General features: G+C 67.8%; 48 protein-coding genes and 4 tRNA genes (1 of these 52 only partly in view). 27 read left to right on the top strand and 25 right to left on the bottom strand.

Annotation, left to right across the window (positions count from 1 at the left end):
* The 3 genes from DFO63_RS15065 to ahpC all read right to left on the bottom strand — a co-directional run.
* Positions 1-191: the 5' end (the start) of a LysR substrate-binding domain-containing protein gene (locus DFO63_RS15065; protein ID WP_014646003.1), read on the bottom strand. 772 nt of this gene lie to the left of the window's left edge; only the first 191 of its 963 coding nucleotides appear in the window; it begins with the start codon at positions 189-191; its stop codon lies beyond the left edge, outside the window.
* A gap of 85 nt (positions 192-276) precedes the next feature.
* A complete protein-coding gene (ahpF, locus tag DFO63_RS15060; RefSeq protein WP_119007257.1) occupies positions 277-1869 on the bottom strand; it encodes an alkyl hydroperoxide reductase subunit F in 1593 nt (530 codons plus the stop codon).
* A 225-nt stretch (positions 1870-2094) separates the two neighbouring features.
* A complete protein-coding gene (gene ahpC, locus DFO63_RS15055; RefSeq protein ID WP_014036055.1) occupies positions 2095-2658 on the bottom strand; it encodes an alkyl hydroperoxide reductase subunit C in 564 nt (187 codons plus the stop codon).
* 322 nt (positions 2659-2980) lie between these two features.
* Between ahpC and prmC the strand changes: the two genes are divergently transcribed.
* Both prmC and pip read left to right on the top strand, forming a co-directional pair.
* On the top strand, positions 2981-3838 hold the full coding sequence (gene prmC / locus DFO63_RS15050; RefSeq protein WP_119007256.1) for a peptide chain release factor N(5)-glutamine methyltransferase: 858 nt from the start codon (positions 2981-2983) through the stop codon (positions 3836-3838).
* A 48-nt stretch (positions 3839-3886) separates the two neighbouring features.
* Positions 3887-4828: a prolyl aminopeptidase gene (gene pip / locus DFO63_RS15045; RefSeq protein WP_101764955.1), complete on the top strand. Its 942-nt coding sequence runs from the start codon at positions 3887-3889 to the stop codon at positions 4826-4828.
* 139 nt (positions 4829-4967) lie between these two features.
* Here the strand turns inward: pip and DFO63_RS15040 are convergent, their stop codons facing one another.
* Entirely contained in the window at positions 4968-5852 is an 885-nt protein-coding gene (locus DFO63_RS15040) for a LysR family transcriptional regulator (protein ID WP_119007273.1), read from the bottom strand.
* A 105-nt stretch (positions 5853-5957) separates the two neighbouring features.
* On the opposite strand from DFO63_RS15040, the gene DFO63_RS15035 reads away from it, so the two are divergent.
* From DFO63_RS15035 to DFO63_RS22365, 3 genes are read left to right on the top strand one after another with little or no spacing between them, the layout of a single operon-like run.
* Positions 5958-7376, top strand: a complete 1419-nt coding sequence (locus tag DFO63_RS15035; protein WP_049443149.1) for an MFS transporter — start codon at positions 5958-5960, stop codon at positions 7374-7376.
* The gene (locus tag DFO63_RS15030) at positions 7373-7915 is read left to right on the top strand and encodes a hypothetical protein (protein ID WP_259337435.1); all 543 of its coding nucleotides are present in this window, start codon (positions 7373-7375) and stop codon (positions 7913-7915) included. Before DFO63_RS15035 ends, DFO63_RS15030 begins: the two co-directional genes overlap by 4 nt.
* Positions 7915-8043 carry a hypothetical protein gene (locus DFO63_RS22365; protein ID WP_259337434.1) on the top strand — a complete coding sequence of 43 codons (129 nt, stop codon included), beginning with the start codon at positions 7915-7917 and terminating at the stop codon, positions 8041-8043. The genes DFO63_RS15030 and DFO63_RS22365 overlap by 1 nt, the downstream gene beginning before the upstream one ends.
* A gap of 71 nt (positions 8044-8114) precedes the next feature.
* Here DFO63_RS22365 and DFO63_RS15025 read toward each other — a convergent pair whose 3' ends face one another.
* From DFO63_RS15025 to DFO63_RS15010, 4 genes are read right to left on the bottom strand one after another with little or no spacing between them, the layout of a single operon-like run.
* Positions 8115-8912: an N-formylglutamate amidohydrolase gene (locus tag DFO63_RS15025; RefSeq protein WP_119007255.1), complete on the bottom strand. Its 798-nt coding sequence runs from the start codon at positions 8910-8912 to the stop codon at positions 8115-8117.
* Positions 8905-9459, bottom strand: a complete 555-nt coding sequence (locus DFO63_RS15020) for an NUDIX hydrolase (protein ID WP_075675308.1) — start codon at positions 9457-9459, stop codon at positions 8905-8907. Before DFO63_RS15020 ends, DFO63_RS15025 begins: the two co-directional genes overlap by 8 nt.
* Complete coding sequence (locus DFO63_RS15015) at positions 9456-10406, bottom strand: 5'-3' exonuclease H3TH domain-containing protein (RefSeq protein ID WP_119007254.1); 951 nt, start codon at positions 10404-10406, stop codon at positions 9456-9458. Before DFO63_RS15015 ends, DFO63_RS15020 begins: the two co-directional genes overlap by 4 nt.
* Positions 10403-10984, bottom strand: coding sequence for a nitroreductase (locus tag DFO63_RS15010; RefSeq protein ID WP_119007272.1), 582 nt, complete (start codon positions 10982-10984; stop codon positions 10403-10405). The genes DFO63_RS15015 and DFO63_RS15010 overlap by 4 nt, the downstream gene beginning before the upstream one ends.
* A 331-nt stretch (positions 10985-11315) precedes the next feature.
* Between DFO63_RS15010 and DFO63_RS15005 the strand changes: the two genes are divergently transcribed.
* Positions 11316-13637 (top strand): DUF1631 domain-containing protein, encoded by a 2322-nt coding sequence (locus tag DFO63_RS15005; RefSeq protein WP_101764961.1) that lies wholly within the window; start codon positions 11316-11318, stop codon positions 13635-13637.
* Between the two features lie 52 nt (positions 13638-13689).
* On the top strand, positions 13690-14769 hold the full coding sequence (locus DFO63_RS15000) for an NAD(P) transhydrogenase subunit alpha (RefSeq protein WP_119007253.1): 1080 nt from the start codon (positions 13690-13692) through the stop codon (positions 14767-14769).
* A 61-nt stretch (positions 14770-14830) separates the two neighbouring features.
* Here DFO63_RS15000 and DFO63_RS14995 read toward each other — a convergent pair whose 3' ends face one another.
* From DFO63_RS14995 to DFO63_RS14985, 3 genes are read right to left on the bottom strand one after another with little or no spacing between them, the layout of a single operon-like run.
* Positions 14831-15292, bottom strand: a complete 462-nt coding sequence (locus DFO63_RS14995) for a DUF3106 domain-containing protein (RefSeq protein WP_049443157.1) — start codon at positions 15290-15292, stop codon at positions 14831-14833.
* Between the two features lie 3 nt (positions 15293-15295).
* Entirely contained in the window at positions 15296-15622 is a 327-nt protein-coding gene (locus DFO63_RS14990; RefSeq protein ID WP_014036067.1) for a hypothetical protein, read from the bottom strand.
* Complete coding sequence (locus DFO63_RS14985; RefSeq protein WP_119007252.1) at positions 15619-16203, bottom strand: RNA polymerase sigma factor; 585 nt, start codon at positions 16201-16203, stop codon at positions 15619-15621. The genes DFO63_RS14990 and DFO63_RS14985 overlap by 4 nt, the downstream gene beginning before the upstream one ends.
* Positions 16204-16300: 97 nt before the next feature.
* On the opposite strand from DFO63_RS14985, the gene DFO63_RS14980 reads away from it, so the two are divergent.
* Both DFO63_RS14980 and DFO63_RS14975 read left to right on the top strand, forming a co-directional pair.
* Positions 16301-16621, top strand: a complete 321-nt coding sequence (locus DFO63_RS14980; RefSeq protein WP_005408173.1) for an NAD(P) transhydrogenase subunit alpha — start codon at positions 16301-16303, stop codon at positions 16619-16621.
* Entirely contained in the window at positions 16618-18078 is a 1461-nt protein-coding gene (locus DFO63_RS14975; protein WP_119007251.1) for an NAD(P)(+) transhydrogenase (Re/Si-specific) subunit beta, read from the top strand. The genes DFO63_RS14980 and DFO63_RS14975 overlap by 4 nt, the downstream gene beginning before the upstream one ends.
* 81 nt (positions 18079-18159) lie before the next feature.
* Here DFO63_RS14975 and DFO63_RS14970 read toward each other — a convergent pair whose 3' ends face one another.
* The gene (locus tag DFO63_RS14970; protein ID WP_049443160.1) at positions 18160-18579 is read right to left on the bottom strand and encodes a hypothetical protein; all 420 of its coding nucleotides are present in this window, start codon (positions 18577-18579) and stop codon (positions 18160-18162) included.
* A gap of 122 nt (positions 18580-18701) precedes the next feature.
* Here DFO63_RS14970 and sufT point away from each other — a divergent pair, with 122 nt between their 5' ends.
* From sufT to DFO63_RS14955, 3 genes are all read left to right on the top strand, one after another.
* Positions 18702-19253 carry a putative Fe-S cluster assembly protein SufT gene (gene sufT, locus DFO63_RS14965; RefSeq protein WP_005415385.1) on the top strand — a complete coding sequence of 184 codons (552 nt, stop codon included), beginning with the start codon at positions 18702-18704 and terminating at the stop codon, positions 19251-19253.
* 59 nt (positions 19254-19312) lie between these two features.
* Positions 19313-20407, top strand: a complete 1095-nt coding sequence (locus DFO63_RS14960; RefSeq protein WP_049443161.1) for a branched-chain amino acid aminotransferase — start codon at positions 19313-19315, stop codon at positions 20405-20407.
* A gap of 451 nt (positions 20408-20858) precedes the next feature.
* On the top strand, positions 20859-22598 hold the full coding sequence (locus DFO63_RS14955; protein WP_049443162.1) for a S8 family peptidase: 1740 nt from the start codon (positions 20859-20861) through the stop codon (positions 22596-22598).
* An 88-nt stretch (positions 22599-22686) separates the two neighbouring features.
* Here DFO63_RS14955 and DFO63_RS14950 read toward each other — a convergent pair whose 3' ends face one another.
* The 3 genes from DFO63_RS14950 to wrbA all read right to left on the bottom strand — a co-directional run bounded on the left by DFO63_RS14950 (position 22687) and on the right by wrbA (position 24177).
* Positions 22687-23172: an asparaginase domain-containing protein gene (locus DFO63_RS14950; RefSeq protein ID WP_010481766.1), complete on the bottom strand. Its 486-nt coding sequence runs from the start codon at positions 23170-23172 to the stop codon at positions 22687-22689.
* Between the two features lie 79 nt (positions 23173-23251).
* Positions 23252-23587 (bottom strand): DUF2069 domain-containing protein, encoded by a 336-nt coding sequence (locus DFO63_RS14945; RefSeq protein ID WP_049443163.1) that lies wholly within the window; start codon positions 23585-23587, stop codon positions 23252-23254.
* The gene (gene wrbA / locus DFO63_RS14940; protein ID WP_012510135.1) at positions 23584-24177 is read right to left on the bottom strand and encodes an NAD(P)H:quinone oxidoreductase; all 594 of its coding nucleotides are present in this window, start codon (positions 24175-24177) and stop codon (positions 23584-23586) included. The genes DFO63_RS14945 and wrbA overlap by 4 nt, the downstream gene beginning before the upstream one ends.
* A 77-nt stretch (positions 24178-24254) precedes the next feature.
* Between wrbA and DFO63_RS14935 the strand changes: the two genes are divergently transcribed.
* Positions 24255-25529 (top strand): YihY family inner membrane protein, encoded by a 1275-nt coding sequence (locus tag DFO63_RS14935; protein WP_119007250.1) that lies wholly within the window; start codon positions 24255-24257, stop codon positions 25527-25529.
* A complete protein-coding gene (locus DFO63_RS14930; RefSeq protein WP_014036077.1) occupies positions 25526-26101 on the top strand; it encodes a TlpA disulfide reductase family protein in 576 nt (191 codons plus the stop codon). The genes DFO63_RS14935 and DFO63_RS14930 overlap by 4 nt, the downstream gene beginning before the upstream one ends.
* 527 nt (positions 26102-26628) lie before the next feature.
* Here DFO63_RS14930 and ppk2 read toward each other — a convergent pair.
* The 4 genes from ppk2 to hemA are packed head-to-tail and all read right to left on the bottom strand — an operon-like array spanning position 26629 to position 31513.
* Positions 26629-27411 carry a polyphosphate kinase 2 gene (ppk2, locus tag DFO63_RS14920; protein ID WP_049445984.1) on the bottom strand — a complete coding sequence of 261 codons (783 nt, stop codon included), beginning with the start codon at positions 27409-27411 and terminating at the stop codon, positions 26629-26631.
* A gap of 46 nt (positions 27412-27457) precedes the next feature.
* Entirely contained in the window at positions 27458-29164 is a 1707-nt protein-coding gene (locus tag DFO63_RS14915; RefSeq protein ID WP_119007249.1) for a tetratricopeptide repeat protein, read from the bottom strand.
* A 5-nt stretch (positions 29165-29169) separates the two neighbouring features.
* Positions 29170-30252, bottom strand: a complete 1083-nt coding sequence (gene prfA / locus DFO63_RS14910; protein WP_049445902.1) for a peptide chain release factor 1 — start codon at positions 30250-30252, stop codon at positions 29170-29172.
* Positions 30230-31513: a glutamyl-tRNA reductase gene (gene hemA, locus DFO63_RS14905; RefSeq protein WP_032130429.1), complete on the bottom strand. Its 1284-nt coding sequence runs from the start codon at positions 31511-31513 to the stop codon at positions 30230-30232. The genes prfA and hemA overlap by 23 nt, the downstream gene beginning before the upstream one ends.
* Before the next feature lie 63 nt (positions 31514-31576).
* Between hemA and DFO63_RS14900 the strand changes: the two genes are divergently transcribed.
* The 8 genes from DFO63_RS14900 (at position 31577) to ychF (ending at position 38536) form a co-directional block, all read left to right on the top strand.
* Positions 31577-33262, top strand: coding sequence for a tetratricopeptide repeat protein (locus DFO63_RS14900; RefSeq protein ID WP_182474427.1), 1686 nt, complete (start codon positions 31577-31579; stop codon positions 33260-33262).
* On the top strand, positions 33259-33918 hold the full coding sequence (gene lolB / locus DFO63_RS14895) for a lipoprotein insertase outer membrane protein LolB (protein ID WP_049445898.1): 660 nt from the start codon (positions 33259-33261) through the stop codon (positions 33916-33918). Before DFO63_RS14900 ends, lolB begins: the two co-directional genes overlap by 4 nt.
* Positions 33915-34784 carry a 4-(cytidine 5'-diphospho)-2-C-methyl-D-erythritol kinase gene (ispE, locus tag DFO63_RS14890; RefSeq protein ID WP_049445896.1) on the top strand — a complete coding sequence of 290 codons (870 nt, stop codon included), beginning with the start codon at positions 33915-33917 and terminating at the stop codon, positions 34782-34784. The genes lolB and ispE overlap by 4 nt, the downstream gene beginning before the upstream one ends.
* Positions 34785-34796: 12 nt before the next feature.
* Positions 34797-34873: transfer RNA gene (locus DFO63_RS14885), tRNA-Gln, on the top strand.
* Positions 34874-35012: 139 nt separating this feature from the next.
* Positions 35013-35972: a ribose-phosphate diphosphokinase gene (locus tag DFO63_RS14880; protein ID WP_005415400.1), complete on the top strand. Its 960-nt coding sequence runs from the start codon at positions 35013-35015 to the stop codon at positions 35970-35972.
* A 110-nt stretch (positions 35973-36082) separates the two neighbouring features.
* Positions 36083-36700 carry a 50S ribosomal protein L25/general stress protein Ctc gene (locus DFO63_RS14875; RefSeq protein WP_014036085.1) on the top strand — a complete coding sequence of 206 codons (618 nt, stop codon included), beginning with the start codon at positions 36083-36085 and terminating at the stop codon, positions 36698-36700.
* 48 nt (positions 36701-36748) lie between these two features.
* Complete coding sequence (gene pth / locus DFO63_RS14870) at positions 36749-37327, top strand: aminoacyl-tRNA hydrolase (protein WP_119007248.1); 579 nt, start codon at positions 36749-36751, stop codon at positions 37325-37327.
* Positions 37328-37444: 117 nt separating this feature from the next.
* Positions 37445-38536: a redox-regulated ATPase YchF gene (gene ychF, locus DFO63_RS14865; RefSeq protein WP_014036087.1), complete on the top strand. Its 1092-nt coding sequence runs from the start codon at positions 37445-37447 to the stop codon at positions 38534-38536.
* A gap of 482 nt (positions 38537-39018) precedes the next feature.
* On the opposite strand, the gene DFO63_RS14860 is transcribed toward ychF, so the two are convergent.
* The 6 genes from DFO63_RS14860 to DFO63_RS14835 form a co-directional block, all read right to left on the bottom strand.
* On the bottom strand, positions 39019-42267 hold the full coding sequence (locus tag DFO63_RS14860; protein ID WP_119007247.1) for an autotransporter outer membrane beta-barrel domain-containing protein: 3249 nt from the start codon (positions 42265-42267) through the stop codon (positions 39019-39021).
* Between the two features lie 263 nt (positions 42268-42530).
* Positions 42531-43172: a response regulator gene (locus DFO63_RS14855; RefSeq protein ID WP_014036089.1), complete on the bottom strand. Its 642-nt coding sequence runs from the start codon at positions 43170-43172 to the stop codon at positions 42531-42533.
* On the bottom strand, positions 43169-46396 hold the full coding sequence (locus DFO63_RS14850) for a hybrid sensor histidine kinase/response regulator (protein WP_049445890.1): 3228 nt from the start codon (positions 46394-46396) through the stop codon (positions 43169-43171). The genes DFO63_RS14855 and DFO63_RS14850 overlap by 4 nt, the downstream gene beginning before the upstream one ends.
* Positions 46397-46520: 124 nt before the next feature.
* The gene (locus DFO63_RS14845) at positions 46521-47741 is read right to left on the bottom strand and encodes an EAL domain-containing response regulator (RefSeq protein WP_101764971.1); all 1221 of its coding nucleotides are present in this window, start codon (positions 47739-47741) and stop codon (positions 46521-46523) included.
* Positions 47738-50509, bottom strand: a complete 2772-nt coding sequence (locus DFO63_RS14840) for a response regulator (protein ID WP_119007246.1) — start codon at positions 50507-50509, stop codon at positions 47738-47740. The genes DFO63_RS14845 and DFO63_RS14840 overlap by 4 nt, the downstream gene beginning before the upstream one ends.
* A 163-nt stretch (positions 50510-50672) precedes the next feature.
* Positions 50673-53411 carry a TonB-dependent receptor gene (locus DFO63_RS14835; RefSeq protein ID WP_119007245.1) on the bottom strand — a complete coding sequence of 913 codons (2739 nt, stop codon included), beginning with the start codon at positions 53409-53411 and terminating at the stop codon, positions 50673-50675.
* 170 nt (positions 53412-53581) lie between these two features.
* On the opposite strand from DFO63_RS14835, the gene DFO63_RS14830 reads away from it, so the two are divergent.
* From DFO63_RS14830 to DFO63_RS14810, 5 genes are all read left to right on the top strand, one after another.
* Positions 53582-54601, top strand: a complete 1020-nt coding sequence (locus DFO63_RS14830) for a cyanophycinase (protein ID WP_119007271.1) — start codon at positions 53582-53584, stop codon at positions 54599-54601.
* A gap of 117 nt (positions 54602-54718) precedes the next feature.
* Positions 54719-55735: an isoaspartyl peptidase/L-asparaginase gene (locus tag DFO63_RS14825; protein ID WP_101766377.1), complete on the top strand. Its 1017-nt coding sequence runs from the start codon at positions 54719-54721 to the stop codon at positions 55733-55735.
* 137 nt (positions 55736-55872) lie between these two features.
* A tRNA-Tyr gene (locus DFO63_RS14820) sits at positions 55873-55958 on the top strand.
* 24 nt (positions 55959-55982) lie between these two features.
* A tRNA-Gly gene (locus tag DFO63_RS14815) sits at positions 55983-56056 on the top strand.
* Positions 56057-56105: 49 nt separating this feature from the next.
* A tRNA-Thr gene (locus DFO63_RS14810) sits at positions 56106-56181 on the top strand.
* Positions 56182-56361: the final 180 nt, after the last annotated feature.

Raw genomic sequence — 56361 nt, 5'->3', positions numbered from 1 at the left:
GCTTCCTGGCCGGCCGGGGTCAGCATCACCTTGCGCGGTGCGCGTTCCACCAGCGGCAGGCCCAGCTCTTCTTCCAGCTTGCGGATCTGCGTCGACAGCGTGGGCTGGCTGACGAAGCAGGAGGCGGCAGCCCGGCCGAAATGCTTGTGGTCGGCCAGGGCTACCAGGTACTTCAGATCACGTAGGTTCATCCTTACACCCCAGGGGTAACGGACCGGCTGACGGCGTGGTTACCCGACAGGCAGACAATGTTCCCGGTGATCTGGGAACGGTGGATCAGGCTGCTTCAGCAACGGCACCGCTGCTGTTGCTCACCGACGAGCGGATCAGGTGGTCGAACGCGCTCAGTGCGGCGGTCGAACCGGCGCCCATGGCGATGATGATCTGCTTGTAGGGCACCGTCGTGCAATCGCCAGCAGCGAACACGCCCGGCAGGTTGGTCTGGCCGCGGTCGTCGATGACGACCTCGCCACGCGGCGACAGCGCCACCACATCCTTCAGCCACTCGGTGTTGGGCAGCAGGCCGATCTGCACGAAGATGCCTTCCAGCTCGACGCGGTGGGCATCGCCGCCGACGCGGTCCTTGTAGACCAGGCCGGTGACGCGGCTGCCGTCGCCCAGCACTTCGGTGGTCTGCGCACTGGTCAGCACGGTGACGTTGGCCAGGCTGCGCAGCTTCTTCTGCAGCACTTCATCGGCGCGCAGGCTGGAATCGAACTCCAGCAGGGTTACATGCGACACGATGCCGGCCAGGTCGATGGCCGCTTCCACGCCGGAGTTGCCGCCGCCGATCACCGCCACGCGCTTGCCCTTGAAGAGCGGACCATCGCAATGCGGGCAGTAGGCCACGCCCTTGTTGCGGTACTGGTCTTCGCCCGGCACGTTCATCTGCCGCCAGCGCGCGCCGGTGGACAGGATCACCGAGCGCGACTTCAGCACCGCACCGTTCTCCAGCTGCACCTGCACCAGGCCGTCTTCACCGGCCGGCACCAGTGCACTGGCGCGCTGCAGGTTCATGATGTCCACCTCGTACTCGCGCACGTGCTGTTCCAGCGCCGTGGCCAACTTCGGGCCTTCGGTCTCCTTCACCGAAATGAAGTTCTCGATCGCCATCGTGTCCAGCACCTGGCCACCGAAACGCTCGGCGGCGATACCGGTGCGGATGCCCTTGCGTGCGGCATAGATCGCCGCTGCAGCGCCAGCCGGGCCACCGCCGACCACCAGCACGTCGAAAGCGTCCTTGGCGGCGATCTTCTCGGCATCGCGCTTGCTGGCATTGGTGTCCAGCTTGGCCACGATCTGCTCCAGGGTCATGCGGCCCTGGTCGAACACTTCACCGTTGAGGTACACGGTCGGCACCGACATGATCTCGCGCTGCTCGACTTCGTCCTGGAACAGGGCGCCGTCGATGGCCACGTGCTGGATGCGCGGGTTGAGCACCGCGGCCAGGTTCAGTGCCTGCACCACGTCCGGGCAGTTCTGGCAGGACAGCGAGAAGTAGGTTTCGAACTTGTATTCACCTTCCAGGTTCTGCACCTGCTCGATCAGCTCGGCGGTGGCCTTGGACGGGTGGCCGCCGACCTGCAGCAGCGCCAGCACCAGCGAGGTGAACTCGTGGCCCATCGGCAGGCCGGCGAAGGTCAGGTGGATGTCCTGGCCCGGGGTGCCCAGGTCGAAGGACGGCACGCGGCCCTGACCATCGCGCAGGACCTGCAGCGTGATCTTGTCCGACAGGCTTTCCAGGGTCTGCAGCAGTTCCAGCATTTCCTGCGACTTGGCGCCGTCGTCGGCGTGCGCGGTGATCTGGATCGGGCGGGTCACGCGCTCCAGATAGGTCTTCAGCTGCGACTGCAGGTTGGCGTCCAACATCGGGTCATCTCCTGGCTTCAGGCAAACAGGGGGCGTGGCACCGCTGTAGAAGGTAGCGGACCAGCAGGGGGTAGGGGTGAACCCAAGACAGCGACCGTGGAAGGTGCTGGCTGGCCAAGGCGGGCGTGCGTTGGCTGTCTTGGGTTCACCCCCACGCCGGCGGGGGGACCGGCACGGGGATGAAAGGCGCGCCATGGCGTGGGGCCACGGCAGGCCGGTACTGCTTTAGATCTTGCCGACCAGGTCCAGCGACGGGGTCAGGGTCTTCTCGCCTTCCTTCCACTTGGCCGGGCAGACCTGGTTCGGGTTGGCGGCGGTGAACTGGGCAGCCTTCAGCTTGCGCAGGGTCTCGGCGACGTCACGGGCGATCTCGTTGGAGTGGATCTCCAGGGTCTTGATCACGCCTTCCGGGTTGATGATGAAGGTGCCGCGCAGGGCCAGGCCCTCTTCTTCAATGTGCACGCCGAAGGCGCGGGTCAGCTGGTGGGTCGGGTCGCCGACCAGCGGGAACTGGGCCTTGCCGACGGCCGGCGAGGTTTCGTGCCACACCTTGTGCGAGAAGTGGGTGTCGGTGGTGACGATGTAGACCTCGGCGCCGGCCTTCTTGAACTCGGCGTAGTGGTCAGCGGCGTCTTCGATCTCGGTCGGGCAGTTGAAGGTGAAGGCGGCCGGCATGAAGATCAGGACGGACCACTGGCCCTTCAGGCTGTTGTCGGAAACCTTGATGAACTCGCCATTGTGGTAAGCGTTGGCTTCGAACGGCTGGATCTGGGTGTTGATGAGGGACATCATTTTTCCTCTGGTGAAGGGGAGTGGGTGAATCGACAGGAGCTAGGTTACCGATTCGCTCGCGATAAGAACAATCCATTGATTGCATCTATTTGATAGATGGAGTCTATCAAAGGCCCATGAGCCGGCACTGAACCTTGCCGCCCTCATCCTGCAACTGCCTGTGTGACAAGGGAAAGCCCCCGGAGGCGCAGAATGTGGCCGATAGCCCCTCCTTATTCCCTCCGCCAGAACCTGAACGGATTGCAGCTTTTGTAGAGCCGAGCCCATGCTCGGCTGCGGGTGGAGCAGCCGAGCATGGGCTCGGCTCTACAATTGCGGAATGTCTCTGCAACCCGAACCCACCCTGCGCCAGGTCGTGGCCGAGGCCAGTGCCCGCCTCGGCGGCGTCGAGGCCCGCCATGAGGCCGAACTGCTGCTGCTGCACGTGCTGGACCGCCCACGCAGCTGGCTGTTCGCGCATGCCACCGATCCGCTCGCCGCCGCCGACCAGGCCGCCTTCGAAGCGCTGTTGGCCCGCCGCGTGGCCGGCGAGCCGGTGGCCTACCTGACCGGCCGCCGCGGTTTCTGGACGCTGGACCTGGAGGTCGACCCGGCCACGCTGATCCCGCGTCCGGAAACCGAACTGCTGGTCGAGCTGGCGCTGGAGCGCCTGCCGCAGGACCGTGCGCTGCGGATGGCCGACCTGGGCACCGGCAGCGGCGCCATCGCGCTGGCGCTGGCCAGCGAGCGGCCACAGGCGCAGGTGCTGGCCACCGATGCCAGCCCGGGCGCGCTGGCCGTGGCCGCGCGCAATGCTGAGCGCCATGAACTGCGCAACGTCCGCTTCGCCGAGGGCGGGCACGACTGGTATGCGCCGCTGCAGGGCGTGCGGTTCGACCTGATCGCCAGCAACCCGCCGTACATCGCCAGCGACGACCCGCACCTGGCACAGGGCGACCTGCGCTTCGAACCGGCCACTGCGCTGGCCTCCGGCGTGGACGGGCTGGATGACATCCGCCGCATCGTCGACGGTGGCCAGGCCCACCTGCTGCCCGGCGCTTGGCTGCTGATCGAGCACGGTTGGGACCAGGGCGCGGCGATCCGCGCGCTGTTCGACGCCGCGGGTTTTGCGGAGGTGCAGACCGTGCAGGACCTGGAGCAGCGCGACCGGATCACCCTGGGCCGGCGTCCGGCCTAGAATGGAGGTTCTCCTGCCCCGGCAGGGCATCACCCTGGAGCTGCAAGCATGCGTACGCTGTACCCCGCCATCACCCCCTACGACGTCGGCACCCTGAAGGTCGACGACCGCCACACGCTGTACTTCGAACAGTGCGGCAACCCGGACGGCAAGCCGGTGGTGATGCTGCACGGTGGCCCGGGCGGTGGTTGCAGCGACAAGATGCGCCAGTTCCACGACCCGTCCAAGTACCGCATCATCCTGTTCGACCAGCGCGGTGCCGGCCGTTCCACTCCGCACGCGGACTTGGTGGACAACACCACCTGGGACCTCGTCGCCGATATCGAGAAGCTGCGTGAGCACCTCAAGGTTGATCGCTGGCAGGTGTTCGGCGGCAGCTGGGGCTCGACCCTGGCCCTGGCCTATGCCGAAACCCACCCGCAGCGCGTGACCGAACTGGTCCTGCGCGGCATCTTCATGCTGCGTCGCTGGGAGCTGGAATGGTTCTACCAGGAAGGCGCCAACCGCCTGTTCCCGGATGCGTGGGAGCATTACCTGAAGCCGATTCCGTCGGTGGAGCGTCATGACCTGATCTCGGCCTTCCACCGCCGCCTGACCAGCGACGACGAAACCACCCGCCTGGAAGCGGCCAAGGCGTGGGCGGTGTGGGAAGGCGCGACCAGCTTCCTGCACGTCGATGACGACTTCATCAACAGCCACGAAGACCCGCATTTCGCGCTGGCGTTTGCCCGCATCGAGAACCACTACTTCGTCAACGGCGGCTTCTTCGAGGTGGAAGACCAGCTGCTGCGCGACGCCCACCGCATCGCCAACATTCCCGGCGTGATCGTGCACGGCCGCTACGACGTGGTCTGCCCGCTGGCCAACGCCTGGGACCTGACCAAGGTGTGGCCGAAGGCGAAGCTGGAGATCACGCCGGCCTCGGGTCACTCGGCGTTCGAAGCCGAAAACGTGGACGCGCTGGTGCGCGCCACCGATAGCTTCGCCTGATCGGTAGCGCCGGGCCATGCCCGGCGCTACCTGCCCTCATCCACGCATGGCGTGGATCTACCACAGCCCGGTAGTGCCGGCCGCTGGCCGGCAACCCCGAAACGATTGGATCGGCGTAGGCGCCGGCCAGCGGCCGGCGCTACCACTCCCCGGCCAGCAACGCGTCGGCAAGCACCTGCAGCTTCGGCGAGTGCTGGCGCGACGGCGGGTAGATCAACGACAGCGCGCGGCTGCGGCCTTCAAATGGCTGCAGCACGCGCTGCAGGCGGCCATCGGCCAGCGCGTCGGCCACCGCGAAATCCATCACCTGCACGATGCCAATGCCGGCGATGGCCGCTTCCACCAGCGGATCGCCGCTGTCGAACACCATCCGCGTCGGTGGGGTGAACTCGCGCAGGTGTCCGTCCTGCAGGAACTGCCAGTCCACCAGCCGGCCACTGCGCAGGTTGCGCACCGCGAGGCACGCGTGATCCTGCAATGCGGTCACATCGTCCGGTGCGCCACAGCGCGCCAGATAGGCGGGGCTTGCCACCGTCACCCAGCGCAGCGGCCGCAGGGGGCGCGCGACGATGCGCTGGTCGGCGATGACGCCGGTGCGCAGCGCGGCATCGAAGCCTTCCTCCACCAGATCGACCAGGCGATCGCTGAGCACGGCTTCCACCTGCAGCTGCGGATGCTGCTGCAGCAACGGCGCCAGCAGCGGTACCAGCACCTTGCGCCCGAACATCGATGGCGCGCTGATCTTCAGCGTGCCTGAGGGCGTGCACGGACGGTCGGCCAACTGCCGTTCGGCATCGCCAAGGCCGGCCAGCAGCGGCGACACCTGTTCGACGAACTGGCGGCCGTCCGGGGTCAGTGCCACGTTGCGGGTGTTCCGCTGCAGCAACTTCACTCCCAGGCTGGCCTCCAGCCGACCGATCGCGCGCGACAGGCCGGATTGGCTCAGGCCCAGCTGGCCGGCGGCCACGGTGAAGCTGCGGGCTTCGGCCACCTGCACCAGCATGCGCACTGCATTGAGGTCCATCGAGGCTGCATTCATGCTGAAAATCATGACAGATATGGTCACTTAGGGGTTTATTGATTGGGCGGCATCAATGAGACTGCGTTCCCCCACCGTGCCAGACCGCCGATGCCTCCCCTCAAATACCCGCGCTGGGCGCTGACCCTGCTGGCCACCGCACAGCTGATCATCGCCCTGGATGCCACCATCATCTTCGTTGCCCTGCATGACATGGGGCGCGCGCTGCAGATCAACGCGCAGCAGCTGCAATGGGTGGTCAGTGCCTACACCGTAGCGTTCGGCGGCAGCCTGCTGCTGGGTGGGCGCGCTGCCGACCTGATCGGCCGTCGCCGCTTCTACCGGCTGGGCATGCTGCTGTTCGCGCTGGCCTCGCTGCTCGGCGCGTTGGCGCCGAATGCCACCCTGCTGATCATCGCGCGCGCGGCGCAGGGCATCGGCGCTGCACTGCTGTTCCCGGCCACGCTGGCGTTGATCAACACGCTGTATGCCGAAGGCCCGGTGCGCAACCGCGCGCTGGCGATCTGGAGCATGGCCAGCGCGGTCGGCCTGGCGCTGGGCACGCTGCTCGGTGGTGTGCTGACCCAGGCGTTCGGCTGGCCGGCGGTGCTGGCGGTGATCGTGCCGTTGGCCACGGCGTGCGCGGTCGCTGCCGGTGCGTGGTTGCCGGCCGATGGCCCGCGCGTGCAGGGCCGTTCCTTCGATCTGGCCGGTTGCCTCACCGTCACCGCCGGCGGCAGCCTGCTGGTCACCACCCTGGTGCAGGGCCCGGAGTGGGGCTGGACGGCGCCAGCTACGCTCATCTGCCTGCTGCTTTCAGCCGTACTGTTGACGGTGTTCGTACAGATCGAAAAGCGCAGCCGTGACCCGCTGATGCAGTTCGCGCTGCTGCGCCTGCCCGGCCTGCGCGCGGCACTCGGCCTGACCTTCGCCTTCATGAGCAGCTACGGCGTCCAGTACTACTTCCTGGCGCTCTACTTCCAGGACGGCTATGGCTGGAGCCCGCTGCAGGCCGGCCTGGCCTTCCTGCTGCCGACATTGGTGTGCACCTTCGGCATCCGCATTGCCGAACGCATGCTGCGGCGCCGTTCGCCACGGCAGGTGCTGGCCTGGGGCTTCGCGGCCGGTGCCATCGGCATCACCGCGGTGGCGCTGGCGATGCCGCATGGCGCAGGTTACTGGCCGCTGCTGCCGGGCATCGTGGTGCTCAGCGTGGGCCAGGGCATGAGCTGGACGGCGATGTGGATCGTGGCCGGACAGGGCGTGCCGGGGCCGCAGCAGGGAGTGGCGTCCGGCATGGCCGCCACCGCACAGCAGATCGGCGGCGCGTTGGGACTGGCGGTACTGGTGATGGTGGCCAACGCCGCGCGCGGCACGCAGGCGGCAACCAGTCCTGATGCGCTGCAGGGCATGGTCAATGCACAGTACGGCGCCGCGCTGTTCGCCGCGTTCGGCGTGGTGATCGCGCTGGGCCTGCGCCCGGCACCGGTAGACTCGGCAGTGACCGCCTGCCTGGGCAACGACGCATGATCGAACTGCTGGACCTTCAACAGACTCTGTGCGCCTTTGCGGCCTGCAACGATGACGATGCGGTGTACGCCTCCTTCGGTTGGGTGCACGCCACCGGGGGCGATCTGCTGCAGGCGCGTTTCTGGTTGCCGGCGGATGAAGACGCGGCGTTCGACGACGGCGGTGATGTCCCCGCCGAAGCGCGCGCGCTGGGCCTGTCCACCTTTCTTGAACCGGCGACTTTCGCCGACGTGCTCGACGTGCAGAAGCGGCAGCGGCCGCTGTCCACGCTGGCCGACCATGCACGGGCGCTGGCGTACTACGCCGAGTCGATGCCTTCCAGCAGGTTGAAGGTATCGACGAGGCACTGGGCGAAGCGGGTGTTGGGGAACAGGCGGCGGCACGCGAGGCCGGCATTGGTGCGGGCATCTTCGCGTCGTTTGATCTGGTGCTGGTCGCGTGTCCGGAGGCGCAGGTCAAGGCAGTGGCCCAGCGCGTGGCGCGCCTGCTGGAGATTCCGGTGGGCGACGCGCTGCCGCGCTGTCGTGGGTTGCCGCTGATGCTGGGAGAAGCACTGGACCGCAAGCGTGCGCAGGAGATCAAGGATGACTTCGCGGCCATTGGCGCAACGCTGCAGGTGCGCGGTTTCAAGCCGTTCCCGTGGATGGATGTTCCCGTATTGCGTTGAACAACACCATCCACGCATGGCGTGGATCTACTGGGGTATCGCGAGTAGATCCACGCCATGCGTGGATGGGATCACGCCAGGGCCAGCAACTGCGGCTGCAACGTGCTGAAGATCCGCGCCAGCCGCTCCGCCCATGCCTGCTGCCCGGCGGCATCGGCGATCAGGTCCTGGCGGATTTCCAGTTCCACATGCACCAGGCCGCGCCCTTCGCCATGCACCGGTACCGCGTAGTCGCTGGTACTGCTGACCGAATACGGTTCGTTGTCACCCACCACCAGGTCGCCTTCATCGCGCAGTGCCTGCAGCAGCGCATGCGCAAAGCGCGTGTCCTGGTGGTACAGCACACCGGCATGCCACGGCCGCTGCATGCCGTTCATCACCGGGGTGAAGCTGTGCATCATCACCAGCAGGGTGGGGCGGCCGGCATCGCGGCGTGCATCCAGTTCCGCGTCGATGCGCGCGTGGTAGGGCGCGTGGATCGCATCGATGCGCTGTTGCCGCTGTGCTGCCGAAAGCCCGGCATTGCCCGGGACCACGGTGTGGTCGCTCACTTCCGGAATAAGCGTCGGCGAGGCCAGTGGGCGGTTGCAGTCGATCAGTAGCCGCGAATAGGTCTGTTCGATCGCCCAGGCATCCAGACGTTCGGCCAGTGCACGAGTGGTGCCAGCAATGCCGATGTCCCAGCCGATGTGGCGGTCAAGTTCGGCCTGCGCCAGGCCAAGCCTGCCCAGAGCACGCGGCACCTGCTGGCCGGCGTGGTCAGCCAGCAGCAGGTACGGCGAGGCGCCCTGCGGCCGGTGGAGGCTGTAGATCGCCGGATCGTCGGCGTCCAGCAGCGCCGGCAGTGCGTGCAGGTCGGCGTCAGCCACGCGGGCGCCCGTCCAGGTGGTGCTCGATCATCCACAGGCCGGCCCACAGCTTGGCATCCAGCTCGTAGCCTTCGCCCATCTTCTGCACCAGCCACGCCGCCGCCTGTGCACGCGGAATCTCGTGCACGGTGATGTCTTCGCTGTCATCGCCGCCACCTTCGCCGATCCGGCGCAGGCCGGTGGCACGTACGAAGGCGATCTTCTCGCTGCTGGCGCCGGAAGACGTCGGGCCGATCATCAGCACTTCGGCGTGGTCGGCGGTCCAGCCGGTTTCTTCTTCCAGCTCGCGCACGGCCGAGACTTCGATCGATTCGCCCGCATCGATGTCGCCGACCAGGCCGGCCGGCATTTCGATGGTGGGGGCCTGCAGCGGTACGCGGAACTGCTCGACGAACAGCACCTTGTCCTCCGGGGTGACGGCGATGATGATCGCGGCCAGGCCACCGGCATGGGTACGTTCGCTGTATTCCCAGGTGCCGCGCACCAGCATGCGCTGGTACTTGCCTTCATAGACGACGCGCGGGGCTTCGGTGTTGCGCTGGCTCATGCGGGCTCGCTGGAATTGGAAAAGGATGGAGTGGGAACGGGATCGGCCACGCCAGCGGCATCGAACAGCCGGCGGCGGGTCATCGGGCCGAAGCGCAGGGTCTGGCACAGGCCACCGAGCAGCTCGGGATCGGCGGTCTGGCGCAGCAGGCCGGGTTGGCTGCCTTCCAGCGGCGCGTCCAGCGCGATGGTGGTCAGCTGGCGCCAGAGCAGGGCATGCTCGCGCTGCTCGCGCAGGCGCACGGCCATCTGCGCGGCACCGCGCAGGCGCAGGAACGGCACTTCGTCCAGGCGTTCGTACAGCGCATCCATGCTGCCGAAGTGGGCCAGCAGCACGGCGGCGGACTTGCTGCCGACACCACTGACACCGGGAATGTTGTCCACCGCATCGCCGCACAGCGCCAGGTAGTCGGCGATCTGGTGTGCGTGCACGCCATGTCGCGCCTTCACGCCGGCCACGTCCCAGCGCTGGTTGCGCGCGTAGTCCCACTGTTCGTCGTGGTCGAGCAGCAGCTGCGACAGGTCCTTGTCGGCGGAGATGATCACCCCGCGATGGCTGCCGCGGTGCACGTGCAGGGCGCTGCCGATCAGGTCGTCGGCCTCGTATTCGTGGTGGGCCAGGACGGCAAGGCCCAACGCCGCGCACAGCGCCTTGCAGTGCACGAACTGGCGCTTGAGCGCCTCCGGTGCCGGATCACGGTTGGCCTTGTAGGCCGGATACAGCCGGTGGCGGAAGCCGCTGTCGAGCGCTTCGTCGAAGGCGATGGCGATGTGCCGCGGGCGCTCGCGCTCCAGCAGGTCCAGCAGGAAGCGGGCGAAGCCGTGCACTGCATTGGTCGGCCAGCCCTGGGCGTCCTGGAACTGGTCCGGCAGCGAGTGCCAGGCGCGGAACACGTAGATGCTGGCGTCGACCAGGTACAGCGACGGCGGCGGAGCCGGCAGGGTCATGCCGGCGGCGTCCAGTCGCGCAGCAGGGCCGCCGGGTCGGGGCGCTCGCGTTCGGGGACGGCGGCCTTCGGCGTGCCGATATGGATGAAACCGGCAATGCCTTCGCCCTCGGACAGCCCCAGATAGGCGTGCACGGCCGGATCGAAGGCCATCCAGGCAGTCAGCCACTGTGCGCCGAAGCCCATCGCCTGCGCGGCCTGCAGCAGGGCGAAGCAGACGCAGCCGGCGGTCATCAGCTGTTCCTGTTCGGGCACCTTCGGGTCCGGGCGCGGGCTGGCGACCACCACGATCACCAGCGGGGCGTGGCTGAAACGCTGACGGTCCTTCTCGAACACGGCCTCGCCGGCATGCGGGTCGCGCTGGCGGCTGCGTTCGGCCAGGAAGTCGCCCAGAGTGTGACGTGCATCGCCGGCGATTTTCAGGAAGCGGAACGGCACGCGCTTGCCGTGGTCGGGCACGCGCACCGCCGAGGCCAGCATCCGCTGCAGGGTGGCCGGGTCCGGTCCGGGCTCGCCCAGTTGCCGCGAGGGCACCGAGCGGCGGGCATCCAGGGCAAGCAGGGCAGCGGGGTCGGGCATGGAGTCTGAACCGGTCATCACGGGTGTTTGATTATAGTCGGGGTGGTCAATGACGCCGTCTGTGTCGCGTCCGGCCCCTGAATACCAAACTGTGATGAACATCATGCCACTGGCGGGAAACGGACAGCCGCTTCCCCTCGCCTCGTGGGCCTTGCACGGCTTACGATATCTGTCTTGCCGGGCCGCCGGTCATGAGGTTTGAAGTGAGGACTGTTTCACTGTCCGTGACGGGCTGGCCGGCCTACCATCGACGTTCCGGTACATGGGGTGTGCCGGTCGTCGCGATGTCCATGCTGTCTGTCGTACCAGAGAAGGTGGGGAGCCTTCCCGAATGATGAGCGTGCCCACACCGATGGGATCGCCGGGCCGTGACCCGGCCCAGCTCCAGCTTGCCCGGGACATGGTCCTGCCGGCGCTGTGCCAGGCCTTCGGGGCCGCACTGGCGCGTTTCGACGATGCCCTGTTCGACCGTGCCGGCAATGCCGGCTCGTCGCAGTTGCTGTTCCTGGACGCGATGCGCGAACTGCGCCGCCGCCGTGAGGACATCGCTGCGGCCTTTGCCGGCCACCTGCAGCAGGCCTGGACCGCCTTGGCGGCCGGTGAGCCGCTGTCGGCCGAGGCGACCCTGTCCGGACCCGCCGAGGATGGCCTGAGCCTGCTGGCCGAACACGTACTGGAATCGCGGTTGGCGGTGCGCAATTTCGCCACTGTGCTGCTGCGCGACTTCAAGCCGGTGCTGGCGCGGCTGGACCGTCGCCTGGGCCGGTTGATCGGCAGCGCGGAACTGGACGCCGACCACAATCCGATCAGCCCCGAGCATCTGGGCGTGGCCATCCACGAGGCCTTTGCCGGCTGCGAACTGGCCCCGGAAGTACATCTGGTGCTGATCAAGCTGTGCGAGCGCGACCTGCGCGCTCCGGTCGGCCGCATCTACGAGAAGCTGGACGAGCAGCTGGCCGCGGCCGGGGTGATGTCGCAGATGGGTGCGCCGCAGCGCCCGCTGTCGGCCGCGCCGGATCCGCGCATGGCCGGGGTGCTGGATGATCTGGTCGAACAGCGACAGGCTGCAGGCTTCGATCCCGGACTCAGCGACGACGAACAGGCCGCACCGGCCTGGGCGCAGCGCTTTGCCGCGCGCTGGTCCGAGCGCCGCGGCCACATGCAGCAGCACCTGGGGGGCGAGGAAGGTGGCGCCGGCGAGGCCTACGCAGGCCAGCAGGGCATGCTGCTGGAAGCGCTGCACGAACTGCTGCAGCAGACCCGCCATGTGCGTGAGGACGCGACGTCGGCCGCACAGGTGGCGATCGGCCAGCAGCGTCCGCTCAGCCAGCGCGAAATGATGTCGGTGCTGTCGCTGCTGCAGGCCACGCCCAGTGCGACGCTGCGTGCAGCCATCGGCGAGGACGGCGAATCGCTGGCGCAACGGCTGAAGAGCGAAGTGCTGTCCAGCGCCACCCAGCTTGGCGTGGATCCTGGCCAGACCCGCCTGGATCCGCAGGACGAGGATGCGATCGACCTGGTCGGCATGCTGTTCGACGTGATGCTGGATGAACGTGAACTGGAAGGCCGCTCGCGCGAACTGATCGGGCGCCTGGTGGTGCCTTTCGTCAAGGTCGCCATGCTCGACCGCCGCATGTTCGTGCAGAAGACCCATCCGGCGCGCAAGCTGCTCAACTCGCTGGCCGAGGCCTGCGAGGGCAACACCGGCGAGAGCCAGGCCGAGCGCATGCTGATGGCCAAGGTCGAGGAGATCATCGAGCGCCTGGTGGCCGAGTTCAACGAGAACCTGGCGATCTTCCTGACCCTGGAAGAAGAATTCCGCGAGTTTCTGGTGCAGCATCGCCGCCGCGTGGAAATCGCCGAGCGCCGTGCCGCGGAAACGCAGCGCGGGCAGGAAAAGCTGGAAATGGCCCGCAGCCGGGCCAGTGCGGAACTGGATCGTCGCATCGGTGATGCCACCCTGCCGCCGGCCATTGCCGAGTTCCTGCGCCAGCCCTGGCAGCACCACCTGACCCTGGCGCTGCTGCGCGAGGGCGAAGAAGGAGCGTCGGTGGCCGAGGCACTGAGCCTCGGCGACGGCCTGCTGGAGGAAGTGGCCGAGGCCCGCCGGCAGATTGTCGGCAAGCCGTGGCTGCAGGCCTGGCAGCCGGTGCTGGCCAAGGTGTTTGCCAGCGTCGGCGTGCACGGCGATGCGGCTACCGGGGCGATTGACGCCCTGCATGACACGTTGCAGGGCATCGCCGAGTCGCGGCCGGAACTGCAGCGCGCGCTGCCCGAGCTGCCGCAGGTCGCACTGCCGGCACCGCCGGTGGCTGAATCGCCAGCGGTGGAGCTCAGCGGGCAGATCGACGCCGATGATTTCGACAACGCCGATGCCGACCGCTTCCGACGCATGGAAATCGGCAACTGGTTGGACTTCGTCGACAAGGACGGCAAGGTCCAGGCGGGCAAGCTGTCCTGGGTCAGCCCGATTTCCTCGCGCCTGCTGTTCGTCAACCGTCGCGGCGTGCGCTTCTGCGTGGCCTCGCCGGAAGAGCTGGCGGTGATGGTGCGGCTGGGCCGCCTGCGTGCCCACGTTGACGATGGGGCCTTCGACAGCGCCATGCAGGGCGTGATCGACCGCCTCGACCCGGGCAGCGCCACCCTGCACTGAGTGCGGGCTGCCTGCTAGGATCGGGAAAACTCACCGATCAGCGGGGACCTGCATGGCCGTGGCGTTGCTGGGGATCAAGGAGACCGCGCCGGGTGAACGGCGCGTGGCGTTGACGCCGGAAACCGCGCGCAAGCTCGGTGCCCTCGGCATTACGGTCTGGTACGAGGCCGGCGCCGGGCTGGCCGCCGGCTTCACCGATGCCGCCTATGACGATGCCGGCGCAGGTGCCTTCGACGCGGGCCGCTGGGCCGAGATCGATATCCTGCTGTGCGTGCAGGCACCTCCTGCGACGGTGCTGGAGCAGCTCAGGCCCGGTGCCAGCGTGGTCGGCCTGCTGGCCCCGGCCAACGATCCGGCGCTGGCCGCGCTGGCGGTCGATGATCGCCTGCAGCTGTTCCCGCTGCAGCAGCTGCCGCGCACCACCCGTGCGCAGGCGATGGATGTACTCAGTTCGCAGGCCGGCATGGCCGGCTACAAGGCCGCGCTGATCGCCGCCGAACGCGCGCCGCGCTTCTTCCCGATGCTGACCACCGCCGCCGGCACCGTGCGGCCGGCCAAGGTGCTGGTGATCGGTGCCGGCGTAGCGGGCCTGCAGGCCATCGCCACCGCACGTCGTCTCGGTGCACAGGTGGAAGGTTTCGACGTGCGCCCGGAAACCCGCGAGCAGATCCAGTCACTGGGCGCGCGCTTCCTCGACCTCGGGGTGAGCGCGGCGGGCGAGGGCGGCTATGCGCGGGCGCTGACCGATGAGGAGCGCGCCGAGCAGCAGCGTCGGCTGGCCGACCACCTGCGCAGCGTGGACGTGGTGATCTGCACGGCTGCGGTGCCGGGCCGCCCGGCGCCGACCATCGTGACCGCCGCAATGGTGGAGGGCATGGCCACCGGCAGCGTGATCGTGGATCTGGCGGCCGAGAGCGGCGGCAACTGCGCGCTGACCCAGCCGGGGCAGTGCATCGAACACCAGGGCGTGACCATCGATGGCCCGCTGGGCCTGGCCAGTCGCGGCGCGACCCAGGCCAGTGAGATGTATGCGCGCAACCTGCTCAACTTCGTTGCGCTGTTCGTGCGCGAGGGGCAGCTCGGTTTCGACTGGGACGACGAGCTGCTGGCGAAGACGCGCTGGCAGGCGTGAGTGACATGGGGTCAGATCCCTTTGCCTCTGGCAAAGGGATCTGACCCGGTATCCCGAAGGCTTACCGCGGCTTTGCCGGCGGTGGGTTGTCGCGCACCCAGTCCTTGCGCTGCTCCGGCGTCATCTGCGACCAGCGCTCGCGCAGCGCGTCGCGCTGTGCCGGCGGCATGTTGCGCATCTGCCCGAACAGGGCCCTTGCCTGCTCGCGCTGTTCGGGGCTCATGTGCTCGAAGCGGCGCAGGCCACGGCGGGCCTTGTCGCGCTCCTCCGGGCTCATCGATTGCCAGCGCTGGCCGTGCGACAGCATGCGCTGGCGCTGGCCGGCATCGGCGCTGTTCCAGCGGTCGCGCAGCGGCGCCAGCAGGGATTCGCGCTGGGGTTCGCTCAGTTGCTCCCACGCAGGCAACGGTGTGGCCGGTGCGGGACGTGCGGCAGGGGCGGGCGTGGCGTTCTGCGCCAGTGCCGGAACGGCCGGCAGCAGCGCAAGGGTCAACAGCAGCGGCAGGGTAGGCAGTCGGGACATGATTCACTCCATCGCCAGGTCGGTATCGCCCAGCCACAGGTACAGATCGGGATTCTCGTCGTAGAGCGCGCCGTTGTCTTCCACTGAAGCAAGCACGGGGGCCGGCGCCGGGCCCGCAAGCGTGCCATGGCCGGTGAACTGCAGGCCAATGCCCAGTGCCACGACCAGTGAACAGGCGCTGGCCAGCCACCAGCGCCAGCGTCCGCGATGGGCGGCCGTGGCGCCGTGGCGCGCCAGGCGCAGCCGTGCCAGCGTGGCCGGCGACAGCGCCTGCAGCGACTGCGCATGCAGGCTGCGCAGGGTGTCATCGGAAGGCAGGGAGCGGTTCACGGGTGGGTCTCCAGATAGTCCTGCAGCGCCTGCCGGGCGCGTGCCAGATGGGTTTTTACCGCGCCTTCGCTGCAGCCCATGGCGCGGGCAGTGGTGGCCCCGTCCAGGTCCTGCAGCACACGCAGGGTGAAGGCTTCGCGCTGGCGGGCGGGCAGGGTGCGCAACGCGTCCACCAGCTGCTGGTACTGCTGGCGCTGCTCATGCGCCTGTGCCGGGTCCGGGCCGGGGTCGGCCCAGTCGATCTCGCTGCCTTCCGCGTCCTGGTTGTCGCGCCAGAACGGCAGGCGGAAGCGGCGCCGGCGCTGCATGTCGATCACCCGGCGGCGCAGGATGCTCCAGAACAGCGGCGCCCATTCGGCGGCCGGCTTGTCGGCGTAATCCAGCATGCGCAGCTGCGCGTCCTGCACCGCGTCCATGGCGTCTTCGCGCTGGCGCAGGCCGGCCTCGGCGAAGCGGAACGCTCGCGGGCCGACGCTGGCCAGGAACGCTTCCAGCGATGCCGGCAGGGCATCGGTCTCGGCGCTCGGGGAGAGGGGGCTGCTCACCAGCACAGGGTACGGTTCCTCGCTCGGGGTCACCATCTACAACGCGTGAGCGCCGCCGCGGTTGACGCCGGGTGCGCACGGGTTCAGCCCGTGGTTATGATGGGGCGACGAAGACAGAGCGGGAGCGTTGCCAGTGAGTGACGGGTTCGTGGCGCTGTACATCTTCATGCTGGCGGCCATCGCCGGCCACGTGATCATTTCGCGGGTGCCGGTGATCCTGCACACCCCGCTGATGTCGGGCTCCAACTTCATCCACGGCATCGTGCTGATCGGCGCGATGGTGGTGCTGGGGCATGCGCAGACGCCGCTGGAGAAGGCGCTGGGCTTCCTCGCCGTGGTGCTCGGTGCCGGCAATGCCGCCGGTGGCTACGTGGTCACCGCGCGCATGCTGGAAATGTTCAAGCCGAGCGCGCCCAAGGGCGGCAAGGACGAACCGAAGGAGCCGCAGGCTTGAACATCAGCACCGTCGAACTGCTCGACTGGCTGGTCAAGGCCAGCTACCTCGTCGCCGCCACGCTGTTCCTGCTGGGCCTGCAGCGCATGGCCTCGCCACTGACCGCGCGCAGTGGCATCCGCTGGGCCGGGCTGGGCATGCTGCTGGCCACCGCGGCGACCTTCTTCCTGCCCGAACTGCACAACGTGCCACTGATCCTGGTGGCATTGCTGCTGGGCGCGGGCCTGGCCTGGTGGTCGGCCGGCAAGGTCGCCATCACCGACATGCCGCAGATGGTGGCGCTGTACAACGGCATGGGCGGTGGCTCGGCGGCGGCGATCGGCGCGGTGGAACTGCTGCGCTACGCCTTCCTGGCCAACCGCGATACCAGCCACTGGAGCGCACAGGCGCTGGCCGACCTGGCCGCACGCCAGCCGTCGGGCACGGTGCTGCTGCTGGCGGTGATTGGTGCGGCGATCGGCGCGGTGTCGCTGTCCGGCTCGGTGATCGCCTGGGCCAAGCTCGATGGCCGCCTCGACAAGCGCGTGACCTGGCCCGGCCAGCAGGTGATGAACCTGGTGGTGGCACTGGCGGTGGTGGTGCTGGCGATCATCGCGGCCAGCACGCTCGACACCTGGGCGATCGTCGCCTTCTTCGTGCTGGCACTGGCACTGGGCGTGCTGATGACGTTGCCGATCGGTGGCGCCGACATGCCGGTGGTGATCTCGCTGTACAACGCATTCACCGGCCTGGCGGTGTCGTTCGAAGGCTACGTGCTGGGCAACGAGGCGCTGATCATCGCCGGCATGATGGTCGGCGCGGCCGGCATCCTGCTGACCCGGCTGATGGCCAAGGCGATGAACCGGCCGATCCGCAACGTGCTGTTCTCCAACTTCGGCGGCGGCGCCGGTGGCGAAGCGCAGGCGATCACCGGCGCGCAGAAGCCGATTGAAGCCTCGGACGTCGCGGCGATGATGGCCTACGCCGAACGCGTGGTGATCGTGCCGGGTTACGGCATGGCCGTGGCACAGGCGCAGCACAAGATCTGGGAGCTGGCGCAGCGGTTGGGCCAGCGCGGGGTGAAGGTGAAGTTCGCCATCCACCCGGTCGCCGGGCGAATGCCCGGGCACATGAACGTACTGCTGGCCGAAGCGGGTGTGCCCTACGACCTGATCGCCGACATGGACGACATCAACCCGGAGTTCGCCAACACCGACGTGGTGCTGGTGATCGGTGCCAACGACGTGGTCAATCCGGTCGCGCGTACTGATCCGGCCAGCCCGATCTACGGCATGCCGGTGCTGGATGTGGTCAATGCGCGCAACGTGGTGGTGATCAAGCGCGGCAAGGGCACCGGCTTCGCCGGCATCGAGAATGCGCTGTTCTACGCTGACAACACCCGCATGCTGTACGGCGACGGCGCTGAAGCGGCCGCATCGCTGGTGAGCGAGCTGAAGGCGCTCGACGGCGGGCATTGAGGGCCGGGGTCGGATCCCTTTCCGCAGGAATGGGCTCTGACCCCTTTGCCGGCCAGCGGCCGGCACTACCTGCCGGTGCGCTCAGCGCGCCAGCCAGGCGCCCAAGACCACGGCCACGGCCAGCCACAGCCATTCCATCGCGCCGTTGGCCAGGGTGACCAGGGTCCAGGCCAGGTGCGGGCCCATCCGCGTGGTGGCGTCCCACAGGTCCAGGCCGATCGAGCCGCCCATCCAGGCGCTGGCGATGGCCCAGTTGGCCACGGCGGCCACCAGCAGGGTGCCCAGCACGACCAGGGCGATGCGCAGCCGGCCCGGGCCCAGTGTGCCCAGGCGCAGCATGAACACCAGTTCCAGGGCGGACACTACCGCCATCCAGCCGACCTGTCGGCCGGTCATCAGCGCCAGGACCATCCAGGCGAGGGGAGCAACAAGCAGACCCAGCAACAGCATGAGGGGCCAGAGCCAGGTGACGGTCCTGGCACGCGCGGCATTGGAGGACATCGAAGCTCCCTGAAGATCACCCACAGGATACTGTGGTTTGCCGCAGTGCACCGGCGGTGCCGGGGCGGCTGGGCTAGAATGCCGTCTTGCGTGGCCCCGGCCACGGCCCCATATCGGTCCCCATGTATTCCCGTAGCAGCGAACCTGTCCACTTCGAACGCGATTGCGAGGCCGTGATGGTCCCGCAGGGCGATACCGTGACCCTGCCTGCCGGCAGCTATGGGTACATCACCCAGGCGCTGGGCGGCAGTTATTCGGTGTTCGTCGAGGGCAACCTGTTCCGCATCGCCGGCAAGGACGGCGACGCCATCGGCAAGGAGGCGCCTGCACCGCTCGAGCTGCCGGCCGACGCCACCGATGAGCAGGTGGAACAGCTGGTGTGGCAGCAGCTGCGTACCTGCTTCGACCCGGAAATTCCGGTCAACATCGTCGAACTGGGCCTGGTCTATGAAGTCGAGATCAAGCACCTGGACGAAGGCAAGCGCGAGATCGACGTGAAGATGACCCTGACCGCACCGGGCTGCGGCATGGGCGAGATCCTGGTCGACGACGTGCGCAGCAAGCTCGAAATGATCCCGACGGTGGCCGAGGCCGACGTCGACCTGGTGTTCGACCCGCCGTGGAACCAGCACATGATGTCCGAGGCGGCGCGGCTCGAGACCGGCATGCTTTGACCCAGGGCCCGCAGTGACGCGGGCTCGGCACTACCCGCAACCAGAACAGGAATCCTCCGGTGTCCCAGTCCATTCCCAGCTTCGCCGTCACCCGTTCGGACCACCCGCGCAGCGCTGAAGAGCGCGCCAAGATCCTGGAGAAGCCGGGCTTCGGCCTGCACTTCACCGATCACATGGTGGAAGTGCGCTGGGACAAGGATGCCGGCTGGCACAACGCCAACGTGCGTGCCTACGGCCCGCTGCAGCTGGACCCGGCCGCGGCAGTCCTGCACTACGGCCAGGAAATCTTCGAAGGCATCAAGGCCTACCGCCACGCCGACGGTTCGATCTGGACCTTCCGCCCCGACGCCAATGGCCGTCGCCTGCAGCGTTCGGCGCAGCGCCTGGCGCTGCCGGAACTGCCGGTGGAGATCTTCGTCGAATCGCTGAAGCAGCTGATTGCCGTCGACAGCGCCTGGGTGCCGTCGGCCGATGAGTCGAGCCTGTACTTCCGTCCGTTCATGATCGGCGACGAAGCCTTCCTCGGCGTGCGCGGCGCGCACAAGGCCGGCTACTACGTCATCGCCAGCCCGGCCGGCCCGTACTTCGCCAAGGGCGTCGCTCCGGTGTCGATCTGGCTGTCGACGGAGTACGCGCGTGCGGCCAAGGGCGGCACCGGTGCCGCCAAGTGCGGTGGCAACTACGCCGCTTCGCTGCTGCCGCAGCAGAAGGCACAGGCACAGGGCTGCTCGCAGGTGCTGTTCCTCGACCCGGTCGAGGGCAAGTACCTGGAAGAACTGGGTGGCATGAATGTGTTCCTGGTCTACAAGGACGGCACGCTGGTCACCCCGGAACTGTCCGGCAGCATCCTCGAGGGCATCACCCGCGAGAGCATCCTGCAGCTGGCCCGCGACCGTGGCATGAAGGTCGAAGAGCGCAAGGTCAGCATCGACGAGTGGAAGGACGGCGTGGCCTCCGGTGCGATCAGCGAAGTGTTCGCCTGTGGCACTGCCGCGGTGGTCACCCCGATCGGCCAGCTGAAGGGTGAGGGTTTCTCGGTGGGCGACATCAACGCGCCGGCCGGCGAAGTGACCATGTCGCTGCGCAAGGAACTGACCGACATCCAGTACGGCCGCCTGCCGGACCGCCACAACTGGCTGGTCAAGCTGGGCTGATCGCCCGCGTTGAACGGGTAGCGCCGGGCCATGCCCGGCGGCTCCTCTGGAAAGCCCGTCCCCGTGACGGGCTTTCTGCGTTATGGGCCTGGGGGTCAGATCCCTTTCCCATGGAAAAGGGATCTGACCCCGAATCAGTGGACGCCGATGTCGGCAAAGTCATCGCAGGACACGTGATGACCCAGTCAGGTGCGTGCAGGCCGCGAGAAAGTTCCTTCACCTTCACAAACCCTCGACCCGAAAAGTCTCAGATCAGACATTTCATCTTGCTGAAAAGACGCTGAAAATCTTGTGGTGTCCGGTTTTGGTCATTAGCGTCATCTGCACGGCGGATCGATAGGGGGATCCGCTGACTCGCCGGACTTCGAACCTCGCCAACGCAAGCCAGCCCATGGTTCGGGCCGGTGCTTCTGCCGATTCCGGCATTCACACCACTAGAAAGGGAAATACGATGTCCCAGGTAACGCAACCGCGTGTGCGTCGAGTGTGGGTGGTCCTTGGTGCGTCCGTTCTGTCATCGCTGCTGCTGGCCACGCCTGCGCTGGCCGGTGACGTCCAGCTCAGCGGCCTGCAGTCCGCGCCGACGCACCAGCGCTTCATCGTGAAGTACCGTGACGGTAGTGCGCCGGTGGCCAACACCACCGCACTGGCCTCTTCGCTGAAGAGTGCCGCCGCCGGCCTGGCCAGCAGCCAGGGCCGTGCGCTGGGCCTGCAGGAGGTCCGCAAGCTGGCCGTCGGCCCGACCCTGGTCAGGACCGACCGCCCGCTGGACCAGGCCGAATCCGAGCTGCTGATGCGCAAGCTCGCCGCCGACCCGAACGTGGAATACGTCGAAGTCGACCAGATCATGCGTGCGACGCTGACCCCGAACGACACCCGCTTCAGCGAACAGTGGGGCTTCGGTACCTCCAACGCGTCGATCAACGTGCAGCCGGCCTGGGACAAGGCCACCGGCACCGGCGTGGTGGTGGCCGTGATCGATACCGGCATCACCAACCATCCCGATCTCAACGCCAACATCCTGCCCGGCTATGACTTCATCAGCGACGCCGCGATGGCACGCGATGGCGGTGGCCGCGACAACAACCCGAACGACGAAGGCGACTGGTACGGCGCCAACGAGTGCGGCTCGGGCATCCCGGCCTCCAACTCCAGCTGGCACGGCACCCACGTCGCCGGCACCGTGGCGGCGGTGACCAACAACAGCACCGGCGTGGCCGGTACTGCGTTCAATGCCAAGGTCGTCCCGGTGCGCGTGCTGGGCAAGTGCGGCGGTTACACCTCCGACATCGCCGACGCGATCGTGTGGGCCTCCGGCGGCACCGTCAGTGGCGTGCCGGCCAATGCCAACCCGGCCGAAGTCATCAACATGTCGCTGGGTGGTGGCGGCACCTGCTCGGCCACCTACCAGAATGCGATCAACGGCGCGGTCAGCCGCGGCACCACCGTGGTGGTCGCCGCCGGCAACAGCAACACCAACGTGTCCTCGTCGGTGCCGGCCAACTGCGCGAACGTGATCGCGGTGGCGGCCACGACCTCGGCCGGTGCGCGTGCCAGCTTCTCCAACTATGGTGCCGGCATCGACATTTCCGGCCCGGGCCAGAGCATCCTGTCCACCCTCAACACCGGCACCACCACGCCGGGCAGCGCCACCTATGCGTCCTACAACGGCACTTCGATGGCGGCGCCGCATGTGGCCGGCGTGGTGGCACTGATGCAGTCGGTGGCGCCGAGCCCGCTGAGTCCGGCGCAGGTCGAAAGCATCATCAAGAGCACCGCACGCCCGCTGCCGGGCGCGTGCTCGGGTGGCTGCGGCGCCGGCATCGTCGACGCCAACGCAGCCGTGGCCGCGGCGATCAATGGCGGTGGCCCGAACCCGGGCGGCAACGTGCTGCAGAACAACGTGCCGGTGACCGGCCTGGGCGCCGCGACCGGTGCCGAGCTGAACTATACCGTCGCCGTTCCTGCCGGCAGCACCCAGCTGCGCGTGGCGATCAGTGGCGGCAGCGGTGATGCCGACCTGTACGTGCGCCAGGGCAGTGCCCCGACCGATACCACCTACACCTGCCGTCCGTACCTGAGCGGCAACAGCGAGACCTGCACCATCAACAGCCCTGCCGCCGGCACCTGGTATGTGCGGGTGAAGGCGTACAGCACCTTCTCGGGCCTGACCCTCAACGCCCAGTACTGAGCCCAAGTCCCTCTCCAAGGGCACGCCCTGGCTTCGGCCGGGGCGTTTTTGTCTGGGTGGGTGCCGACCTTGGTCGGCACGCTGTTCCTCAGACCGACTCGAAGCGGTTCGCCGCCACGTTCTTGCGCACGTGCTGCGGGTCGAAAATCCGCCCGTTCATCGCGATGTACACGCCGCTCGGCAGCGACTGCACCGCACCGATCGCACAACCGATGTTGAACTCCGCATCCGAGCCGCGGAAGCGTGCCGGGCTCAGCGCACCGGTCATCACGATGGTCTTGTCCGGGATCGTCGCCAGCACCTTGCCGGTCTGCACCATCGAATCGGTGCCGTGGGTCACCAGCACGTGCCGGGTCGGCTGCGCGGCAATGGTGGCGCGGATCAGTTCGCGGTCCTCATCGTTGATGTGCAGCGAATCCTTGCGCAGGATCGGAATCACGTTGAAGCGGAACGTCACGCCCAGCTCGCGCAGGATCATGCCGATCTGCGGATCGCCGATCTGGTAGTCCGACTTGTCGTCGAAATAGATCTTGTCGATCGTGCCACCGGTGGTGACGACCAGGAGCTCTTCCATCATGTGCATGCGCGAAACCAGGACAGGTACTGCGGCGCGGGGCCAGGAATGCAGATGATACGGCCCTGCGGCCGCAGCGTCAGCGTCGCTTGCCGAAGCGGGCGCGCAGGCCGGGCAGGCTGGCGCTGAAGATCACCAGCAGCGCCAGCGCGATCTCGATCAGCGCCAGCCAGCGCGTTTCCGGGTGGCTCCAGGCGCTCATCACGCCGTGGCTGAACCAGCCCAGGGCCAGCACCGAGGCCCAGAAGCCGGCCTTGCTCCAGCCCAGGCGCAGGGCAACGGCCAGTGCCAGCGGTGGTGCGGTGAACACCAGCTGGGTCGCCAGCCAGTGCTTGTCATTGATGAACCAGCCTGCGAACAGCGCGGCCAGCCCCATCAGGGCCAGCAGCAGGACCGTGCGCGGCGCGCGGCTCATCGGGCCAACCGCTGCGCGATGTCGGCCACCCGGCGCCCCAGCGCGCGCGCCAGCACGGCTTCGTCGTCGGTCGGCTGCGGGTCGTCGGCGGCGCCGGCCACGTGGCTGGCGCCATACGGCGTGCCGCCACTGGTGGTGTGGCTCAGCGCCGGTTCGGTAAACGGGATGCCGACGATCACGCAGCCGTGGTGCAGCAGTGGCACCTGCATCGACAGCAGGGTCGATTCCTGGCCGCCATGCATGGATGCGGTGGAAGTGAACACGCCGGCCGGCTTGCCGGACAGGGTGCCATTGACCCATTCGGCGCCCAACCCGTCCAGGAAGTGCTTGACCGGCGCGGCCATGTTGCCGAAGCGGGTGGGGCTGCCGAGCAGCAGGCCCTGGCATTCGACCAGGTCCTGCACGCTTACATAGGGGGCGCCATCGTCGGGTACCGGCGGCTGTGCGGTCTGGGTCACGGCGGCCACCGGCGGTACCGTGCGCAGGCGCGCGGTCATGCCCGGCACTTCGCCGATGCCCCGCGCGATCTGGCGCGCCAGCCGTGCCACCGAACCGCCCCGGCTGTAGTACAGCACCAGAATCTCGCCCATCGTGCCCGCTTCTCCTCGTCGTGTGGCTACCAGTATGGCTATCCTGCGAGCATTCCGCATCGGGTACCCTTTCGCCGATGGAACCTTTGGATACGCTCAACCTGTGGATGGAGCGCGCGCGGGATCGCGCACGGGCCATCAGTTTCGGCCGCTTCCTGTGGCATCGCTTCCTCGACGACCGCCTGTTCCAGGCAGCGGCGGCGCTGGCGTACACCACGGTGTTCGCGCTGGTGCCGCTGGCGATCGTGGTATTTGGTGTGCTGTCGGCCTTCCCCGTCTTCGACCGCTGGAGCGATCAGCTCAGCGACTACGTGTTCTCCAACTTCGTGCCCTCCGCGGCGCGTGCGGCCGAGGGCTACCTGCGGCAGTTCTCGGCCAGTGCCGGCCAGCTGACGGCGGCCGGTTTCATTGCACTGGTGGTCTCACTGCTGATCACGCTCAACAGCGTGGAAGAGACCTTCAACCAGATCTGGCGGGTCGGCTCGACCCGGCCCAAGCTGACCCGTTTCCTGGTCTATTGGACCGTATTGACCCTGGGCGCGATGCTCGCCGCCGCATCGCTTGCGGTATCGGCGCGGGTGTTCGCCATGCCGTTGTTCGGTACCCAGGAGGGCCGTTGGCTGGCCGAGCTGGCGCTGCGCCTTGCGCCGATCCTGATCGAGTTCGTCTGCATCACGCTGATGTTCCGGGTGGTGCCGCATCACACAGTGAAATGGCGGCACGCCGTGCCTGGCGCGATCCTGGCGGCGGTCATCCTGGAGCTGGTGAAGTGGGGCATCGGCGCCTATCTGGGCAGCTTCCAGTCTTACCAGAAGCTGTATGGCACGGTGGCCTTCGTGCCGATCCTGCTGCTGTGGATCTACCTGTGCTGGGTGGCGGTGCTGCTGGGCGCGTCGCTGGCCTCATCGATGGCGGCCTTCCGCTACCAGCCGGTTGAACTGCGCCTGCCGCCGGGGTACGAGTTCTACGGCCTGCTGCGCCTGCTCGGTCGTTTCCACCATGCCCGTGCCAAGGGCAAGGGCCTGGCCGACGATGAAATCCTGCGCCTGGAACCGCTGCTGACCGACTCGCTGCTGCAGGATCTGGCCTGCAACCTGCAGGCGATCGGCCTGCTGCGCCGCGATGAACGCGGCGAGTGGCTGCTCGCGCGCGACCTGGACCAGGTCAGCCTGGCCGATCTGTACGAATGCACCCAGCTGCGCATCCCGGTAGCCGAGCAGCACCTGCCGTACCGCGACGACAGCCTGGGCCGTGCCGCATTGGCGGCGCTGGACGATCTGCGACTGCCCCTGCGTGAACGCCTCAAGCGCAAGGTCAGCGACATCTACACCGATTCCGGAGACATGCCATGACCCGCAAGACCCCGTTGCCGCTGCTGCTCCCGTTGACCCTGCTGCTGGCCCTGGCGGCCTGCAAGCCGGCCCAGGAGCCAGCCCCGGCGAGCAGCCAGCCGCCGGCACAGGCGCCGACGCCGACCACTCCGGCGCCGGTCGAGGAAACCCCGGCCGAGCGCACTACCGCCGAGTTCCCGACGCTGAAGATGAAGGCGGTGGATGGCAGCGACTACGACCTGGCCGCGCATCGCGGCAAGTGGGTGGTGGTGAACTTCTGGGCGACCTGGTGCGCCCCGTGCCGCAAGGAAATGCCCGAGCTGTCGGCGCTGCATGCGATGCGCAGCAACATCGAAGTGGTCGGCCTGGCCTACGAGGACATCGAAGTGCCGGAAATGCAGTCGTTCCTGACCAAGCATCCGGTGACCTATCCGATCGTGATCGTGGACCCGTTCGATCCGCCGGCGGACTTCGCCACGCCGCGAGGCCTGCCGTTGACGCATCTGCTGGATCCGCAGGGCAAGCTGGCGCACACCTTCCTTGGCCCGGTGACCGCCGCCGACATCGAAAAGCAGATCGCGGCTGCCAAGTAATGGGTTGGTCGGCAGGGCCTGCGGCCCTGCACCCGTGGAGGCCAGAGCAACGGCAACGGCAACAGCCGAAGCAAAGGCGGGTCTCCTGAGGGATGGCGGGCTGGGTCCGGTTGCGGGGGCCGCTGCAAGTACGTCCATGTAAGCTCGGTCGCCGCATCCATGCGGCTCACGCCCCCGCAACCGGACCCACCCCGCCTTCGACAGATTTCCGCGATCTGTCGGGACGGCATGGGGTCAGATCCGTTTTCCGAAGGAAAACGGATCTGACCCCAAATGAATCTCGATATCTGACAGATGTGTCGACCAAGGTCGACACCCACCAACAGCCGCAGGGATCTGTCAGAGGTGGGGCGGTGTGGGTGGGCAGGACCGTTGGCGCCATGGATGGCGCCATCGAGCCCCCATGGACGGGTCTACGGCGTGTCCTGCCCACCCACACCGCCCCGCCATCCCGCGGATAGCCCGCTGTTGCTGTTGCCGTTGCCGTTGCGTTGAGCAGGTGCAGGGTGCGACCCTGCCGAACAACCCTATTCCTCGACCGGGAACTCCTCGATCGGCTTCAGTACATCGTAGTGCTCGCGATGCAGCTTGCCCTTCAGCTTCGGCAGCTCCGGCAACGGCGCATCGACCCGCGTGTCCGGCAACCGGTCCAGCAGGTTGCGCACCAGGGTCAGTCGGCCCAGCCGCTGGTCGTTGAAATCCACCAGCGTCCACGGCGCCGCCTCGCGATGCGTCGCGCGCAGCATCGCCTCGCGGGCTTCGGTATAGGCGCTGTACTTGCTGCGCGATTTCAGGTCGACCGGGGACAGCTTCCAGCCCTTCAGCGGATCGAGATGGCGCTCGGCGAAGCGCTTCTCCTGCTGCTCCTGGTCCACGCACAGCCAGTACTTGAACAGCAGGATGCCGTCATCCACCAGCAGCTGTTCGAACACCGGCGCCTGGCGCAGGAACTGCTGGTACTCGGTCTCGCTGCAGTAGCCCATCACCCGCTCGACGCCGGCGCGGTTGTACCAGCTGCGGTCCATCAGCACGATCTCGCCGGCGGCGGGAAGATGCGAGGCGTAACGCTGGAAATACCACTGCGTGGCTTCGCGGTCGGTAGGCTTGGGCAGTGCCACCACCCTGCATTGGCGCGGGTTGAGATGCTGGCTGATGGCCTGGATCGCGCCGCCCTTGCCTGCCGTATCCCGTCCTTCGAACAGCACCAGCAGGCGTTGCCCGCTGTGCTGCACCCAACGCGCCATCGCGGTCAGTTCCAGCTGCAGCGGCAGCAGCAGTTCGTCGTAGTCCTTGCGCTTGAGCTTGGCCATCATCACACCAGGCGTGGAGGAAGCCCGAGCGTAACGCAGGGATCGCTCAGGTATTGTCGACACCCTGCCAGCCCTGTTCGCCAGCCAGCTGCTGCAGCAGCGCCGACAGGTCGCGGGCAAACCCGGCCATGTCGAACAGTCCACTGCGGTCGCGCGCCTGCGCCAGCTCGGCACGCAGCGCGGCTAGTGCCGCAGGGTCATTGCCCAGCGCGCTGGCGGTGGCGATGAACGCCGCGTCGTCGGCGACAGTCATCCGGGCCAGCCCCAGATGATGATTGAGGCTGCCGGCCACGCGCGCGGCGAAGGTGTCGCCCGGGCAGGTCAGTATCGGGCAGCCGGCCCACAGCGCATCGGAGGCGGTGGTGTGCGCATTGTAGGGATGGGTGTCGAGGAACAGGTCGGCCAGCTGATAGCGGGCCAGGTACTGTGGATGCGGCAGCTTGGCCATGAACACCAGGCGGGCCGGGTCCAGGCCGGCCGCCTGCGCGGCGGTGCGCAGGCGGGCGTCGGCCTGGCCGGGGCCGGACAGCAACCACAGCACGCTGCCGGGCACGGCCTGCAGCACTGCGAAGGCGCGGCCCATGCTGCGTGGGTTGAGCTTGTAGCTGTTGTTGAAGCAGCAGAACACCACGCCGTGTTCGGGCAGCCCGCATTCGGCGCGGGACGGCGCCGGTTCCAGTACGCGGGTGTTGTCCGAGGGCTGGAAGGCGCGTGGCAGGCGCAGGACGCGTTCGCTGAAGTGAGGTTCCAGCGATGCGGGCAGCACGAATTCGTCGGCGACCACGGCATCCAGCCAGCGTGCACCTGATGTGCCGGGGTAGGCCAGCCAGTTCAGCTGCAGCGGGGCCGGGCGCATTGCCAGCACCTCGGGCGTGCCGCCGCCGCCCCAGCCGCGCAGGTCGAACAGCAGGTCGATGCCCTGTGCGCGGACGCGGGCTGCGATGTCGGCATGCCGTAGTGCGGCTACCTCATGCAGCCGGGTCGCGGCCTGCAGGCGATCGCGGATGCGGCTGCCATCGGCGCGGTTCAACGCGAACAGGTGCAGCTGCAGCGCCGGGTCATGACGCAGGTGTTCGAGCAGGGCCACGGTCAGCAGCCCGGTGGGGTGGGCGCCGAAGCCATTGGAGAGGAAACCGACGCGCAACGGGCCGCGCGCGCGTACCGTTGCCGCCGGCAAGGGCCGAACCGAGGCGGCGATCAGCGAGGCGCGCGCACGTGCGCAGGCCAGCTGCTCGGCAGCGCTGGCGTCTTCGCTGAGGAAGGCGAACGGCTCCACCGCGCCCTGACCGGAAGCGAGCGCGGCACGTACCTGCGTGGCCAGCGCGTCCACGTCCTGCCAGTCGCACAGGCGCCGCTGCCAGGCCAGGCGCTGGGCGGCGATGTAGGGTTCGTCCGGCATCAGCGTATGTGCGCGGCGATAGGCCGCCGCCGCGCCTTCGGCATCGTCGGCATCTTCCAGTGCATGGCCCAGCCACAGCGCGATGCCCGGGTGCTGCGGGGCCAGTGCCGAGGCCTGGCCAAGCAGCCTGGCCGCGTCGGCATGCGCGCCGGCCATCCAGGCCACGCGACCCAGCCGTGCCAGTGCTTCGGGGTGGTTCGGGCGCAGCTGCAGCGCACGTCGTGCGGCCTGCTCGCCGGCGGCAATGTCGCCGGCTTCCAGTTCCAGGTCGGCCAGCATCACCCAGGCGACGAAATCGCCGGGCTGGCGTGCGATCGCCTGCTGCAGGTGCTGTCGCTGCTGCCAGGCCGACATCGTGCTCAGCCCGCCGACAGCTGGGCCAGGGCGTCGACCTGGTGCTCGTGGCTGAGCCGCTGCAGCAGTGGGTCGAGGTCGCCGGCAAGGATGTTGGGCAGGTCGTACAGGGTCAGGCCTTCCACGCGGTGGTCGGTGATCCGGCCCTGGGGGAAATTGTAGGTGCGGATGCGCTGGCTACGGTCACCGCTGCCGACCTGCAGGCGCCGCGATTCGGCCTGCGCGGCGTCCTGTCGCTGGCGCTCGGCATCGAGCAGCTGCGCTTTCAGCCGCTTCATCGCCTTGTCACGGTTGGCGTGCTGGCTGCGCTCGGTCTGGCACTCCACCACTACGCCGGTCGGCACGTGGGTGATGCGGATCGCCGACTCGGTCTTGTTGACGTGCTGGCCACCGGCACCGGACGAGCGGAACGTATCCACCTTCAGGTCGGCCGGGTTGATGACGATGTCGTCGACTTCGTCGGCCTCGGGAATGATCGCCACCGTGGCCGCCGAGGTATGGATGCGGCCCTGCGACTCGGTGGCCGGCACGCGCTGCACGCGATGCGTGCCCGATTCGAACTTCAGGCGCGAGAACGCACCCCGGCCGACCACGCGCGCCACCACTTCCTTGTAGCCGCCATGCTCGCCGGGATTGTCCGATTCGATCTCGACCTTCCAGCCCTGGCGCTCGGCATAGCGGGCGTACATGCGGAACAGGTCGCCGGCGAAGATCGCGGCTTCGTCGCCGCCGGTACCGGCGCGCACCTCCAGGAACAGGTTGCCTTCGTCGCGCGGATCGCGCGGTACCAGCAGCAGGGCCAGTTCTTCTTCCAGTTCCTGCAGGCGCGCCTGCGCAGCGGCGATTTCCTCGTCGGCCAGTTCGCGCAGGTCGGGGTCGGCGCGCATGCCTTCGGCGGCGGCCAGGTCGGCCTTGGCACGGGCTTCATCGGCCAGTGCAGTGGCGACCGGTTCAAGTTGGGCGAATTCGCGCGAAAGGTCGCGGAAACGGGTGTTGTCGGCGACCACATCGGGTTCGGCGAGCAGGCGTTCCAGTTCTTCGCGGCGCTCGGCCAGCGCTTCCAGCTTACGGCGCAGGGTCGGCGTCATCGGGTCTCACGGGTGGGTGGCGGTAACCCGGCGTGGCCGGGAACAGGCGCTCGGCGGCGCGGGTCAGGTCAGCATCGCCACTCAGCGCGGCGGCGCGCAGTGCGGCGGTCGGCGGGTGCAGCAGTCGATTGGTCAGGCCATGGGCCAGCAGTTCCAGCACTTCGTCGGCCGGCTTGCCGTTGGCCAGCTGCTGGCGCGCGCGCTCCAGCAGTTCGGCGCGGGTGGCTTCGCCGAACGCACGCAGCTGCCGCAGCGGTGCCTGGTGGGCGCTGGCCTGCTGGGTCTCGACGAAGCGCGACACCTGCAGGTCGATGATCGCCTCGGCCTCGGCGGCGGCCTCGCGGCGGCCACGGCGGTTGTCTTCCACCGCGCGTTCCAGGTCATCGACGGTGTAGAGGAAGGCGTCGTTGAGCGTGCCGACCTCGGCCTCGATGTCGCGCGGCACGGCCAGGTCGAACAGCAGCATCGGCTTGTGCCGGCGCGCACGCAGGGCCTTGGCCACCATCTCGCGGTGGATCACTGGCTCGCGCGCAGCGGTGGCCGAGAACACCACGTCGGCCTCGCCCAGGTGGCGGTCCAGTTCGGTCAGTGGCAGTGCCACGCCGCCATGACGGCTGGCCAGCTCCTGCGCGTGGGCGAGGGTGCGGTTGGCGATCAGCAGTCGCCGCACCTTGCCTTCACTCAGGTGACGTGCAGCCAGTTCGATGGTCTCGCCGGCACCGACCAGCAGCACGGTGGAGTCGTCCAGTCGCGCGAACGCGTTCTGCGCCAGGCGCACCGCCGCCGAGGCCACCGACACCGGGTTGGCGCCGACCTGGGTATCGGTGCGCGCACGCTTGGCCACCGAGAAGGTCTGCTGGAACAAGCGGTCCAGGCGCTGGCCGAGCAGGCCATGGTCACGCGCGGTCGACCAGGCATCCTTCACCTGGCCGAGGATCTGCGGTTCGCCCAGCACCATCGAGTCCAGCCCGGTGGCGACCCGGAACAGGTGGCGCACGGCCTCGGCATCGGCATGCTGGTACAGGTAGCCCTGCAGGTCGCCGGCCTGGCTGTGCAGCCACTGGTCCAGCGCCTGTGCCGACTCGGCCACGGCGTACAGCTCGGTGCGGTTGCAGGTGGACAGCAGCACTGCCTCGGCGATCTGCGGGGTATCGCGCAGCGAGCCCAGCGCACGCGGCAACGCCTCACCGGCGAAGGCCGCGCGCTCGCGCAGCTCCACCGGTGCGGTCTGGTGATTCAGTCCGAGCACCCACAGGGTCATTGTTCAGTTGCTTGCGATAAGCTGCTGGCCATTGGACGACATTTTAAGGCCCCGATGCCGACGATGCCCGCATTGATTCGCATCCCCAGTGTTCTGCTGCTGTCCCTGGCCTGCGCCCAGGCCCTGGCGGCGGTGCCGGCCAAGGCCCCCGTGCGGGCCGCGGCCACTGAGGAACTGGCGCTGGAACCGGTGATGGCCGGTGAGTTCGCCCTGCAGGCCGGCAAATTGGCCGAGGCCGCGCGCTGGTACCTGCAGGCGGCCCAGCAGACCGACGGCGACGCCGGCCTGGCCGAGCGCGCGACCCGCATTTCCATGCTCGCCAACGATGATGCCAGCGCCGCCAAGGGCCTGGCGCTGTGGCAGCAACGCGCCCCACGCTCGCTGACCATGCGCAGCGCCGCCGGTGCGCTGGCCATGCGCCAGGGCGATGTGAAGGCCGCCCGCACCGAGCTGCAGGCGCTGCTGGCCGATCCCGACGAGCGTGGCTGGAAGTTCGCCCTGGCCGCACTGATCGGCGGTGGCCGCGACCCGGCGGTACCGGCGCAGGTGCTGGGCGAGCTGGTCGATGCCAATGCCATTCCACCCAAGATCGAGGCCTGGCAGGAATTCGGTCGCCTGGCCCTGCGCATGGACAAGCCCGAGCTGGCGCGGCGCATGATCGATGAAGTGGTCAAGCGCTTCCCGGAAGAGCCGCGTGTGGCGCTGCTGCGTGCCAGCCAGCTGCAACAGGCGGGCGAGACCGACAAGGCATTGTCGCTGCTGCACGACGTCGAGCCGAAGACCCGTCAGGACCCCGAGCTGCGCAATGCGGTGGCCATCGCCTACGACAGCCTGGGACAGCCGGCTGCGGCCGAGCGCGTACTGGCGTTCGGCCCGCAGGACGTACAGACCTGGGGCATGCGCGCCTCGCTGCTGGCCAAGCAGGGCGACAAGGCAGCGCTGTCCAATCTCTACAACGAGCTGTCGCGGCAGGCGGCCAAGCCGGATCCGGCGCAGCGCCTGTTGCTGGGCAAGATCGCCGAATACCTGAAGCGTTACCCCGAGGCGGTGCAGTGGTACCACAGCGTGCCCGGTGGCGATGAACTGAGCGAAGCGCGCCTGCGCGCCGCCAATGCCCAGGCCCTGGCCGGGCGCCTGCCGCTGGCGCTGGAGGAAGTGCACGCGATCCAGTCCGATGCGGTGGTCGATGACGATGTACGCCGCGACGCCTACCTGCTGGAGGCCGAGCTGCGCCAACGCGGTGACGACAGTGCCGGTGAACTGGATGCGCTGGCCCGCGGCCTGGCCGCCTACCCGGACGACAACGGCCTGCTGTACGCCCGTGCGCTTACCTGGGAGCGCCGCGACGACATCCCGCGCGCCGAGGCCGACCTGCGCAAGATCCTGGTGACCGACCCGGAAAACGTGCCGGCACTGAACGCGCTGGGCTACACCCTGGCTGACCGTACCGGCCGCCTGCAGGAGGCGCTGGAGCTGATCGACCGCGCCCGCGTGGCCGAGCCGGACAACGCCGCCATCGTCGACAGCTATGGCTGGGTGCTGTATCGCCTGGGTCGCAAGGAAGAAGCGCTGGTGCAGCTGCGCCGGGCCTGGACCCTGGCCAAGGACCCAGAGATCGCCGCCCACGTCGGCGAAGTGCTGTGGGTGCTGGGCAAGCATGATGAGGCCCGCCACTTCTTCGACGAAGCGGCCAAGCTCGACCCTGAAAACCGCGCGCTGCTGCGCGCCCGCGAGAAATTCAATCCATGAGTGGTTCCCTGATCCGGCCGCTGCTGTTGGCGGCCGCGACCCTGGCGGTGAGCGCCTGTACCAGCGTCGGCACGCAGAAGACCCCGGCGCCAGCGGTGGTCGAGATTGTTTCGGCTGAAGCGGCGCAGGCCGAGGCAGCGCGCGTGGCCGCGCTGCAGGCACAGCCGGACTGGGCCTTCCAGGGTCGGGTCGCGGTCAGCAAAGGCAAGGACGGTGGCAGCGGTCGCATCGACTGGAAGCAGGACGGGCGCCGTTATGTGGTCGAGCTGAGCGCGCCGGTGACCCGGCAGAGCTGGAAGCTGACTGGCGATACCCATTCCGAAGCCGGTCGCCTGGAAGGGCTGGCCGGTGGCACCCGTGACGGTGAGGATGCCCAGCAGCTGCTGCTCGAGGCGACCGGCTGGGACATTCCGGTCAACCAGCTGCCGGAGTGGATCCGTGGCCTGGTGGCCGGCGATGCTGCCGGTCCGGAGAAGGTCGAGCGCGACGGTGAAGGCCGGCCGCGTCGCATGCAGCAGATGGGCTGGCAGGTGCAGTACCTGGACTGGTATCCCGCCGAGGCCGGGCGCCCGGCGTTGCCGCGCCGGATCGAAGCCAGCAATGGCGACGCCAAGGTGCGCCTGCTGGTGGACCAGTGGGGGCAGGGCACGCCATGAGTGCCGGGCGCGACGACGCGGGCTGGTCCTGGTGGCCGGCCCCGGCCAAGCTGAACCTGTTCCTGCACATCACCGGCCGCCGGGCCGACGGCTACCACGAGTTGCAGACCGTGTTCCGCCTGCTGGACTGGGGGGACCGCATCGGCCTGCGACTGCGTGAAGACGGCCAGGTGCGTCGGCAGGGCGAGGGCCTGGCCGGCGTGGCCGAGGCCGATGATCTGGCGGTGCGTGCCGCGCGCCTGCTTAAAGAAGTAGCGAATGTCGCGCAAGGCGCGGACATCATCGTTGAAAAGCATGTATCTGCCGGTGGTGGCTTCGGTGGTGGTTCGTCCGATGCGGCCACCGTGCTGGTAGTGCTGAACCGGCTCTGGCAGGCGGGCCTGGACGAAGACGCGCTGGCGGCGCTGGGCCTGCGCCTGGGCGCCGACGTGCCGGTGTTCGTGCGTGGCCGCAATGCCTGGGCCGAGGGGGTGGGCGAGCGCCTGCAGCCGATCACGCTGGCCCCGGCCTGGTATGTGGTGGTTGAACCGGGCGTTCATGTTCCTACGCCGGTCCTGTTTGCAGACCCGGATTTGACGCGCGACAGCCCAGTGGCGAAAATAGAGGACTTCGCTTCCGGGACCCTGGTCGGGAACGCGTTCGAACCGGTGCTGCGCCGCCGTGAGCCTGCCGTCGAGGCGGCGCTTGCCGCGTTGAGCGACATCGGCGCGGCGCGGCTGACCGGTTCGGGAAGTGGTTGTTTCGTCGAGTTCGCGTCGCAGTCTGCTGCAGAGCAGGGACGGTCGAAATTGCCGAAGGAGTTGCGGGCAAGGGTGGCAGCGGGCGTTGCGCGTTCGCCACTGCTGGATGCACTCGAGCAACACTAGATTTATCAATGCAGGGGCGTCGCCAAGAGGCCCAAGGCACCAGGTTTTGATCCTGGCATTCGTAGGTTCGAATCCTACCGCCCCTGCCAATAGCGGCTGTGTCCGCGCCTTCCAGCGCATCACCTGCGCGGGACGTGGAAACAACCGCGGTGTTGTCAGCAGCAAGGGTCCATCGGGTCCTTGCCGACCCCGGATCCCCGCCACTCGTCCCCGCCCGAGACAATCATGATGCAAGAGTCCCCGAACCTGCTGGTCTTTTCCGGCAACGCCAACAAACGTCTGGCGCAGAACATCTGCAAGGAACTGGGGGTGCGCCCGGGCAAGGCGCTGGTCTCGCACTTCTCCGATGGTGAAGTGCAGGTGGAAATCGAAGAGAACGTCCGCAAGCAGGACGTGTTCGTAATCCAGCCGACCTGCGCGCCGAGCGCGGAAAACCTGATGGAACTGCTGGTGCTGATCGACGCGCTCAAGCGCGCATCGGTGGCCAGCGTGACCGCCGTGGTGCCGTACTTCGGCTACTCGCGCCAGGACCGCCGCATGCGTTCCTCGCGCGTGCCGATCACCGCCAAGCTGGCGGCGAAGATGTTCAGCACCGCTGGCGCTGATCGCGTGCTGACCGTCGACCTGCACGCCGACCAGATCCAGGGCTTCTTCGATATTCCGGTGGACAACGTGTATGCGTCCCCGCTGCTGCTGGCCGACATCTGGCGCGCCTACGGCACCGAGAACCTGATCGTCGTGTCGCCGGACGTGGGCGGCGTGGTCCGCGCCCGTGCGGTGGCCAAGCGCCTGGATGACGCCGATCTGGCGATCATCGACAAGCGCCGCCCGCGCGCCAACGTCTCCACCGTGATGAACATCATCGGTGACGTCGAAGGCAAGACCTGCGTGATGGTCGATGACATCGTCGATACCGCCGGCACCCTGTGCGCCGCTGCCGCTGCCCTGAAGGCGCGCGGTGCGCTCAAGGTCGCCGCCTACTGCACCCACGCGGTGCTGTCGGGCCCGGCGGTGGACAACATCACCAATTCCCAGCTCGACGAGCTGGTGGTGACCGACACCATCCCGCTGAAGGACGCAGCGCGGGTGTGCAGCAAGATCCGCCAGCTGAGCGTGGCGGAAATGCTGGCCGAAACGATGCGCCGCATCGCCTTCGGCGAGTCGGTCAGCTCGCTGTACGTCGACTGAGTTTTTCGTCCCTGCCGGCAACGGCGGGGACATACCCCGGGTGCTTCTGGTCGCGGAAGCATCTTCAACCGCCACGCCGCAAGGCAAGGCAACAACCTGAGTAGTCGAAAATGTCGAAGACCCATGAAATCAAGGTCACCAAGCGTGAACTGCAGCGTAAGGGTGCGAGCCGCCGCCTGCGTCACGCTGGTGTGATCCCGGCCATCGTGTACGGCGGCAACGCCGAGCCGGTCGCCATCAGCCTGGACCACAACGAAATCTGGCTGGCCCAGCAGAACGAGTGGTTCTATGCCTCGATCCTGGACCTGAACCTGGACGGCCAGGTGCAGAAGGTCCTGCTGCGTGACATGCAGCGCCACCCGTACAAGCAGCTGATCATGCACCTGGACTTCCAGCGCGTGAACGAGAACGAAGCCCTGACCGCTTCGGTCCCGCTGCACTTCATCAACGAAGACACCTCGCCGGCCGGCAAGGCTGCCGACGTCGTGGTCACCCACGAACTGAAGGAAGTGACCATCACCTGCCTGCCGAAGGACCTGCCGGAGTCGATCGAAGTCGACCTGGGCGAGCTGAAGGCCGGTGACGTGGTGTACCTGTCCAACATCAAGCTGCCGAAGGGCGTGGAAATCCCGGCGCTGGCGCTGGGCAAGGACCACGACGACGCCATCGTCACCGCCAAGGCCGGCAAGGCCGACGCGGCTGACGAAGAAGCGGCTGCCGCCGAGTAATACCGTTACGGTGCCTGCCTCCGGGCAGGCACCGTACTGGAAGGAACCATGGCAGGACTGCGACTGATCGTCGGTCTGGGCAATCCCGGATCGGAACACGCCCGGACCCGGCACAATGCCGGGTTTCATTTCGTTGAGGCCCTGGCGGAAAAAGCCGGTGCGCGATGGAATGTGGACAGCAAGCTGTTCGGCGAGACCGCCAAGGTCGAGATCGCCGGGCAGACGGTGTGGCTGCTCAAGCCCGCCACCTTCATGAACCTCAGCGGCAAGTCGGTCACCGCCGCGCAGCGGTTCTGGAAGATCGAGCCGGAGGAAACCCTGCTGGCCCACGACGAGCTGGACCTGCCGCCCGGTGCGGCGCGGCTTAAGTTCGACGGTGGCCACGGCGGCCAGAACGGCCTGCGCGACACCATCCGGTTGCTCGGCCACGGCAAGTTCCATCGCCTGCGCGTGGGCATCGGCCATCCCGGCCACAAGGACCGCGTGGTGGGCTGGGTTCTGGGACGCCCTTCCAAGGATGACGACGTACTGATTTCGCGCGCCATCGACGATGCCATCGACGTGCTGCCGCTGGCAGTGCAGGGCGATTTCAGCGAAGCGATGAAGCGGCTTCATACCCCGAAATAACCCGCTTCGGGTAGGTGCCAACCTTGGTTGGCACACAATGATCGACACCGAGATGGATTGGCCAAGCAGCGCGCGCGCTGTTTCACCAATCACTTTCACCCCAGAGAGCTGTCACCCATGGGTATCAAATGCGGCATCGTCGGCCTGCCCAACGTCGGCAAGTCGACCCTGTTCAATGCGCTGACCAAGGCGGGTATCGCCGCGGCGAACTTCCCGTTCTGCACCATCGAGCCGAACGTCGGCATCGTGCCGGTGCCGGATCCGCGCCTGAACGAGCTGGCAGCGATCATCAACCCGCAGAAGGTCATCCCGACCGCGGTCGAGTTCGTCGACATCGCCGGTCTGGTCGCCGGTGCCGCCAGCGGTGAAGGCCTGGGCAACAAGTTCCTGGCGCACATCCGCGAAGTCGATGCGATCACCCACGTGGTGCGTTGCTTCGAGAACGCCGACGTCATCCACGTCAACAACAAGGTCGACCCGATCTCGGACATCGAGACCATCGATACCGAGCTGGCGCTGGCCGACCTGGACAGCGTCGAGAAGGCGCTGAACCGTGCCGAGCGCGCGGCCAAGGGCGGTGACAAGGACGCCGCGGCGCGCAAGCCGGTGCTGGCTAAGCTGCAGGCGGCGCTGTCGGACGGCAAGTCCGGCCGTTCGGTGGGCCTGGATGAGGAAGAGAAGGCGCTGGTGCGCGACCTGTTCCTGCTGACCCTGAAGCCGGTGATGTACATCGCCAACGTGCTGGAAGACGGTTTCGAGAACAACCCGCACCTGGAAGCCGTGCGCGCGCATGCTGCCGCCGAAGGCGCGCAGGTGGTGCCGGTGTCGGCCGCGATCGAAGAAGAGCTGTCGCAGCTCGACGACGAAGACCGCGATACCTTCCTGGCCGACCTGGGCCTGAGCGAGCCGGGCCTGAACCGCGTGATCAACGCGGCCTACAGCCTGCTCGGCCTGCAGACCTACTTCACCGCCGGCGTGAAGGAAGTCCGTGCGTGGACCGTGCGCAAGGGCGCCACCGCCCCGCAGGCTGCCGCGGTCATCCACACCGACTTCGAGAAGGGCTTCATCCGCGCTGAAACCATCGCGTATGACGACTTCATCAAGTACAAGGGCGAAGCCGGTGCCAAGGAAGCCGGTCGCCTGCGCCTGGAAGGCAAGGAATACCGCGTGCAGGAAGGCGACATCCTGCACTTCCGCTTCAACGTCTGATCCAGCGGCATTGGATCGACCCCGGACGCCCCGCCCTGTGCGGGGCGTTCGCGTTTCCGGTAATGGACAAAAAAACACCACAGTGCGAAACGCTTGCGGTGTGATGTTCGCCGTCACTTGTCCACAGCAAACTCCCATCGCTTTCCACGGCGGATGTGGAAAACCGCGCTCGCCTCTGTAGAGCCGAGCCCATGCTCGGCTTTACATGGCCTTACACGGCTTGCTCGTGCAGTGTGGACAAATTTTCACCACGCTTCGAAACGCCTGCGCGGCAACACTCCCACCCACTTGTCCACATCAAATCCCAACCACTCTCCACGACGGGTGTGGAAAACCGCGAAGGGGCGTGGACAAAAAACAGCCACGTGCTGAAACGCTTGCTGCGTGAGGTTCGCAGGCACTTGTCCACACCAAACCCCCATCGCTTTCCACGCCGCATGTGGAAAAAGTGCCCGGCACTCCCTTGCCGGGCACGTCCCGCATCACCAGTTGTACGACACGCCCAGCTGGGCGCCGACGTCGCGGAAGCCCATGCCACCGCTCTGCCGGCTCAGTTCACCCCAGCCGCGCCAGCCGCCGGACAGATCCACCTGCACGCCGGCCTTGGCTTCGTAGATGTCGCGCGGCAGCTGTCGCTGCAGCCGCTCGCCGTCCATTGCCAGGCCCGCGCCATTGCCGCCGGACCACCAGTTCACCGCCACGTACGGGTGCACCTGGCCCTGCGCCGCGCTCAATCCACGGCTGTACAGGCGCAGGCCGAGGCGGGTGCTGGTCTCGGCGCCACCGCGGTCTTCGACCAACGTGCCGTTGGCCTCGACCACGCGGTCGCTGTCATAACGGCTGTGCACCACCTGCAGCTGCGGTTCCAGGTAGATGCCGCGCTGCGCGGTGCGCCGCAGGGGCAGCACATAGCCGGCCTCGGCCGACGCACTCCAGTTGCGGGCGTCATAGCGCTCCTTCTGCAGGCCTTCGCCCTGCACGCTGTTGCGGAAGCGGCCGTACTGCAGCCAACCATCCACATAGGCGCCGCCTTCCATGCGCGCATCCTGCAGCCAGGTGGCATAGGCACCCACGCTGGTGCCGGTGACCACGCCACGCGCGGTGTAGCCGGTCACCTGCGAGCGACTGTCATTGCGCGCGCGGCCATGGCCGAGCATCGCACCGGCCTGCAGTTCACCCGTGCCACCCACCTCGAAGCGGCGTCCGGCGCCGACCAGTACGCTGCTGATCTGGCCATCGACGTGCACCTGGCGGTTGCGGTCATGGCTGTCGGGCTGCGCGCTGCGAAGGTGGATCCAGGCCACGGCGTCACTTCTGGTGCCGGCCTGGGCGGCGGGATCACCGGCGCGGTCGTGCAGGCTGTGCCGGAACATGCCCAGCGCAGCGCTGCGGTTGGCCAGGTAGGCCGCTGGTTCCGGGCGTTCCACCTGCGGCCGCGGCGGATCGATCGGCGGCTCCGGCGGCAACGGCGGATCGATCGGCGGTCCCGGCGGCGACGGCGGGTCGACCGGCGGTTCCGGCGGCTGCGGCGGGTCGATCGGGGGATCCGGCGGTTCCGGCGGATCGACCGGCGGCACGTATTCCGAGCGCAGGTACCAGTTGCCATCATCCGGGGTCGACACACCGCCCTTGAACAGGAAGTAGTCGTAGGCCCCGGCGACCGCGCGGCCCTGCAGGCTGAACTGTGCATCCGACTGGCCGGCCACGGTGATCAGGCGGATGCCTTCCTGGGTCAGTGCACCGGCGCCGCCGGCATTGCGCACGCTCACGCTGGCGGTGCCGCTGCTGTTGCCGTTGATCACCAGCTGGTCGCCCAGCGAAGTGTCGTCGCCCAGCGCCCGGTTGAAGATCCACTGGCCACCATTGCCCACGTAGTCGCCGCTGACAGTGACCGTCTTGAAGCCGTCCGCCGCCGGCGCATCGAAGGCGATGGTGCCGGCGTGTTCGAGCGTACCGACGCTGGAACTGGCGCGTACGTTCCACTGGCTGCTGCCATCCAGCGCCAGCTGTGCGACCTGGTAGCCGGAGTCGTTGCGCAGGGCACCGCTGAACGTGGTGCCGTTGCCCAGCAGCATGTGCACGTCGGCCGTTGCGCTGTCGACCACTACGTCACCACGCAGCGTGCTGGCGTCGGCACTGAAGTCGATGCGGCTGGTCGCCACGCTGCTGCCGTCGGTGAACACGGTGTCGCTGACCCGCAGCAAGCGGCCACTGCCGTCGCCTGCGGTCACGTCGCTGCCATTGACGGTCAATGCGTGGTTGCTGCCCTGCAGCCAGAACGCGGCGCCACTGGCGGTCTCGATGTGGCTGTCGTTGAGGGTGGCACGGTTCCAGTACGGGCCGAACGCGGTCAGGTAGGAGCGGTAGCCGCCGCTGTTGCTGCCGGTCATGCGGATGTCCAGGCGGTCGGCCTGGGTCAGCCGCGCGGTGTTCATGTGCACGATGCCGAACACATTCTCGCCGTCGCTGCGGATCGCAACGTTGTCGAGCAGCGCGGTGGCGGTGGAGCCGCCGATGAACACGCCGCCACCGCCGTTGCCGCGTACGTCGATCACGCTGCCGTTGGCTTCGATGCGGCTGGCGGTGCTGCCGGTGGAGCCGGTCACGCGCACGCCGTAGGTCGCATCACCGTGTGTGGTGATCCGGCCACCCTGCACGGTGGCGACGCCGCCGGCGATCTCCACGCCGTAGCCGTAGGTGTCCGTCCAGGTATCAATGGTGCTGTCGGTCAGCTGCAGGCGCGACTCGTCGCTGGCCAGCCAGAATCCGGAAAAGCCGTCGCGCACGTCGAACGCTGCATCGCGGGCGGTCAGCTGGCCCCAGTTGTTGATGTTCACGCCATAGCCGCCAACGGTATAGAAGCTGCCGCCGTTGATCACCGCGCTGGAATAGGTCTTGCTGATGCTGCTGCCGAGCAGGCGCATGCTGCCACCTACGGAGTGCGCTTCCACGTTCTCGAGCAGCACGCTGCCGCCGCTGCCGATGTCGAACCAGCCGCCGTCCAGGTAGGTGTCGTACAACTCGGCGCGGCTGCCCGCGCCATCGACGGCGACGCCGGCGAGGATGCCACCGGGCGCCAGGGTGATCCGGCTGTTGCGGATCGTCAGCAGGCCGGCGCTTTCGGCGCGCAGGCGTGCGCCACTGTCGGCGCTCATCTGCAGGGTATCCAGATGCACCTCACTGCCCTTGCCGGAGGCGCCGGCCAGGGTGCCGACGCCGCCGGTCATCGCAATGCGGCCTCCGGTGTAGCGGATCACGCCACCGTTGGATGCCTGCACGCTGGCATAGCCGCTGCCGTTGCGGGTGGTATCGATGTCGACATCGCGTGCGTCGATCACGCTGCCGGCACCATTGGCATACAGCGCATAGAAGCCCGTGCCGGTCGCCGGTGCGATCGACAGCGTTGCGCCGCGCAGCTGCACCTGGCCACCATTGGCGGCTGACACGCCGCTGCCATTGCCGGTCACGTGGATGCGGCTGCCGTCGATCAGCGCATTGCTGCCGGTACCGGTGACCGTAAGTGCGAAGCTGCCCGCGCTGTGGTTGAGGACATCGTCGGCACCCAGCTGCAGGCTGTCACCGTCGTTGACCAGCAGCGGGCCGGTGAGGTCTGCGGCATGCGCCGGCAGGGCTGCCCACAGGGCAGTGGCCAGCAGGCTGGGAATGAGGGGCACACGCGTGGCGCGCGCGCGCCCGTACGCACGGCGGTGCCGTGTGGGGGAGGCGTTCATGCTGATGGACTTCCTGTGGCAGGGCGCAGCGAGGCTGCACGGACTGACGCGGCAGGGCCGCGTCGCTGCGGAAGTCCCACGCGACGGCGCCTGCAGGCGCCATCGGACTTCCGTCCCCCATGGCGATGCGGCAACAGCCGGCAGGTGCACCTTGGCGGGATGTCTCCAGCCTAGAAATCGTCCTTGTCCGATGGAATCAGGCGTTTCCTAAAGCCATTGCAGGCCCCGTTGCAGGGCCAGCAGGATTCAGCCGGGAGTGGGCCTCAGCCGAACAGCGAGGCCTGCAGGCAGTACTCGATCAGCGCCTGGTCGCTGTCCACGCCGAGCTTGCGCATCGCACTGATCTTCTGCGTGCTGACCGTCTTGGCGCTGCGCTGCAGCTGGCGCGCGATGTCGCCCACGCTCATGCCGCTGGTGAACAGGCGGATCACCTCCAGCTCGCGCGGCGACAGGCGCGCACGGACCGCATCGGCATCGGCAGGTTCGCTCGCGGCTACCGGCAGCAGTCCCGGGGGGCGGTAGACGCGGTCGGCCAGCACTACGCGCAGGGCCTGTACCAGGCTGCCCAATCCATGGCTCTTGAGCACCACGCCGCCCGCGCCGGCGGCATACATCGCCGCAACCAACGACGGATTGGACACCATCGTCAGCACCAGCAGGCGCGTCTCCGGGAAGCTGCGGCGCAGGAACGAGATCAGCTTGATGCCGTCCCCGAAGCGGTCGCCCCCCGGCATGCTGTAGTCGGTGATCACCGCCTGTGGCCGGGTCCGGGTCATCAGCTCGATCAGCGTAGCCGGATCGGCCGCTTCGCCCACGATGTCCAGGTCCAGCTCCCCGGCCAGTACGTCGCGGATGCCGGCAAGCACGATCGGGTGGTCGTCGGCGATGAGGATCCGTGTGGTCATGGCAGGGTCGGGTCGTCAGGAAGGGAGGGGGATGCAGTGTCGAGCAGCGGATGCAGCAGCTGTTCGAGGCGTTGCTGGAACCCGGCAAGAGCAGCCGCCTGGGTGGCCAGGTCATCGCCGCCGGCAAGGCGCTGTTCGATCTGCAGGCCACTGTCCACCAGCGCAGGTGCACCGACGATCACCAGTGCGCCGCGGATGCGGTGCAGAACCTGCGCCACGCGGGCGGGATCGGCAGCGGCGATCGCCTGGCGCAGGCTGTCCAGGTCGGCCTGCATGGTCTGTACGAACAGCGACTGCATCTTCGCCGGAACCTGCAGCGGGGGATCCTTGTCGTGCGACGAGGTGGACACAGGGTGCTCCTGCATCGCAGGGGCCGGCGCATCGCCGTCGGTGATCCGGGTCAGCAGGCGCTGCAGGGCTTCCAGCGTGATTGGCTTGACCAGCACGCCCTGCATGCCGGATTCCTGGCAGCGTTGGCGTTCGGCCGGGTCGGCATTGGCGGTGGCGCCGTGGATCGGCACGCTGACACCACGTGCCCGCAAGGCGCGGGCCAGGCCGTAGCCATCCAGCCCGGGCATGTTCAGGTCGGTCAGCACCAGCGCGAACGCCCCTTGTTGCCAGTAGCCCAGCGCTTCATTGCCATCGCTGGCGACCACGGCGCGGCAGCCGAGCTGTTCCAGCTGGTCGCGCAGGATCGCCTGGTTGATCGGGTTGTCCTCGGCGACCAGCACCTGCAGGCCGAAATGGCGCGTCGCCGGCAAGCGCCCTTCGGCGCTGGCGGCCAGCGGTTGGCCGCTGGCCGCGGCCAGGGCGAGCACGATCGCGTCGAACCGATGCAGGCCAACCTGCCAGGCGCCATCGACCTGCCGTGGCCGCACGCCGCCTTCGCGGCAGGCGACCACGCGCGGTCCACCCGCCCATGCGGGCAGCGAGTCGTCCAGGACCAGCTCGAGCAGCACGCCGGACGATGGCAGGCCTGCTGCGCTGTCCTCCCGGTACACGCTGGCCTGTGCACCGCGCTGCTGCAGGCGCTCGCACAGCGATTGCACCAGTTCGCGCACGCTGCCCCGCACCTGTACCTGCAGGCCGGCGGGCAGTTGCGGCGGGGGGGATTGTTGCGGATCCGCCGGCGCCGATGGCAGCGGCAGTTCGACGCTGAAACTGCTGCCCAGGCCGCTCTCGCTGACCACGCGCAGCTGCCCCTCCATCAACGCCACAAGGTGCGCGCAGATGGCCAGGCCGAGGCCGGTGCCCCGCATCGCATCGGTGCCCGGGTTGGCCTGGAAGAACGGCTCGAACAGGTGCGCCTGGTGTTCGCTGGCAATGCCGATACCCGTATCGGCGACCTGCCACTGCAGCCAGCAGTGTTGCTCCTGCCAGCGTGCCGAAACGCGCACCACCACGCGCCCGCTGTCGGTGAACTTCAGCGCATTGCTGATCAGGTTGTTGAGCACCTGGCGGATCCGTGCGGCATCTCCACACACCATGGGTGGCACGTCGGCATCGATGCAGGCGTAGAACTGCAGCCCCTTGTTGGCGGCCGCAGCGGCATACGAGTCGAGCGCGTCTTCGGTCAGCCGCACCGGATCGAACGGGCTGGGCTCCAGGTTCAGTTGCCCGGCCTCGGCCTTGCTGACATCCAGGATGTCGCTGATCAGCTGCATCAGGGTCGAGGATGAACGCTGGATCGTTGCAAGGTAGTCCTGCTGCCGCGCATCCAGTGGCGTCAGCCCCAGCAGTTCAAGCGTGCCGAGCACGCCGTACAGCGGCGTGCGGATCTCATGGCTCATGGTGGCCAGGAACTGGCTCTTCGCGCGGTTGGCCTGGTCGGCGGCGCGGCGCGCCTGCTGCAGCACCTGCTCGGCTTCATGCTGGCTGCTCAGATCAATGAACAGGCACAGCACCGCCGGCTCGCCGCGATAGCGCGCCGGTGTCGCGGTTACCAGCAGGTGGCGGCCTTCGGGCGTGGCGTAGGCCAGGCCATCGCCCAGCGTGGTGCCGCCGGCAGCCAGTACGCTGCGCCGCCACGGGCCATGCCAGCCACCGGCATGGTAGTCCTCGCCCAGCCAGCGACGGGCGAGGGCGTTGTCCAGCAGCACATTGCCATCGGTACGGCGCAGCAGGCACAGCCCGATCGGCGCGTTGTCCAGGATCGTGCGACTGAAGGCTTCGCTTTCCAGCAGGCGCGCGTGGTTGCTGCGCAGCGGCTCGATGACCGAACGCCGGTACGCGCGCAGCACCAGCGTGCCACCCAGTGCCAGCAGCAGGGCGACCACGGTCGCGCCCAGCAAGGGCCCCTGCGGGTGCTGGAACACCTGCCGCCAGCCGACGTGGTAGACCGCCAGCCAGCCGCGTTCGCTGCGCATGCGGAACTGCAGGCCATCGAGGCCGGCCTGCCAGGAGGTGCCGGCGTCGCTGGCATCGGCCGCATCGCCCAGCAGGCGCTGGCCATTGGCATCGAACAGCGACAGCCGCTGGAACACCGGGACGCCCAGCACCTGCCGGTAGTCATCGACACGGCCGGGATCGAGCAGGCAGGCCAACGCCGCCTGCGAATCCTTGTCGTCCTCACCCCACAGGCGCGCATCCTGCGGGGCGTGGGCGATGGCCAGCAGCCAGGTCTGCCGGTCGCGCCATGGCACGCCCACCCAGACGATGCCACCGCGCTGCAGCGCCGGCCGCGTACCCATGACCTGATGGATGCCGGTGATCGCCGGGCGCAGGTGATGCGGGCTGTTCTGGCTCGCATCGGTACCGGCGATCTGTACCGGTGCCAGCAGCCCGCGCGTGCCTTGGCCATCGACCAGCAGGCATTGTGGCGGTGGATAGCGCGAGGCCGACCAGAACGTGCCGTAGAAGCGCAGGAAGCGGTCGCCCAGTTCGGTCGGTGGCGAAAGGCTGGCCCCGTCGCTCCCGATCACCGCGAAGTTGGCGAACAACGGCCCGCGCTGCAGCTCCACGCTGGCATCGGCCACCGGCTGCCCCCGCGTGCCGACATCATGCAGCCGCCACTGGCGCAGGAAGCGCTCCTGCTCGCGCAGCGTGCCGTCCAGGCGGCGGAAGTGGTATTCGATCTTGCTGCGCTCTTCGTTCACCAGCTGCGAGCCGGCCGACAGCAGCAGTCCGGCCTGCAGGGTCGCCAGCACCACCACGCCGATCAGCAGGGCGTGGACGCGCAGCGAGCGGCGAGCGAGTCGGCGTACAGGAGCGGCCTCGGCCGGCATGGCAGGTCTCGGAGCAGGGGGCGGTCAGCGGCACCGGTGGCGGCAGCGCAAAGTCCGCCGCCACTGCACAGACAGGATCGTCAATGCCACTTGATGATTTCGTGAAGCCGACGTGGAATCCGTGTCAGCGCAGGGCGGCCCGCGGCGACTCGTCCACCTGGGGCGCTTCCTCGTCCAGCAGGCGGGTGAATTCATCCGACGGCAGCGCCTGCGAGATCAGGAAACCCTGCACCTGGCTGCACCCCAGCTGGCGCAGGGCGGCCAGGTCGGCATCGCTTTCCACGCCCTCTGCCACGATGGTCAGGCCCAGCTGGTTGGCCAGCGCGATCACCGTCGACAGGGTCAGGTGCAGGGCCGGGTCGCGCGCGCATCCGCTGACCAGGGCGCGGTCGATCTTGACCTCGGTAAAGGGGGTATTGACCAGGTTGTGGACCGAGCTCAGGCCCTGCCCGAAATCATCCTGGGCCAGGCCGAAGCCCTTCATGCGCAGGCGGCAGGCGCCGGCATAGAAGTCGCTGACGTGCCGCGTGGTGCTGTTTTCCATCAGTTCGAAGCACAATTCACCGGGCGTACCGCCGTTGGCCAGGGTCAGCGCCAGCAGCTCGTCGGGCAGGTCCGACTGCTCCAGCAGGTGAGGGGGCAGGTTGATCGATACCGGTACCCGGAAGCCTTGTTTGCGCCAGCGTGCCTGTGCGCTGATGCTGGCCTTGAGCATCATCCGCAGCAGATCGCCCTCCAGCCCATAGCGGCAGATTGCCGGCAGGAAGCTGCCAGCGGCCAGCGTGCCCAGCTGCGGGTGGCGCCAACGCACCAGTGCCTCGGCCGCCACGACCCGTCCTGACTGCAGTGACTTCTTCGGTTGGAACCAGGCTGTCAGGCTGCCATCGGCCATGGCCTGGCGCAGCTGCGATGCATCCGGTTCGGGCGCAGCCGCCGCGCGCGTGGGGGCCTCGCCGGCGGCCGGACGGGCCTGCGCCAGGGCCTCGAACAGGGCGTCCACATCGGCGGCCGCCACCGGCTTGGGCAGCAGGCCGATCACATCCAGCCCCAGCGATTCGGCCATCAGCCGTGCCGAGGTCATCATCCGGCGCGGCGCGGCGCTGACCACCGCAAGGCGGGGCGGGCGCGGCTGTGCCGCCAGCGCCTGGATGAACTGGATGCCGTCCTGCCCGGGCATCAGCAGGTCACTGACCACCAGGTCGTAGGGCTGGCACGCACACAGCGCGATGGCCGCATCCACGTCCTCGCAGGCATCGACCTGCACGCCGGCGCGGCTGCCGAACAGGTTGGCCAGGAAGCCACGCTGGAAGGGCTGGTCTTCCAGGATCAGGATACGCTGGGTCATGCGGGGTCTCCTTGGCGCAGGGCGTTGAGCGCCTTGCGCAGGCGGGCGATGTCGATGGGTTTGCTCAGGTAGCCCTGCATGCCACTGGCCAGGCAGCGCTCGCGCTCCTCGGCGGTGGCATTGGCGGTGGCGCCGATCACCGGCACCGGGTTGCCGTCATCGCGCAGCTGGCGGGCCAGCGCGTGGCCGTCCATGCGCGGCATGTTGATGTCGGTCACCACCAGGTCGAAAGACTGCTCGCGGCATCGCTGCAGGGCTTCCACACCGTCCTGTGCCAGCTCCACGTCGCAGCCGAGGGTGCGCAGCTGCTCGGCCAGGATCACCCGGTTGATCGGGTTGTCTTCGACGGCCAGCACGTGCAGGCCCAGCGGCATCGGCGTTGCCGCGCGCGATGTTTCCGGCAGCGCCGCACGTTGCTGCTGCACGTTGGCCAGTGCATTGCCGATCGCGGTCATCCCGTGCAGGGTCACCACCAGGCTGCCATCGGCGGCAACGGTGGGCTGGTCACCGCCGTCGATCGATGCCACCACGCGGGGGCCTGCCCAGGCCAACGGCATCCCGGCCTCGCCGTCCATCAGGATCGCGCCGTCGTGGTCCAGCAGTGCAGGGTCGCCCTGCAGGGGCTGCGCGTTGGCGCCCCACCGACGCAGCCAGCCGCAGGCACTGTCGACCAGTTCGCGATCACGGCCGCGGACCAGGATCGGCGGCTCCGGCAGCAGCGCGGGACCATCCTCGGCAGCGGCCAGCACCGGCAAGGGCAGGCGCACGCTGAAGCTGCTGCCCAGGCCGGGTTCGCTCACCACCTGCAGCTCACCGCTCATCAGGCGCACAAGGCGGTCGCTGATGGACAGGCCCAGCCCGGTGCCCTGCGCACTGGCCGCGCCTCGGACCTGGCGGAACGGTTCGAACAACCGCGCCTGTTCCTCCGCAGCGATGCCCACGCCGGTATCGGTGACCTGCCAGGCCAGCACGCTCGATTCGCCTTCGCGCTGCACCTGGCGCACGCGCAGTACCACCCGGCCATGCTCGGTGAACTTGATCGCGTTGCTGAGCAGGTTGCCCAGCACCTGGCGGATGCGGTCGGCATCACCGAGCACCCGCGTCGGCAGGCGCGGATCGGTACAGACCAGGATCTGCAGGCCCTTGCAGGTGGCCGACGCGGCGAAGCTGCGCAGCACGCTCTCGGTCAGCTCGCGCGGCGAGAACGCCGCCGGCTCCAGGCTGAGCTGCCCGGACTCGATCTTGGAAACATCCAGCACATCGCTGATCAACTGCAGCAGGACCGACGAGGAACTCTCAATCGTGCGCAGGTACTGCGACTGCCGGGCGTCCAGCGAGGTGTGCCCGAGCAGCTCCAGCGTGCCCAGCACGCCGTAGAGCGGAGTCCGGATTTCATGGCTCATGGTGGCCAGGAACGCACTCTTGGCCTGGTTGGCCGCATCCGCGGCCTGGCGTGCCGACGACAGCGCGGCCTGCGCCTGGCGGTGCCGGGAAATGTCATGGAACACGCACAGCAGCACGTCGTCGCCCTGGTAGCGGCAGGCCGCGTGCAGCACCTGCAGCTGACGACCATCGCGGGTGGTGAATTCCAGTCCACGCCCGCGCTCCCCGGCATGTCCGCGCCATGGCGCTTGCCAGTCGCTGTGTTCGCCTTCTTCGCCAAGCCAGTCGCGCAGCAGCTGGTTGGAGAGCAGCAGCGCGCGGTCGCTGCGGCGCAGGACGCAGATGCCGACCGGCGCCATGTCGATCACCGTCGAACTGAAATCCAGGTTCTCCAGCAGCCGGCGGTGTTGCTGCAGGGCCGGCTGGATCAGCTGGAGGTCCACGCGATGCCGCAGCAGGCGCAGCGCGAGGCCTGCCAGCAGCAGCAACAGCACGCAGATCAGCAGGGGCACCGCCAGGTCGCCCAGCAGCAGCTGCGGCGGCAGGTGGTAGACCAGCCGCCAGCCATCATTGCCAACCCCCTTCACCAGCGCTACGCCGCGCGGAAGCCCGCCGCTCCACAACGTGCCGAAGCTGTCGTCCTGGCGCTCCCGCAGGGTCTTCCAGCCCGCACCATCCAGTCGCGGCGCCTGGCTCGACAAGGCGGGCTGCCCGCCACGGTCGAGCAGCGCATAGCCGCCGATGCCCTGGCCGTCGATCATGCCCGCCGCCGCCGCGCCATCGAGCAGCAGCACCAGCCACTGCGTCGGATGGGGGCCCGCCTGTACCGGCTGGGCCAATGCAACGCCACTGTCACCCGGGCGCAGCCAGTACACCGGGTCGGCCCCTTCCACACTGCCGTTGCGCGCCTGCAGCACACGCAGCGATGGCAGGCGCGCCAGGTCGACATCGACCTCGCCACCGGCCAGCCAATGCGCGCCCCGTGCGTCGACCAGCAGCAGGTGCGTCTGCAGCGCCTGCAGCGTGTGCTCGGCGCGCGCTGACAACAGCAGCCGCTGGCCCGGTTGGCCGCCAGCACCATCCAGCGGCACCTGGCGCATGCCTTCGCTGTCCGTCGCAGGTGCATCCGGGTTGCCCGTCACGACCGAATCGCCCAGGTAGCGCAGCAGGGCTTCGCGCTGGTCGAAATAGATCTGTGCCCTGTAGGCCGCTGCATTCATTTCGCGGCGATGGGTCGAGATGTCTTCGGTGAATGCCGTGAGCAGGTAGAAGCCGGCCGCGGCGGCCAGGCAGATGAAGACGCATACGGTCAGGCAGCGCAGCAGCACCGACGCGGTGGTCGGTGGCACGGCCTGCTGCAGCGAAGGGCGGGGGAAGCGGAACATGCAACATGCTAGGGAGCGGCGCGGATGGCGCGGAATCAGCCGTTTCCTAAAAAGCCGCCGCGGACCGGCCAGGTGGCAGCTCCTGCCTGGAAACCGTTCAGGCGGTGGAAAAAAAGAACCCCCGCCGAAGCGGGGGTCTCCTGTATCGGCGCTGGCCCGGCGCTTACAGCGCGCTACCACCGAACTTGTGGGTGTACTGCAGGTTGATCGTGCGGCCGACGCTGTCGAACCAGGACACGTCGTAGTACGGGTAGGCGGTGTAGGTACGGTCCTTCGGCGGCATCTTGTTGAACACGTTGACCACCGACAGCGACAGGCGCGAGTGGTCGTCGAAGCGGTACTGCAGCGAGGCGTTGTAGCGATACGTTGCCTTCACGTACGGGCTGTCGCCGCTGTCCCAGTCGAACACCTGGTCGTAGCTGTCCGAGGTCGGCAGCTTGCCCAGGCGCGAGCCGTACACCGTTGCCGACCATGCATCCTTCTCCCAGGTCACGCTCAGGCTGGTCTTGGTGCGCGGGATGTCGAAGCCGCTGTTCACTGCGAACTGGTCTTCGGTACGGTCGCCCGGGTAGCGCTGGAAATCATGCTTCTTCACCCAGGTGTGGGTGCCGTTGAAGATGAAGTCGCCGATGCCCGTCTGCAGGCGGTAGCGCAGGCCGACGTCGATGCCGGAGGTAGACTCGCGGGCGACGTTGATCGGCTCCACGCGCACGCCATACAGGCGCCCGTCGTTGCTGCGGGTGATGCGGGCGAGCGCATCCACGCAGGTCGGCGAGGTGATGTCGGCGCTGCCCAGGCGGCAGTTCGCTTCGTTGGCCAGGATCGTGCGCACGTCCATGTCCTGCACCTGGTTGCGCATGTCGATGTCGAACCAGTCCACCGACAGATCCAGGCCGATCGCCGGCGACCAGACGAAGCCGGCACTCCACGAGGTGCTGGTTTCCGGGTCGAGCTGGCGGTTGCCGGTACGGCTGCGGATCAGGTTGCGTTCGTAGTCGGCGCAGTCGGTGGCACCGTCCGCGCGGCAGCTGTACAGGTCTTCGGCGGTGGTCTCATCGTTGCCCGGGCCGGCGAACACGTAGTGCAGGTCCGGCGCACGGAACGCGGTGCCGTACGAACCGCGGACCAGCAGCGTGTCGATCGGGCGCCATTCCAGGCCACCGCTCCAGGTCGCCTTGCCGATGGTGTGGCCGGAATAGCGGTACTGGTCGTAGCGGCCGGCCACGCTCAGGTTGACCGTCTCGTGCAGCGGCATGCGCAGCTCCGCAGCGGTCGCCCAGCGGTTGCGCGAACCCTTTCCGTCCGAATCCTTCCAGCTGTAGTAGTAGTACTCGGTCGCCAGCGGATCGGGGTTCAGCGAGTAGGCCTGCTGGCCCACTTCCACGGTCGCGGCAAACCCGGCGTCGCCACCCGGCAGGGCGAACAGGGCCGAGTTGGTCAGGGTGAAGGCGGCGGTCTCCGTGCGCGACTTCGGGGTGTAGGTGGTACGCGCGGCGATCGAATCGTACTCGGCGCGGGTCAGCGGCCGGTACAGGCGTGACGGATCGGCGTTGTAGATCGGGAAACCGTCGTCATCCACGCCCAGCTGCGGGCCGAGGAACAGGTCATTGGCCTTGGCGGCGATGATCTGCGCCCAGCTGATCCGCGACTGGTACTGCGAATGGCTCAGCGCCGCTTCGTAGTCCCAGTTGCCGGTCAGGTTGCCCTTGAAGCCGGTGGTCACGCTGAAGGTCTTCTGCGTGCTGCGCACCATGGCGTTGCGCAGGCCACCCATTTCCTCGGGCGAGAACTGGCGCTGCCAGAACTCGATCTCGCCGGTGGCTTCGTTGTTGAAATAGCCCGACTCATCGCCGTTGGCATCCATGCGGCCCCACTTGGTGACGTCGCGCATCAGCGACATCGTGTGGTAGCCCAGCTGCACGTCGGCGAACCACTGCTGGCCATTGTCGAAGTCGTAGCTCAGCGACGCGTAGCCGTTGGCACCGCGGCGCTTGCTGAGGATGGTGCCGTAGCCGATCGAGCTGTCGCTGCCGCAGTAGTAGCCATACTTCGGGCGGTAGGCGCGGTAGGTGCTGCCCTGGTTCTGCCCGGACAGCGCTTCGCAGGTGGCGGCGCCCGGGTCCAGGTAGTCATCGTTGTAGTCGGTGCGCAGGTAGGCACGGCGCGCGATGCGCGAACCCTCGGTGGGGCCGTCCTGGGTCGAGTCCTGGATGTCGCGCTCATAGGCCCACAGCGGGGTCTGCGACTGCAGTTCGACGCTGTACACCGCGTTGAAGTTGCCACGGCTGAAACCGCTGGCGATGCTCATGTCGAACGACTCGCCACCGCCTTCGGTGGTGGTGCCCATGCGCATGTCGATGGTGGTGCCGTCGGCCTTCTTCTTCAGGATGAAGTTGACCACGCCGGCGATCGCGTCCGAACCATAGATGGCCGAGGCGCTGCCGGTCAGCACTTCAATGCGCTCGATCATCCCCAGCGGAATGTTGGAGACATCGGTGAAGTTGCTGCGGCCCTTGAACGGCATCGGGAAGTCGGCGATACGGCGGCCATTGACCAGCACCAGCGTGTGGTTCGGGCCCAGGCCGCGCAGGTCCACCTGCTGGGCGCCCGGCGAGAAGTCGGCGCCGCTGGAAGACTGCTGGCTCTGTGTCTCACCGCCGTTCTGGGTCATCGCACGCAGCACGTCCGGCACGCTGGTGAAGCCGCTGGAGCGGATCTGTTCGGCGTTGATCACCGTGATCGGGGCGGGGCCTTCCACCTGGGCGCGCGGAATGCGCGAACCGGTGACCTGCACCGCGTCCAGTTGTTGTACCGAAGAGGAAGCCGGAGCCTGGGCGGCCGCGGAAGCAGCCACACCCATCAACGCCAGCTGGATCGACCACGCCATCGCCTTTCTACGCATGAGGAATTCTCGGAAATGAAGCTGGCCCGCAGAGGAGGGGCCCTGTCCCCCATTCAGATTTCCGGAATGGGCGCGCGCATTTAACGCCTTTTTTATGTCCTTGACTACTGGGTCCCTATCTGGCAAAGAGTGAAAACGCTTGCAAGTCGATTTTGTTCAGGGAGATCAAGATGCGACGCCTTCACCGGACCCTGCGTACCCCCGTTGCCTGGTTGGCGCTGCTGGTGCTGGCCTGGCCATTGGCCGCGCCCGCGCAGGACCTGCAGGGCCCCGGCTTCGCCTATTACGAGGTCGGCGACCTTGAGGCCCCACGCCCCGGCCCGCGTGCGCCCGCGATGATGCTGATGGGCGGTGGCGAGTGGGTGCCGGACGCCTTCCAGTGGTGGTTGAAGCAGGCCGGCAATGGCCGTGTGCTGATCCTGCGTGCCTCCGGCGGCGATGAACTGCAGGACTGCCTGTACCGCGAGATCGGCGGCACCACCGCGGTACAGACCCTGGTCTTCGACAGCCGCCGTGGCGCCGATGATCCAGCCGTGCTGCGCGTGGTCGCTGCGGCCGATGCCATCTTCATTGCCGGCGGCGACCAGTCGCGCTACATCCGCTTCTGGAAGGGCACCGCACTCAACCGCGCGCTCAACGCCCATGTACGCGCCGGCAAGCCGATTGCCGGTACCAGCGCCGGCCTGGCCATCCTCGGCGGCTATGCCTATGGCGCCATGGATGGCGGCAGCATCAGCTCGGCCGGTGCGCTGGCCGATCCGATGGGCAGCGCAGTCACCATGGACAGTGGCTTCCTGCAGATGCCCTACCTGCAGCGCGTGGTCACCGACACCCATTTCGACAAGCGTGACCGCCTTGGCCGCCTCATCGTGTTCGTGGCACGCGCCGCGCAGGACAGCGGTGACCCCGACATCGTCGGCATTGGCGTTGATGAGGACACCGCCCTGTGCGTGGAGCCCGATGGCCGGGCCCAGGTCTACAGCGCTGATGGCGAAGGCAAGGTCTGGGTGGTCAGCCCCGGTCGCGATGCCGACCGCCTGGTCGAGGGCGAACCACTGCGCTTCCATGCTGTTCCGGTGACCGTGGTCGCCAGCGGCAGCCGCATGCGCCTGGATGACTTCCAGGCCGAGGCCGACTACCAGGCCGTGGCCGACGTCAGTGACGGCGAGATTGAAGTCGTCCGTCAATGATCTTCCCGAAAGTGCCGGCCGCTGGCCGGCAACTCACCTTTCCTGATGCGCCCCTTGCCGGCCAGCGGCCGGCACTACCCTGCAATCCATTCCCTCGTCCTGCTGGAGACGTACCTGATGAAACTGCGCTTGGCGCTTTCCGCGCTGCTGTCCCTGCCGTTGCTAGCCCAGGCCGCACCGGCGACGTCGCCGCTGCTGGTCATCCATGGCGGCGCCGGCGTCGAGCGCAAGGACCTGTCGCCGGCAGAAGAAAAGGCCGCGCGCGAAGCGTTGCGCGCCGCACTGCTGAAGGGCCATGCCGAACTGGCGGCCGGCCGCCCGGCGCTTGCAGCGGTCACTGCGGCGATCACCGTGCTGGAGGACGATCCGACCTTCAACGCCGGCAAGGGCGCGGTGTTCACCCATGACGGCCACAACGAGCTGGACGCCGCAGTAATGGACGGCGCCACCCAGGCAGCAGGTGCGGTGGCCGGCGTGCAGCGGGTGCGCAACCCGATCCTGCTGGCGCAGACCGTGATGCAGAAGTCCAGCCACGTGATGATGGTCGGGCAGGGCGCCGAAGCCTTCGCGGTGGAGCAGGGCATTACCCTGGTTGATCCGTCGTACTTCCGCACGGAGAAGCGCTGGCAGCAGCTGCAGCGTGCGTTGAAGGAAGAGGCCAATGGCCAGGCGCATGCAGACCTGGAGACCGCAAAGCACTTCGGTACCGTCGGTGCCGTCGCGCTGGATGCGCAGGGGCAGCTGGCCGCCGGTACTTCCACGGGCGGCATGACCAACAAGCGCTATGGCCGGGTGGGTGACTCGCCGATCATCGGCGCCGGCACCTGGGCCGATGCGCGCTGTGCGGTATCGGGCACCGGTTGGGGCGAGTACTACATCCGCACCGCGGCCGCGCACGAGATCTGCGCGCGCATGCGCTACCAGGGGCAGACCCCGGAGCAGGCCGGCAAGGGCGTCATCAACGAGACGATTCCGCAGATGGGCGGCGACGGCGGTGCGATCGTGCTCGCCGCAGACGGCAAAATGGCCACGCCCTTCAACACCCAGGGCATGTATCGGGGCTGGATCGGCGCCGACGGTGTCCCTCATGTCGCAATTTTCGCCAGCGAGACCCTGCCGCTCCCCGGGCAATAACCTTGCGTATCAATGGGTTTGCGACAACGTGTGAAAAAGATGGAAAAAAGCGTTGACAGGCCCCCGTCCCATCAGCAGAATAAGCGGCTCACCACCACACACCGCAACGCTTCGGCGGCAACGGAATGGGGTGGTAAGGAGGGATACCCAAGCGGCCAACGGGGGCAGACTGTAAATCTGCTGGCTTACGCCTTCGGTGGTTCGAATCCACCTCCCTCCACCAGTTTCACGTTGTGACATTCCCGGCGCGGGAGTAGTTCAATGGTAGAACCTCAGCCTTCCAAGCTGATGGTGCGGGTTCGATTCCCGTCTCCCGCTCCATTGAATGAACTTTGAATCTTATCGAGTTCATGTCATAATGCAAAACTCGGCTCACGTAGCTCAGTCGGTAGAGCACTTCCTTGGTAAGGAAGAGGTCGAAGGTTCGATTCCTTTCGTGAGCACCATCTTAAGCATCACCTCTCAGACGAATTCGAGATAAGCAGCCATGGCCAAGGGTAAGTTCGAGCGCACCAAGCCGCACGTCAATGTCGGCACCATCGGTCACGTCGACCACGGCAAGACCACGCTGACCGCCGCACTGACCAAGATCGGTGCCGAGCGCTTCGGTGGCGAGTTCAAGGATT

It is taken from the genome of Stenotrophomonas sp. AG209 (genome assembly GCF_003550055.1).
Classification (GTDB): domain Bacteria; phylum Pseudomonadota; class Gammaproteobacteria; order Xanthomonadales; family Xanthomonadaceae; genus Stenotrophomonas.
Note: the sequence above shows the minus strand (reverse complement) of the source record. Positions and strands in the feature narration are given on the sequence as shown.

Bases quoted from the DNA above. Each gene is read 5' to 3' on its own strand.
- ahpF (WP_119007257.1), bottom strand. From the start codon at position 1,869: ATGTTGGACGCCAACCTGCAGTCGCAGCTGAAGACCTATCTGGAGCGC.
- ahpC (WP_014036055.1), bottom strand. From the start codon at position 2,658: ATGTCCCTCATCAACACCCAGATCCAGCCGTTCGAAGCCAACGCTTAC.
- prmC (WP_119007256.1), top strand. From the start codon at position 2,981: ATGTCTCTGCAACCCGAACCCACCCTGCGCCAGGTCGTGGCCGAGGCC.
- pip (WP_101764955.1), top strand. From the start codon at position 3,887: ATGCGTACGCTGTACCCCGCCATCACCCCCTACGACGTCGGCACCCTG.
- DFO63_RS15040 (WP_119007273.1), bottom strand. From the start codon at position 5,852: ATGGACCTCAATGCAGTGCGCATGCTGGTGCAGGTGGCCGAAGCCCGC.
- DFO63_RS15035 (WP_049443149.1), top strand. From the start codon at position 5,958: ATGCCTCCCCTCAAATACCCGCGCTGGGCGCTGACCCTGCTGGCCACC.
- DFO63_RS15030 (WP_259337435.1), top strand. From the start codon at position 7,373: ATGATCGAACTGCTGGACCTTCAACAGACTCTGTGCGCCTTTGCGGCC.
- DFO63_RS22365 (WP_259337434.1), top strand. From the start codon at position 7,915: ATGCTGGGAGAAGCACTGGACCGCAAGCGTGCGCAGGAGATCAAGGAT.
- DFO63_RS15020 (WP_075675308.1), bottom strand. From the start codon at position 9,459: ATGAGCCAGCGCAACACCGAAGCCCCGCGCGTCGTCTATGAAGGCAAG.
- DFO63_RS15015 (WP_119007254.1), bottom strand. From the start codon at position 10,406: ATGACCCTGCCGGCTCCGCCGCCGTCGCTGTACCTGGTCGACGCCAGC.
- DFO63_RS15010 (WP_119007272.1), bottom strand. From the start codon at position 10,984: ATGCCCGACCCCGCTGCCCTGCTTGCCCTGGATGCCCGCCGCTCGGTG.
- DFO63_RS15005 (WP_101764961.1), top strand. From the start codon at position 11,316: ATGATGAGCGTGCCCACACCGATGGGATCGCCGGGCCGTGACCCGGCC.
- DFO63_RS15000 (WP_119007253.1), top strand. From the start codon at position 13,690: ATGGCCGTGGCGTTGCTGGGGATCAAGGAGACCGCGCCGGGTGAACGG.
- DFO63_RS14995 (WP_049443157.1), bottom strand. From the start codon at position 15,292: ATGTCCCGACTGCCTACCCTGCCGCTGCTGTTGACCCTTGCGCTGCTG.
- DFO63_RS14985 (WP_119007252.1), bottom strand. From the start codon at position 16,203: ATGGTGACCCCGAGCGAGGAACCGTACCCTGTGCTGGTGAGCAGCCCC.
- DFO63_RS14970 (WP_049443160.1), bottom strand. From the start codon at position 18,579: ATGTCCTCCAATGCCGCGCGTGCCAGGACCGTCACCTGGCTCTGGCCC.
- sufT (WP_005415385.1), top strand. From the start codon at position 18,702: ATGTATTCCCGTAGCAGCGAACCTGTCCACTTCGAACGCGATTGCGAG.
- DFO63_RS14955 (WP_049443162.1), top strand. From the start codon at position 20,859: ATGTCCCAGGTAACGCAACCGCGTGTGCGTCGAGTGTGGGTGGTCCTT.
- DFO63_RS14950 (WP_010481766.1), bottom strand. From the start codon at position 23,172: ATGGAAGAGCTCCTGGTCGTCACCACCGGTGGCACGATCGACAAGATC.
- DFO63_RS14945 (WP_049443163.1), bottom strand. From the start codon at position 23,587: ATGAGCCGCGCGCCGCGCACGGTCCTGCTGCTGGCCCTGATGGGGCTG.
- wrbA (WP_012510135.1), bottom strand. From the start codon at position 24,177: ATGGGCGAGATTCTGGTGCTGTACTACAGCCGGGGCGGTTCGGTGGCA.
- DFO63_RS14935 (WP_119007250.1), top strand. From the start codon at position 24,255: ATGGAACCTTTGGATACGCTCAACCTGTGGATGGAGCGCGCGCGGGAT.
- DFO63_RS14930 (WP_014036077.1), top strand. From the start codon at position 25,526: ATGACCCGCAAGACCCCGTTGCCGCTGCTGCTCCCGTTGACCCTGCTG.
- ppk2 (WP_049445984.1), bottom strand. From the start codon at position 27,411: ATGGCCAAGCTCAAGCGCAAGGACTACGACGAACTGCTGCTGCCGCTG.
- DFO63_RS14915 (WP_119007249.1), bottom strand. From the start codon at position 29,164: ATGTCGGCCTGGCAGCAGCGACAGCACCTGCAGCAGGCGATCGCACGC.
- prfA (WP_049445902.1), bottom strand. From the start codon at position 30,252: ATGACGCCGACCCTGCGCCGTAAGCTGGAAGCGCTGGCCGAGCGCCGC.
- hemA (WP_032130429.1), bottom strand. From the start codon at position 31,513: ATGACCCTGTGGGTGCTCGGACTGAATCACCAGACCGCACCGGTGGAG.
- DFO63_RS14900 (WP_182474427.1), top strand. From the start codon at position 31,577: ATGCCCGCATTGATTCGCATCCCCAGTGTTCTGCTGCTGTCCCTGGCC.
- lolB (WP_049445898.1), top strand. From the start codon at position 33,259: ATGAGTGGTTCCCTGATCCGGCCGCTGCTGTTGGCGGCCGCGACCCTG.
- ispE (WP_049445896.1), top strand. From the start codon at position 33,915: ATGAGTGCCGGGCGCGACGACGCGGGCTGGTCCTGGTGGCCGGCCCCG.
- DFO63_RS14880 (WP_005415400.1), top strand. From the start codon at position 35,013: ATGCAAGAGTCCCCGAACCTGCTGGTCTTTTCCGGCAACGCCAACAAA.
- DFO63_RS14875 (WP_014036085.1), top strand. From the start codon at position 36,083: ATGTCGAAGACCCATGAAATCAAGGTCACCAAGCGTGAACTGCAGCGT.
- pth (WP_119007248.1), top strand. From the start codon at position 36,749: ATGGCAGGACTGCGACTGATCGTCGGTCTGGGCAATCCCGGATCGGAA.
- ychF (WP_014036087.1), top strand. From the start codon at position 37,445: ATGGGTATCAAATGCGGCATCGTCGGCCTGCCCAACGTCGGCAAGTCG.
- DFO63_RS14860 (WP_119007247.1), bottom strand. From the start codon at position 42,267: ATGAACGCCTCCCCCACACGGCACCGCCGTGCGTACGGGCGCGCGCGC.
- DFO63_RS14855 (WP_014036089.1), bottom strand. From the start codon at position 43,172: ATGACCACACGGATCCTCATCGCCGACGACCACCCGATCGTGCTTGCC.
- DFO63_RS14850 (WP_049445890.1), bottom strand. From the start codon at position 46,396: ATGCCGGCCGAGGCCGCTCCTGTACGCCGACTCGCTCGCCGCTCGCTG.
- DFO63_RS14845 (WP_101764971.1), bottom strand. From the start codon at position 47,741: ATGACCCAGCGTATCCTGATCCTGGAAGACCAGCCCTTCCAGCGTGGC.
- DFO63_RS14840 (WP_119007246.1), bottom strand. From the start codon at position 50,509: ATGTTCCGCTTCCCCCGCCCTTCGCTGCAGCAGGCCGTGCCACCGACC.
- DFO63_RS14835 (WP_119007245.1), bottom strand. From the start codon at position 53,411: ATGCGTAGAAAGGCGATGGCGTGGTCGATCCAGCTGGCGTTGATGGGT.
- DFO63_RS14830 (WP_119007271.1), top strand. From the start codon at position 53,582: ATGCGACGCCTTCACCGGACCCTGCGTACCCCCGTTGCCTGGTTGGCG.
- DFO63_RS14825 (WP_101766377.1), top strand. From the start codon at position 54,719: ATGAAACTGCGCTTGGCGCTTTCCGCGCTGCTGTCCCTGCCGTTGCTA.